Source organism: Negativibacillus massiliensis, from assembly GCF_900148495.1.
GTDB lineage: Bacteria > Bacillota > Clostridia > Oscillospirales > Ruminococcaceae > Negativibacillus > Negativibacillus massiliensis.
Genome location: NZ_FTRU01000008.1, coordinates 1498814 through 1556484, shown reverse-complemented (window position 1 = coordinate 1556484; position 57671 = coordinate 1498814). Strand labels below are relative to the sequence as shown.

The following is a 57671-nucleotide window of genomic DNA, read 5'->3' as shown; positions in this document are numbered from 1 at the left end:
GCTTTTGCAGCAGAAGCAAAATACAGCGTTTCGGTTGATGATGATCTGCTGACCGTGAACAATGGGGAAACAAAGGCAACCTATCAGCTGGAGGACTCGAAGCTTTCTTTGAGTAAGAGCAATGATGGCGGTATCGCACTGTCTTTCCGCACAGAGGATGAGGGCGGCAAAAAGGTAACGCTTGGTGAACAGAAAGACGTCAGCATTTCCGGCGACATCGATTACCTCAACATCAGCCAGACACTGGATAAAGATTACACCATTCAGCTGGATGAAGATGCTGATATCAAAGAACTTTATTCGGATGGCAATGCCCAGATTAAAGTAGATGGAGAAATCAGCAGAGCATATCTGAGCTCGAGCGGTGCAAAATTGACAGCTAACAGCGGCAGCGATGTGGAAGTTGTTTATGCAAAAAATAAAAACAGCGTAAAAGGTCTGCTCAGCCATCGGGTAAAATCTTACGTAGAGCCACCAAAGATTGAAAGTGTTTCCTCTAATTATGATTATGACCGTTACTACTATTATGACGGCAGATATTACAGAAGAAGCGATTCGGATCTTGGCGTCAGCAATGTATATGACCGTGGAAGCAGTGTTCGTTTTTACTGTGATGTTTCTGGTGCAACAGTACGCTGGAACGGAGAAAAGATTGGTACCACAACCAAAGGAACCAATACCTTTGATGTAGGTCCAAACCGTTACTGGGATGATAAACTGACCATCTCCAAGGATGGATATGAAACCGATACCATCTATCTGGGTGACTACTATGACGACTATCATTACTATTCCTACCGCGACGGTGTTCGTTACTGGAGAGTTTATTAATCGTCCATTTTTAATTTGATTGATATTGTGAAAAAGGCAGCTTTTGGCTGCCTTTTTTGCTTAAATAGCACAGAAAAAGTCTACAATAAAAAAGAGATTTGGTAAGAGAACTGCTTTTGTTTGCAAAGTGAAAATATCGATTGACTTCACGTTTGCGTAGTGCTAAAATCATAGGAGATAAGAGAAGAAATCACGAAAATAAAAACGGGAAAGAAGGGAAGAAAATGCAGGAAGAAAAAGGATTTGAGCTGGTATCGGCCTATCAGCCGACTGGAGACCAGCCGCAGGCAATCCAGCAGTTGGCAGAGGGTGTTCTTCATGGAGACAAGGAACAGACGCTGCTGGGTGTTACTGGTTCGGGTAAAACTTTTACCATGGCCAATATTATCAAAGAAGTAAATCGTCCAACTTTGGTTCTGGCACACAACAAGACGCTGGCAGCACAGCTTTGTTCGGAATTTAAGGCGTTTTTTCCCAATAATGCGGTGGAATACTTCGTCTCCTACTACGACTATTATCAGCCGGAGGCCTATATCGCAAATACTGATACCTATATAGAAAAGGACAGTGCAATCAATGATGAGATCGAGAAGCTCAGACATTCGGCAACTTCGGCACTGTCCGAACGCAGGGATGTCATCATCGTTGCCAGTGTTTCCTGCATCTATTCGCTGGGTGACCCAATCGATTACCGCAACATGGTAATCTCGCTGCGTACCGGAATGCAGAAGGAGCGCGATGAACTGACCAAAAAGCTGGTCGAACTGCAGTATGAGCGCAATGATGTCAATTTCATCCGAAACAAATTCCGTGTGCGCGGGGATGTAGTGGAGATTTTTCCATCCTATGGAAGTGAAACAGCAATCCGCGTTGAGTTTTTCGGTGATGAGATCGACCGTATTTCAGAAATCAATGTGGTCACCGGCGAGGTAAAAAACGTGGTTTCCCATGTTGCAATCTATCCGGCATCTCACTATATCGTTCCAAGAGATAAGATGCAGAAGGCACTGACCGAGATTCGGGACGAGATGGAAGAAAGGATTGCTTACTTTAAGGCAAACGACAAGCTCATTGAAGCACAGCGCATCATGGAGCGTACAAACTACGACATGGAGATGCTGACTGAGATCGGTTTCTGTAAGGGAATCGAAAACTATTCCCGTGTTCTTTCAGGCAGGGCTCCGGGCAGCTGTCCTTATACCTTGCTTGACTATTTTCCGGATGATTTTCTGTTGTTCGTGGATGAGTCCCATGTTACCCTGCCGCAGGTTCGCGGAATGCATGCGGGGGATCAGGCAAGAAAGAAGAATCTGGTGGATTATGGATTCCGCCTGCCGTCTGCCTTTGATAATCGCCCGCTTACCTTTGATGAGTTTTACAGCAAACTCAATCAGGTGATTTTTGTCAGTGCGACTCCGGGACCTTTCGAGAAGGAAAAGAGCAAACGTATTGTGGAACAGGTCATCCGACCGACCGGATTGGTTGATCCGGAAATCGATGTTCGTCCGGTTGACGGACAGATTGATGATCTGCTGTCCGAAATCAATACCCGCGTGGAAAAGGGTGAGCGCGTGCTGGTAACTACCCTGACCAAAAAGATGGCGGAGGATCTGACCGGATATTTTGAAAACATGGGGGTCAAGGTGCGGTACATGCACCATGATATCGACACGATCGAGCGAATGGAAATTATCCGTGATCTTCGTCTGGGTGAGTTTGATGTCCTGGTCGGCATTAACCTGCTGCGTGAAGGTCTGGATATTCCGGAAGTTTCGCTGGTGGCGATTCTGGATGCAGACAAGGAAGGTTTCCTGAGAAGTGAAACTTCGCTGATTCAGACTATCGGCCGAGCAGCGAGAAACGCAAACGGTAAGGTTATCATGTATGCGGACTCGGTGACCGACTCGATGGAACGGGCAATCAGCGAGACCTACCGCCGTCGTGAGGTTCAGTTAAAATATAATGAGGAGCATGGAATTGTTCCGCAGACCATTAAGAAGGATGTACGGGAAATCCTGGAAATTTCCACCCGTGAGCATACCGATAAGCTGGGTAAAGGTAAGAAGCGCATGACCCAGACGGAACTGAGGGCTACCATTGAAAAGCTGACTGCCGAAATGAAGAGCGCGGCACAGATTCTGGAATTTGAACATGCTGCTTACCTGCGGGATAAGATCAAAAAGCTCAAGGAGCAATATACTGCAAATCCAAACCTGAAGATTATGAAGGAAGCGGACGAAAAAAATAAAAGCGGAAAACGAAGCAGAAAATAAAAGGGCAGAAAGCAGGTGAAAAAATGGAAGGTTTTGATATCGAAGTCTATATGCAGAAAATAAAACAGGAACTGCTCAATACCTTTGGAGATGAGCTGGTGTACCTTGGATTACAGGGGAGCTTTCGCAGAGGAGAAGCAAGGGAGAGCAGCGATATTGATGTTATGGTCATTCTGGAAGAGTTTACTGTCGAAAGAATGGCAGAATACCGCGAGATTTTAAAACGTGTGGGAAACTTTAACAAAAGCTGTGGATTTATCTGCGGAAGAAAAGAGATGAAAAACTGGAACCGTTTTGAAATCTGCCAGCTTTTGCACGAAACAAAAGATTATTATGGAACACTTTCCCAACTGGTGCCTGCATACTCCAGACAGGATGTGCAGGATTACCTGAAAACTGGAGCAGGCAATTTATATCATGAGCTTTGCCATCGCTATATTCATGCACCAGACACCCTGCAAGAGATACTTCCATTTTTATATAAAGGGACATTTTATCTGCTGCAAAACCGTCATTGGCTGAACACAGGAGAATATCTTCAGGACAGAACAGAACTTTTGACCTGTCTGAGTGGTCTGGATCAAATAGTTTTGCAGATTGGAATTAAGATGCGGGAAGGAATATCCTGCAAACAGGAGGAAGCCTTGGAAGCATTGTTTTTATGGTGCAGGGAGATTCTTTGGGAAGAAACACAGCAGAGACTTTGTGCAGATAGAAGAAAAACGATATTTGGGAGGACAGAATGAACGATAAAATCACGATTCATGGTGCAAGGGAACACAACCTGAAAAATATCGATCTGGAAATTCCAAGAGACAAGCTGATTGTCTTTACCGGACTTTCTGGTTCAGGAAAATCTTCCCTTGCTTTTGATACCATCTATGCGGATGGTCAGCGGCGTTATATGGAGAGCCTTTCTTCCTATGCGCGTCAGTTTTTGGGCATGATGGAAAAACCGGATGTCGATGAGATCAGTGGACTTTCTCCGGCAATTTCAATCGACCAGAAAACAACATCCAAAAACCCTCGTTCCACTGTTGGAACGGTAACCGAAATTTATGACTATCTGCGTCTTTTGTATGCACGAATTGGTATTCCGCACTGTCCGGTCTGCGGCAGAGAAATCCGTCAGCAGACAGTTGACCAGATGGTGGACAAGGTGATGGAGCTGCCGGAACGAAGCAAAATCCAGATTCTGGCACCAATTGTCCGCGGCAAAAAGGGAATGCACCAAAAAGAGTTTGAACGGGCTAAAAAATCTGGATATGTTCGTGTTCGGGTGGATGGAAACCTGTACGACCTTTCGGAAGAGATTACGCTGGACAAAAATAAAAAGCACAACATTGAAATAGTGGTGGATCGTTTGGTTGTGCGCGATGATATTCAGTCCAGACTGACCGACTCACTGGAAACAGCAATTGGGCTGACCGGCGGCTTGGTTGTTGTGGATGTTGTGGACGGGGAAGAGATGATGTTCTCACAAAATTATGCCTGTCCGGAACATAACATCAGTATTGAGGAATTAAACCCTCGTATGTTTTCGTTTAACAATCCATTCGGTGCCTGTGAAAAATGTACTGGCTTAGGTACCTTTATGAGCATCGACCCTGACTTGGTTATCCCGGATAAAAGCAAGTCCATTCGGGAAGGCGCAATTAAGGCAAGCGGATGGTACTATGCAGAAGGGGGAATCTCCCAGCTGTATTTCCAGAGCCTTGCAGACCACTATCATTTCTCTTTGGACACTCCGGTAAAAGACCTGCCAAAAGAGATTGTGGACATCCTTTTGTACGGAACCAAAGGCGAAAAGATCAAGATGGTGCGCGATACCGAGGATGTAAAATCCACCTATTATACTGAGTTTGAGGGAGTGGCAAACAACCTCGAACGTCGTTTCAGGGAGACTTCTTCCAACTGGATGAGGGAAGAAATTACTAACTGGATGAACTCGGTGGATTGTCCGCAGTGTCATGGCGACCGACTGAAAAAGGAGAGCCTGTCCGTTCTGATCGGTGGAATGAATATCAGCCAGCTTTGCCGACTGTCGGTAGCGGCAATGATCGACTTTTTCAATAACCTTCAGTTGACCGAAAAAGAGGAGATGATCTCCCATCAGGTCATCAAGGAGATTCGTTCCCGCTTAGAATTTTTAAAAAATGTTGGTTTGGATTATCTGACCCTCTCCAGAGCATCGGCAACTTTGTCGGGCGGAGAAAGTCAGCGTATCCGCCTTGCAACCCAGATCGGTTCTTCCCTCATGGGAGTTCTGTATATTCTGGATGAACCGAGCATCGGTTTGCATCAGCGGGACAATGACAAGTTGATCGACACCCTGCGTCATCTGCGCGACTTGGGTAATACCGTCATTGTGGTAGAGCATGATGAGGATACAATGTTTGCTTCAGACTACATTGTGGACATCGGTCCGGGCGCAGGTGTACACGGCGGTGAAGTTGTTTGTGCCGGTCCAGTCTATGAAATCATGGCTTGCGAACGTTCGATTACCGGTCAGTATCTGAGCGGCAGAAAGAAAATTCCAATTCCAGAAAAACGCAGAGAAGGCAATGGAAAGAAACTGACCATCAAGGGAGCAGCTCAGAATAACCTTAAAAATGTAAACGTTTCCATTCCGCTGGGAACCTTTACCGCAGTTACCGGCGTTTCCGGTTCGGGAAAATCGTCGCTAATCAACGAAATCCTCTATAAAGGTCTTGCAGCAGCGTTAAATCAGGCAAGAGAGCGTCCGGGAAAGCACAAGGAGATTGTGGGATTGGAAGAGCTGGATAAGGTAATTGAAATCAGCCAGAGCCCAATTGGACGTACCCCGCGTTCCAACCCTGCAACCTATACCGGTGTATTTACCGATATTCGTCAGTTGTTTGCACAGACAAATGAAGCAAAAACAAGAGGATATGACAGCGGAAGATTTTCCTTTAATGTGAAGGGCGGACGTTGTGAAGCCTGTGAGGGCGACGGAATCCTTCAGATCGAGATGCACTTTTTGCCGGACATCTATGTTCCGTGTGAGGTCTGCAAGGGAAAACGTTATAACCGTGAGACACTGGAAGTAAAGTATAAGGGAAAAAATATCAGCGATGTTTTGGAGATGACAGCGGAGGAAGCATATCTTTTCTTCGAAAATATCCCGAAGATCGCACGCAAGATGAAGACCCTGTGCGATGTTGGACTTGGCTATGTAAAGCTGGGACAGTCTGCAACAACTCTTTCCGGTGGTGAGGCACAGAGAGTAAAGCTTGCAACCGAACTTTCCAAACGTGCGACCGGACGAACCATCTACATTCTGGATGAGCCAACAACCGGACTGCATGCAGCAGATGTCCACAAGCTGATTGAAGTGCTCCAGACATTGGTGGACAGCGGAAATACAGTGGTAGTCATTGAGCATAATCTGGATGTCATCAAAACTGCCGATTATATCATAGATCTGGGACCGGAAGGCGGTGACAGGGGCGGCGAAATCATCGCGACCGGTACACCGGAACAGGTTGCGGAATGCGAAGGCTCTTATACCGGAAAGTATCTGAAAAAAGTACTGCTCAAAGGATAATTTCTCGACGCATTGACGCAGAAAAACGTTATAAACTGATATTTATTTGTCAGTTTTGTATCTTTACAATGATATACCTGTTTGGTACAATATTATGAGGAAAAGAAATTTAGAAAGGAAGATGTGAAATGTCCGCTGTTAAAATCACAGAAGGAATTTATTCCGTTGGAATCCAGAACCCAAATATGAGGGTGTTTGATATTGTAATGAAAACTGACTCCGGTACAACATACAATTCCTATGTTGTAAAGGGCAGTGAAAAGACCGCACTGATCGAAACCTGTCATGAAGGATTTTTCCATCAGTACCTTGAAAATATCAAAGAGGTTTGCCCTCTGGAAGAAATCGATTACATCATCATGAATCATAATGAGCCAGACCACTCCGGTTCGATGGCAAAACTTTTGGAACTGATGCCGAAAGCAAAAATCATTGCTTCTCAGGCAGGAAGTCTGTATCTGAAAAACATCACCAATCGCTGTGATCTGGATGTTCAGAAAGTAAAAGATGGAGAAACACTGGATCTGGGTGGAAGAGTTTTGACCTTCTTCTTTGCACCAAACCTGCATTGGCCAGATTCGATGTTTACCTGGGTAGAGGATGCAAAGACCCTGTTTACCTGTGACTTCCTGGGTTGTCATTACTGTGAACCATATACCTTTGATACCAATATCGCATATCCAAAGGCATATGATGCAGCACTCAAACTGTATTACGGAGCAATCTTTGGTCCATTTGCTTCCTTTGTACGCAAAGGTCTGGAAAAGATCAAAGCTCTGCCGGTACAGCCGGAGTTTATCTGCACCAGCCATGGTCCAGTTCTGACCAAAGCAGGCAGAATGGATGAGGTTATTGCAAACTACGAAGCATGGTCTGCACCAGTAGTCCATGAAGTTCCAGTAATTCCTGTATTCTATACCTCCGCTTATGGAAATACCGCAAAACTGGCTGAAAAAATCCGAGAAGGTATTCTGGAAGCAAAACCAAATGCAGAGTGTGTAACCTATGATATTATCGAGCACGATATGGACAAGCTGCATGCACTCATCAACGAATGTGATGCATTCGCAGTAGGAAGCCCAACACTCAACCGTGATGCAGTTCCACCGGTATGGAATCTGCTGGCAGGCATCGATGCAATCAACGCTGCAAAGAAACCAGCGTTGGTATTCGGTTCCTTTGGATGGACTGGTGAAGCTGTTGGAAACATTCAGACAAGACTGCTGGGTCTTAAGATGAATGTTTTTGAAGATGGTTTCAAAGTTACCTTTGTTCCAAGCGAAGAAGATCTGGAAAACGCAAAAGAATTTGGTAAATCCTTTGCTCTGAGCTTCTAATCACGCACAGCTTCTAACAGAGTATTAAAAACATTTTTAAATCAGACAATCCGGTTTAGATTCAGTCTAAACCGGATTTTTTCTTTCTGAAACAAGAAGAAAAAATCAGTGCAGCTGATGGGCAGAACAAAATATATGTCTTAGCTAATTGGCAAATGCAGTAAGATACTTTCATTTTTTCATGACAAATTTACAAAAAACAGGTATAATAAATCTGAAACACAATAAACTGTACTGTTTCATAAAAACCAAAGAAAACAGGGAAAGAAGGAATTTGGAATGAAAGTACTGTTGTTAAACGGAAGTCCTCACGCACAGGGATGCACCTATACCGCACTTTGTGAAGTAGCAGGAGCTTTGGAAAAGAACGGTATTGAAACCGAGATATTCCACATTGGAACAAAACCGATTGCGGGATGTATTGCTTGCGGATCTTGTCTCAAAACAGGAAAATGTGTGTTTGACGATGGTGTCAACGAGTTTGTGGAAAAGGCAAAACGGGCAGATGGCTTTATTTTTGGTTCACCGGTTTATTATGCAAATGCATCCGGTCAGATCAGCGCCTTTTTGGATCGTACCTTCTACGGGAAATCCGCGATTTTTGAAGGAAAGCCTGGAGCTGCTGTAGTAAGCTGCCGTAGAGCAGGTTCCACAGCATCTCTTGACCAGCTGAACAAGTACTTTACCATCTCCGGTATGCCAGTAGTTTCCTCTCGTTATTGGAATATGGTTCATGGCAACACACCGGATGAGGTACGCCAGGACAAGGAAGGATTGCAGATCATGCGCACATTGGGAAATAATATGGCATGGCTGTTAAAATGTATTGAACTGGGCCGCGAAAATGGGGTTTCTTTCCCGGAAAAAGAACCAGCTCAAAAGACAAATTTTATCCGATAAGAAAAAAGGTGCAGTAATCAACTGCACCTTTTTTGATGCTGTTTAGAATCAATCTCGACAAATTTTTCTTGACAAGAGGGAAATCCATGCTTATAATTAGTTTGTCAATCTAATTAAAAATAACAAATGTTACTTTTTATAAAGCAAATCAGTCTGAAAGGAAAACTGACATGAAACCGTTTGAAGAGCAGCTTAATGCTGTGATTGTAGATACCTACCGTTCCATTTTAAAGGTGGAAGAGACAATTTTAAAGCGTTCGGATAAAATTGATCTGACCATCAATGAGATGCACCTGATCGAATCAGTGGGGAAAGGAAAAAACAAACAGAGAACCATTTCGGAAATTGCGGAGGATCTGGGAATCACCCTGCCATCGGTTACAGTGGGAATCAACAAGCTGATGAAAAAGGGATATGTGGAAAAAATCCGAAGCGAAGAGGATGCCCGCATCGTCTATGTTTCTTTGACCCGTATGGGGAAGAAGATCGACTCGGTTCATCGGTACTTTCATGAGTCGATGGTGCGCAGCATTATTCGGGACATGAGCGAAGAGGAACAGCAGGCTCTGTATAAAGGAATCATGAAGTTGGATCAGTTTTTAAAAGAGCAGCTGGGCGAACCTTTGGACCGATAACAACAACGAAACGAGGCGATAGCATGTTTAAAATACTTTCAACCGCAAGTGCGCTTCCAAAATGCCGCAAGACCAATGACGATCTTTCGACCTTTCTGGATACCAGCGATGAGTGGATCAGCCAGAGAACCGGAATTCGGGAAAGAGCCGTCTGCACCGATGAAACGCTGACCGATTTGCTGACACAGGCTGCCGATCAGGCGCTGGAACGGGCAGGAATCACAGCACAGGAACTGGATTTGATTTTGTGTGCAACCATCCGCGGAGATTATATCACACCATCTCAGGCGTGTGTTATCCAGAAAGAAATCGGTGCGAGCTGTCCGGCAATGGATATCAGTGCAGCATGTACGGGATTTATCTATGCACTGGATGTGGCAGCAGGATATTTTGCAAGAAAGAAAGTAAAAAAAGTTCTGGTACTTGCAGGAGACTGTATGACCAGAATGATGGACTGGAGCGATCGTTCCACCTGTGTACTGTTTGGCGACGGAGCAGGAGCAGTTGTTTTGGGCGAGGGAGAAAACCTGATGGCCATTCAACTGACAGCAAATGGAAATGTTGATGTACTCAATATCCCGCATGTGGGTGGAGACAGTCCGTTTGACAAGCTTCCAAAAAATCAGAGCTATCTTTCCATGAACGGAAAAGAAGTATACAAATTTGCAGTTTCATCAATGTATCGGGATGTTCAGATTGTATGTGATCAGGCTGGTGTGAAGGTGGAAGATGTTGACTGGATTGTACCGCATCAGGCAAATCTGAGAATCATAGAAGCTGCAGCTCACAAGTTAAAGGTTTCTGGAGAAAAATGCTTGACCGGCATTGAAAATCTGGGAAATACCTCAGCTGCAAGTATTCCGATTGTTTTGGACAGAGCAAATACCGAAGGCAAGTTTAAAGCAGGCGATCTTCTGGTACTGACCGCATTTGGTGCAGGTCTTACTACCGGAGCCTGCGTGTTAAGATGGTAATTATCCGCTCAAGGATAAATATAAAATAATTTTTCTTTTTAAAATCAGGAGGAAACAATTTATGGTACTGGAGAAAGTAATCGATATTCTGGCAGAATACAAAGAATGTGATGCAAACGAAATTCACGAAGATTCCACTCTGGAAGAACTGGAACTGGACAGCTTGGATACCGTTGATCTGATGATGACCTTTGAAGATGAGTTCGGCATTCAGATGGAAATGAGCGAAGACATCAAAACTGTTGGTGATATCGCAAAAGCAATCGAAGAACAGACAAAATAGTTTTGCCAATCCGGGTTCCCGAAAACAATCGGGAACCCGAACTACAGGCTGTACAGAAGCGAAACGGAAGAAAATACATCTTCGCCGTCTGGCTTTTGCACAGCCTAGAATATGAGAAAGGAAACGATGAACGATGATCAAAACAGAACTTTGCGAACTTTTAAATATCAAATACCCGATTTTTCAGGGAGGCATGGCATGGATTGCTGACGCATCTCTGGCAGCAGCAGTCAGCAATGCTGGCGGACTGGGAATCATTGCAGCAATGAATGCAAATGCAGACTGGCTCCGCGAGGAAATCCACAAGGTAAGAACCATGACAGATAAACCATTTGGTGTCAACATCATGCTGATGAGCCCATTTGCTGACGAGGTATCTGACCTTGTTGTTGAGGAAAAAGTTCCGGTTGTTGTTACTGGAGCAGGTAACCCTGGAAAATATATGAAGAAATGGGTAGAAGCAGGCATTAAGGTGATTCCGGTCGTTGCATCCACAGCAATGGCAAGATTGGTAGAAAGAAGCGGTGCTACTGCAGTTGTTGCAGAGGGCGGAGAATCCGGCGGACATATCGGCGAACTGACCACTATGACCCTGGTTCCACAGGTTTGCGACGCAGTTAAGATTCCAGTTCTTGCAGCAGGCGGTATTGCAGACGGTAGAGGAATTGCAGCAGCATTGATGCTGGGTGCCTGTGGCGTACAGTGCGGAACACGCTTTTTGGTTGCAAAGGAATGTACCGTACATCAAAATTATAAAAACAAGATTTTGAAAGCGAAGGATATCGATACAATCGCAACTGGAAAACGTCTGGGTCATCCGGTACGTTGTCTGAAAAACCAGTTTACCCGTGAACTGTTTAAACAGGAATACAATTCCAATATCAGCGACGAGGAACTGGAAAAGATGGGTGCAGGTGCTCTGCGCAAGGCTGCTAAGGAAGGCGACGAGAAAAACGGAAGCTTCATGGCAGGTCAGTGCGCAGCAATGGTACATAAAGAACAGACCGCACAGGAAATGATTGAAGAAATGTTTGCACAGGCAGAAGAAATTTTGAATCAGGCGAACCGTTTCTGCAAATAGGAGGAAAAGAAAAACAATGGGTAAAACGGCATTTTTATTTGCAGGACAGGGCGCACAGTATACCGGAATGGGAAAAGATCTCTGTGAGTGCTCCAAGGCGGCTGCCAAGGTATTTGAAGCAGCTGATAAGGTACGGGAAAACACCTCTGAGCAGTGCTTTACAGCGCCGGTTGAGGAACTTTCCCAGACCATTAATACACAGCCGTGCGTTTACTGTGTGGATCTTGCAGCCGCAAGAGCTTTGGAAGAAGCAGGAGTTCACGCAGACGCAGTTGCAGGATTTTCTCTGGGAGAGGTAGCTGCGTTGACTTTTGCAGGAGCTTTTTCGGAGGAAGATGGTTTTTCTTTTGTTTGCCGCAGAGCAAAGGCAATGGATTATGCAGCACAGAAAAATCCAGCAGGAATGGCAGCAGTATTGAAGCTTGACAACGAAACAGTGGAAAAAATCTGTCAGGAGTTTGTAAGGGTTTATCCGGTCAACTATAACTGCCCTGGTCAGCTGGTTGCTGCCTGCGGAAAACCGGAACTGGAAGCGTTCTGCAACAGGGTTAAGGAATATAAGGGAAAAGCCGTTCCACTTGCAGTGAGCGGAGGATTCCATTCTCCATTTATGGACAGTGCACAGCAGGAACTTCATCATGAAATCGGTAATTATCATCTGAACGTTCCAAAGCTCCCGATCTATGCCAATATCACAGCGGAATGTTATCCACAGGATCAGCATGAGTGTGAGGAAATCCTTACTTCTCAGGTAACCCATCCGGTTCTCTGGGAAAAAACCATCCGAAATATGGTGGAGGAAGGCTTTACCACCTTTATCGAGGTAGGACCGGGAAAAACACTCAGCGGACTGGTCAAGAAGATCAATAAGGATGTTACTGTCTGCCGCGTGGAAAATAAAGAGACCCTGGAAGAAACACTTCGTGCTTTGGGAAAGGAAACATCGGAGGAATAGAAGATGGGAGAAAGAAAAACAGCTCTGGTCACCGGAGCTTCCAGAGGAATTGGCAGAGCGATTGCAGTCAGACTTGCAAAGGATGGATGCGATGTTGCGGTTATCTATGCTGGAAACAAGGAAGCTGCAGAGGAAACCTGCCGCATGATTGAAGAAAACGGTGCAAAAAGTTTGGCTATCTGCTGCGATGTGTCCGATCCACAGCAGTGTAAGGATATAGTCAAACAGGTGATGGATACCTTTGGCAGCATTGACATTCTGGTCAACAATGCAGGAATCACAAGGGATGCTCTGGTCCTTTCGATGAAGGAAGAAGATTTTCAGAAGGTTATCGACACCAATTTAAATGGTGCGTTTTATATGATTAAGAATACCTATCACGCTTTTATGAAGCGCAGAAAGGGACGTATTATCAACATCAGTTCCATTTCGGGCGTGATGGGAAATGCCGGTCAGGCAAATTATGCCGCTGCAAAAGCAGGATTGATCGGCATGACCAAGTCGGTTGCCAAGGAGCTTGCAGGCAGAGGAATTACCTGCAACGCAATTGCTCCGGGATTTATCCAGACCGACATGACCGCGGTTTTGTCCGATAAGGTAAAGGCAGCGGTTCAGGAACAGATTCCAATGAAGAAAATGGGGCTCGTCGACGATGTTGCAGCAGCTGTATCCTTCCTTGCAGGGGAAGAGTCCGGTTATATCACCGGTCAGGTGTTGTGCATTGACGGCGGATTGAGTATGTAAGAAAACGATAGTCCACACAGGAGGGACATAGATGAGACGAGTAGTAGTAACCGGTATGGGCGTTATTTCGCCGGTTGGAAACGATTTGGAAAGCTTCTGGAACAATTTGACAGAAGGAAAAAACGGTGTTGGCATGATCACCCGTTTTGATACCACCGAACAGAAGGTAAAGGTAGCGGCAGAAGTTAAGGACTTTGAGCCAACTAAATATATTGAAAAATCTCAGGTAAGAAAAACAGATCTGTTTGCTCAGTATGCGCTGGCAGCAGCAGTTCAGGCGATGGAAGATGCAGGACTTAAATCCGGCGAAAATATCGATGCAGAACGTCTGGGCGTTTATGTTGGTTCGGGTACCGGTGGTATTAACACCATTACAGAACAGTGCAATAAATTTGCACAAAGCGGTCCGAAACATATTTCTCCATTCCTGGTTCCGATGATGATTGGCAACATCGCAAGCGGCAGCATCGCAATCCGTTTTGATGCACAGGGACCAAATCTTCCAGTCGTTACCGCATGTGCAACTTCCACCCATGCAATCGGAGAAGCCTTCCATGCAATCTGTCATGGATATGCTGATGCCATCATCTCCGGCGGTGCAGAAGCTGCAATCAATGAGGTTGCTATCGCAGGTTTTGCAAACTGCAAAGCTCTGACTACCTGCGAAGATCCGGAATCTGCCTGCACACCATTTGACAAACGCAGAAGCGGATTTGTTATGGGTGAAGGTGCCGGCATCCTGGTGCTGGAAGAATACGAACATGCAAAAGCAAGAGGCGCGCACATCTATGCCGAAATGGTGGGATATGGAAATACCTGCGATGCTCACCACATTACTGCACCGCATCCAGAAGCAAAGGGTGCATCCAGAGCATTTAAACTGGCTTTGCAGGAAGCAGGCATTGAGGATCTTGAAAAAGAAACCATCTATATCAACGCACACGGCACCAGCACCCCATTAAATGATAAATCCGAGACACTGGCAATCAAACTGGGACTGGGTGAAGAAGCTGCAAGAAAAGCTTATATCAGCTCTACCAAGTCGATGACAGGACATATGCTGGGTGCAGCAGGTGCAGTAGAGGCAATCGCTTCGGTTATGACACTTAAAACCGGAATTATTGCACCAACAATTCACTATGAACAGCCAGATGAAGACTGTGATTTAAACTATGTACCAAACCAGGCAGTGAAAGCGGATGTAACACTTGCAATTTCCGATTCTCTGGGATTTGGCGGTCATAATGGATGCATCGCATTCAGCAAACTGAAAGACTAGGGGGAAGCAGTCGATGAACATTCAGGATATTAAGGAACTTGCAAAGATCATGCAGGAAACAGGGATCACCTCCCTGCATCTGACCGAAGGTGCACTGGATATTTCGATGGAACGAAACACTGCTGCTCCTGCACCTGCTGTCCAACCAGTAGCAGTTCAGGCTCCGGTAGCAGCACCAGTACCAGAAGTATCTGCTCCAACCGCTGAACCAGCTGCTGTAGAAGCACAGGCAGTAGGTACAACCATTGACTTTAACCATATCACTGAGGTCAAATCCCCGATGGTCGGTGTCTTCTATGCTGCACCTTCTCCGGATGCACAGCCTTATGTACAGGTTGGCTCCAAGGTAAAAAAGGGTGATGTGCTGTGCATTATCGAGGCAATGAAGCTGATGAATGAGATTACCGCAGAACAGGACGGCGAAATCGTGGACATCTGTGTTCAGAGCGGTCAGGTTGTTGAGTATTCCCAGACACTGTTTAAGATCTTTTAACGGAAGGAGAGCAAACACAATGACACAGGAAGAAATCAAGAAAATCCTTCCGCACAGAGACAATATGCTGCTGGTAGATGAAGCAGAGCTTTGTGAGGATGAAAAAGATGAACAGGGTCAGCCAACCAAGTGCCGCGGCTCCTATACCATCACCGGCGAGGAGTGGTTTTTGAAAGGTCACTTTCCGGGAAATCCGGTGGTTCCGGGTGTTGTACTGTGCGAGATGATGGCACAGACCTGCTGCGTACTGCTTGCAAGCAAATCGGAAAATGCAGGAAAAATCACCCCATATTTCACCAGCCTTGACAAGGTAAAATTCAGAAACAAGGTTCTCCCGGGAGATAAACTGGAAATTGAGTGCAAGCTGTTAAAAGTTCGGGAACCATTTTATTTTGCACAGGGAAAAGGATATGTCGGCGGAAAACTCTGTGTCTCCGGCGAATTCTCCTTTGCCTGCATCAAAGATTAATTATTGCAGAATGGAGGAAACGCATTTATGTTTTCAAAAATTCTGATTGCAAACCGCGGCGAGATCGCGGTCCGTATTATCCGCGCCTGCAAGGAAATGGGTATCTCCACCGTTGCAGTTTTTTCCGAGGCAGACAGGGAAGCACTTCATGTCAGCCTTGCAGATGAAAGCTACTGTATTGGACCTGCACCGGTTGGGGAAAGCTACCTCAATATGGCAGCGATTATTTCAGCAGCAATCTGTTCGGGTGCACAGGCAATCCATCCGGGCTACGGACTGCTTTCCGAGAATGCCCGTTTTGCAGCACTGTGCGAAGAGTGCAACATAACCTTTATCGGACCAAAGTCGGAAACCATTGCAAAGACCGGCGATAAGGACGAGGCAAGAAAAACCATGCGTGCTGCTGGCGTTCCGGTTATTCCGGGCTGTGATGCGGTTGCAGACGTGGAAGAAGCCAAAGCACAGGCTGAGAAAATCGGTTTTCCGCTGTTGATCAAGGCTAGAGCCGGCGGTGGTGGACGCGGTATCCGTCTGGTCAAGGAAGCATCTGAGCTGGAAGCAGCTTATCAAAACGCTTCCAGAGAGGCTTTAAGTGCCTTTGGAGACGGCGGCGTTTATATGGAAAAGTATCTGTATCCGGCAAAACATATCGAGATGCAGATCCTTTGTGATAACTTTGGAAATGTGGTATGCTTGGGAGAAAGGGAATGTTCGATCCAGCGCAAGAACCAGAAGCTGATTGAGGAATGTCCATCCTCTGCAATTGACCAGAAAACCAGAGAAAAAATGATCGAGGTTGCGACCAAAGCGGCAAAGGCGGTTAACTACCGGAATGCAGGAACGGTTGAATTTTTGTTTGATCGGGATGGAAACTTCTACTTTATGGAAATGAATACCCGTCTGCAGGTAGAGCATACCGTTACTGAGATGGTGACCGGATACGATCTGGTAAAATGGCAGATTCGTATTGCGGCAGGGCAGAAGCTGGAATTCTCTCAGAAAAATGTTCACTTAAACGGTCATGCAATCGAGTGCCGCATCAATGCAGAAAATCCAGAACTGAATTTCCGTCCAAGCTGCGGCAGAGTTACCCTGCTCCATGTTCCAGGGGGACCATGGGTACGTTTTGATACAGCATTGTATCAGGATTATTTTGTTCCGCCGTACTATGATTCGATGATCGGAAAACTGATTGTTTTTGCAAAGACAAGGGAAGAAGCAATCCGTAAGATTCAGGCAGCACTTTGCGAGCTGGTCATTGAAGGTGTCGATCACAACAGTGAGCTGCACATGGAGCTGTTAAATGATCCGGAATTTAAGTCTGGAGATTATTATACCGATTTTATGGCAAAGAGAAGCCGGTAAGATTACCGGTTTTCTTTGCATAATGGAAACGCGGGACGTTCCCGCTTCAGAAAGAGAGGGTGTCCATGCTTTCGAAAAAACTGTTTCAGAAACCGAAAAATGATTTGGAAAATCCAGGACGCAGCACCAAAGAAAGTCATCCGTCAGTTCCGGATGAACTGTGCTTGTCCTGTCCGAAATGCAAAAATATCCTGTTTGTCAGTGACTTAGCCGAGGAGTACAGCACCTGTCCAAAATGCGGCCATCTGTTTCGGATGAACGCCCGTCAGCGTATCAGCATGATTGCAGATGACAAAAGCTTTGTTGAGCATGATCGCGATATGCACTCGGTCAATGTACTGGATTTTCCAGGTTATGAAAATAAATTAAAGCACGCAGTCTTAAACAGCCGTGAAACAGAGGGTGTTGTCTGCGGAAGCTGTACCATCGGTTCTTATCCTTGCTGTTTGTTTGTAATGGAGTCCGGATTTATGATGGGCAGTATGGGTTCGGTGGTCGGCGAAAAGATCACGAGATTGTTTGAATATGCGACCAAACATTCCCTTCCGGTTATCGGCTACACCGTTTCCGGTGGCGCCCGGATGCAGGAAGGTATCCTGTCATTGATGCAGATGGCAAAAACCAGCGGTGCGGTCAAACGACACAGTGATGCAGGAAACCTGTATGTAACTTTCCTGACCGATCCAACAACAGGCGGTGTATCGGCAAGCTTTGCGATGGAGGGGGATATTATCCTTGCAGAACCAGGCGCATTGATTGGCTTTGCTGGTCCGCGAGTTATCGAACAAACAATCCGTCAAAAGCTGCCAGAAGGGTTCCAGAGGGCGGAATTTTTACAGGAAAAAGGCTTTGTGGATGCAATCGTAGAGCGTCCGCAGCAGAAAGAATATCTGACAAAGATTCTGGCACTGCACACACCGTTTGTGCACAAAGAAGAACGAGAGGAGGCAAGTGCGGATGGAAGCTTATAAAAGGGTAGCGGCGGCAAGAGCAAAAGGCCGCCCGAGTGGAAATGACTTTATCCAGAATATTCTGGAAGGATTTTTAGAATTTCATGGCGACCGCCGCTTTGCCGACGATCAGGCAATTGTTGCCGGAGTGGGTTGGCTGTATGATATGCCGGTCACTGCGATTGCGATTGACCGCGGAAAGGATACCAAGGATAAAATCAAACGAAATTTTGGCTCCGCACATCCGGAAGGCTATCGAAAAGCTCTGAGACAGATGAAGCTTGCTGAAAAATTTAACCGTCCGGTTATCTGTTTTGTGGATACAGCGGGTGCATATTGTGGTATCGGTGCAGAGGAGCGCGGACAGGCGCAGGCCATTGCGGAAAATCTGATGGAAATGATGACACTGAAGGTACCGATTATCTCCATTCTGGTGGGAGAAGGCGGAAGCGGCGGTGCTTTGGGGCTTGCAGTATCGGATGAGGTGTGGATGCTGGAGAACGCAGTTTATTCGGTAATTTCACCGGAAGGATGTGCAAGTATCCTGTGGAAGGATGCAAGCAAAACCAAAGAAGCAGCACAGTGTTTGAAGCTGACTGCAGAAGAACTGCTCAATTTAAAAGTGGTAGAGCGCGCAATTCGTGAGCCAAAAGACCCGAAAGAAGGATTTGATAAGCTTTACCTTCGCCTGAAAAAAGACCTGTACAGCGCACTGACACAGGGAAAACGCCTGTCTCCTCAGGAGTTGACAGAGCGTCGTTATCAAAGATTTCGCAGAATGGGGGCGATTGAGGAATGATCCGCATAGTAACAGACAGCACGGTCAATGTGACCAGAGCACAGGCTGCAAAATTGGGACTTCAGGTGCTGCCGATGGGATATATGGTGGACGGTCAGCGCTACCTGGAAACTTACACCGACTGTAATGGAAGTTTTGAGGCACTGCTGCAATCGAAAAACTTTTTGACCAGCCAAGTGTCGTTTGAAAGCTTTGTTTCCTGTTTTTCAGAGAGCATTCGACGCGGAGATGAGGTACTGTGTATTGTTATTTCTTCCCGTTTGAGCGGAACCTATCGTAATGCTTTTGCTGCAGCGGCACAGATCAATTCTGCTTTCCCACAGGGACAGGAAAAGGTCATTGTAGTGGATTCTCTGTCCACAGCTGGCGGCATGCTGCTTCTGTGTGAGGAAGCAATTAAAATGATTGGACAAAAGCTGACACTTCATCAGCTGGCACAGCAGGTGGAGGAATGCAGAAAGAAAATCAGTGTGGTATTTTCTTTGGACAGTATGGATGCCTTGCGTAAGAGCGGAAGAATTGGCATTGTGCGTCAATCGGTCAGCACGATTTTGAATATTCGTCCATTGCTTCGTTGTCAGGATGGTGCCGTTGTCTCACTGGGAACAGTCAGAGGCCGTATGGAACAGATCCGTAAGATGATGCAGGAAATCAAACATACTCCGGAACGAATTGCTCTGAATGTTCCGCAGCAGAGTGCTTCTTTGCCTATGCTGGAACAGGAATTAAAAGAAAAGTTTCCAGGAGTATTCATTGAAAAAAATGATTTTGGTCCGGTGCTCAGCCATCACCTAGGAAGAGGACTGTTGGCATTAAGCTGGATTGAGAAATAACAAATACACCCAACCGTATTTCTATCAGAAGAAAGATGGTTTGGGTGTTTTTTTATGCAAAAAATATTCTTTTTCGAGGAAGAAAATAAAAAACGTTGATTTTTATTAGAAAAATCTTCTTGTGCAGTATGCTTATTAAAACACATGTAAAATGAACACTGTGTGTATAAATGAAATGAATCAAAGAGAATAAAAAAGGATACTATTAAAAAAATCTATATTGATTGTTAAAAAAACATCATATTTGATTCAAAATGGCAGAAATAAATAAAAATTGTAAATAAGCAAACGGTAGTCAATTGAAAAAATTCATATAAGGGCCTTTTGGATATTTTGCAAATTGAAGTGAATTTTTTATTTCGCTAAAATGTAAACGATGTGTTAAAAGAGTCATAAATTGTCTCTTTTGGAAAAGTATTTAGGAGGGTCAATCATGAAAAAACTGATCAGTTTGCTTCTGACAGCAGCGATGCTTGCAAGCTTTGCGCTGACAGGCTGCGGCAGTGGTTCCACTGAAACAACAACGGCAGAGGGAGGACAGACAACGGAAGAAACAACCCAGGAGGAAACTTCTTCTGATGACAAAAAGGTTTTTGTTTATCCGGCAGACCAGGATGTTTCCAATCTGCTTCCATCTTCTGGTGGTTCGGATTCTGTTGCTGTTATGTACAAACCACTTTATGATCCGCTTTATATCATCAACAATGCTGAAACCAGATATTATCTGGTCGATAAACTGGAAGTGTCGGATGACGGCTTAAACATCAAACTGCATTTTAACGAAAATGCAAAATGGCATGATGGAGAGCCAGTTACCGTAGATGACCTTCTGTTTACTTTAAAATATTTTACAGAGGGTGCAACCAAAACCAGCACAACCTATACCAAAATCAATGGTGAAGATGTTGTTTATGAAAAAGTGGATGACTACAATGTCAACATCACACTTCCATCTTACCTGAGTAAATTTGTTACCACCCTTGGAAGACTCTGCATCTACCCAGAACATGTGTTTAATGGGGATGTTACCACTGTTGAGACTTCGGACGCTGCAATGCAGGGAATCGGAAACGGTCCATTCAAACTCAAAGAATGGAACAAAGGCGAAAATATTATTTACGAAAAGAATACCGATTATTACCGTGGCGAAGCAAAAATCGATGAACTGATCATGAAGATTATCCCGGATAGTTCTGCAAAAGAAGTTGCATTCCAGAGCGGAGAAGTTTCCTGTCTGAGAATTTCCAGCAAAGAAAAATATGAGAAATACTCTGCAGATGAAAACTACGAAATCTATGATACACCAGAGTGTCGTGTAAACTATTTCACCTGCAACCCAGTGAGCAGCAAAATTACATCTAAAGAAGCAAGAGAAGCTATTTTCTATGCAATCAATCTGGATGAGATCATGGATACTGTTTATGGTTCGGATATTATGAGCCAGCCGGGTAAGACCGTATTCTGCGATCAGAACCTCTATTTTGCAAAAGAGATGGAAAACTACCCATACGATTTGGAAAAAGCAAAAGAACTGGCAAAAGAGAGCGGTCTGGATCAGGTAACCCTGAAATATATCTACAACAATCAGCGAGTTGGTATGCCGGAAGTAGCAATTGTTATTCAGCAGCAGCTGAAAGCAGCAGGCATCAATGTAGAGCTTCAGGCTATGGATTCCCCATCCTTCTTCTCAATGTTCTTCCAGTGGACAAGCGGTGATGCATCGACTGAATGGGATCTGGGAACCAATGGTTGGGATTCCTTACAGGGTGACCCATCGACTCAGATCGTAATGTATGCTACAAATCCACAGGTAACTAACTGCAGCCAGGAAACAATTGATATGATCAATGCGGCAATCGCAGAACCAAATGAAGAACTGCGCGAACAGAAATTCTTAGAATTCCAGCAGCTGATTCAGGACGACTTTACCATCTACCCAATTTCCTGTCCAAACTATGTTTGGGTCACTCAGAAAGGTGTAACCGGACTGGATACCATCAACTCCATGGTACCATTTGAAGATTGGACATTGATTGATGTAGCGTAATAAAGAAAAAGTTAGTAAAAGGCCTCTCCATTCAGGGGAGGCTTATTTACAATGTAAAGATGATGGGATTTTAAGCAGAAATGCGGGGGAATTTGAAATGAAAAAATTTTGTCTGAAGAGAGTGGTAGAATCAGTCATTGTTCTGATTCTGATCTCTTTCTTCTCATTTGGGGTTATCGAACTTGCCCCAGGTGATATTTCTTCCATGTATATTTCTCCTACAATGACCGAAGAGGAGAAACAGGCCACCATTGAAAAATTAGGGCTTGACCGAAGCATGGGAGAACGCTATGTTGAGTGGTTTAAAGGCGTGCTGCAGGGAGATTTTGGTGTTTCACTTTCCAACAAACGTCCGGTAGCAGAACAGTTTGCGGAAAAGCTTCCAGCAACAATCCTTTTGATGAGTGTATCATTGGCTCTTTCCTTGGTTATATCTATTCCTCTAGGGCTAATAGCAGGACTAAAGAAAAATACGATTATTGACCGGATTATCAATCTGATTGCCTATATCGGGGTATCGATTCCTTCCTTCTGGCTTGCGATGGTCATGATTATCGTATTTTCCCTGAAACTGCGTTTGCTGCCATCCTCGGGTATGCATACAATCGGTGTGGATAGCGCGTGGGATACCATCAAACATCTGATTATGCCTGCCTTTACCCTCTGTATTGGAAACCTTGCAACATTTACCCGATATATTCGTTCCAATACAATCGGTCAGCTGGAAGAAGAGTATGTGTTGACCGCAAAATCCAAGGGAACCAGCAAAGGAAAGATTTTGTTCCGTCATGTCTTAAAAAACTGTCTGCTCCCGATCATCACACTGATAGGAATGCGTCTTGCATCGCTGGTAGTTGGTTCTTTTATTATCGAATCTATCTTTGGCTGGCCAGGACTTGGAACACTGGGAATGTCCGCAATTCAGTCCCGTGACTATCCAATGATTATGGCTTATACAATGCTGTCGGGAACGATTCTGGTTTTGGGCAACTTCCTGGCAGACATTTTGTATGCATTTGCAGATCCAAGAATTAAACAAGGAATGGGTGAAGCACATGGAAGATAAAGCAATCAAGATAAACACAAGCAATGTTCTTCCAGATGACGCATTTGAAGACGTTGTAAAAGAAAAACAGCCAGCAGGTACAAGTTACGACCGAGGACTGTGGTATGATATCTGCCGTAGCTTTAAAGAAAACAAGGTTGCACTGGTTTGTCTGATTATCCTGATTATTATTGCAATTGCTTCTTTGTTGGCACCTTTGTCCCCTTATGATCCGGATGCAATCGATGCAACCCAGAAGCTTTTGCCTCCATCCAAAGAACATTGGTTTGGCACCGACGATTTTGGCAGGGATTATTTTACAAGAGCTCTCTACGGAGGACGTGTTTCGCTGACTGTGGGTCTGGCATCCATGATCTGTACCACGATTATTGGTACTCTGATTGGAACATTCAGCGGATATAAGGGTGGAAAACTCGATATGGTTCTGATGCGATTTACCGACATTTTCCTTGCATTGCCAAGCTTTTTGCTGATGGTTGTGCTCAACACCCTGTTTTCTCCAGGCATGGTAACACTGATTGCGGTTTTAAGCTTGTTCAGCTGGGCATCCGTTGCCCGTATTACCCGTGCAGAAACAATGTCTTTGAAGCAGAAAGACTTTGTGCTTGCGGCAAAAAGCATGGGAGCAAGCCACACCGAGATTATTTTTAAACACATTATCCCAAATATGAGCGCATCCATTATTGTAGCGGGAAGCCTTGGTGTTGCGGGCGCAATTTTGACAGAGTCATCCTTAAGCTTTTTGGGATTGGGTGTTCAGCTTCCGCAGTCTTCCTGGGGAAGTATGCTTCAGCTTGCACAGAAATATATTCTGGATCGTCCGAGCATGGCAGTTTTTCCCGGTCTTTTGATTTTATTTACAGTACTTAGTTTTAATATTATCGGCGATGTCCTGCGCAATGCGCTGGAGCCGAAAATGATTAAGTAAAGGAGGTTGACTTGATGGAACAGTTATTGAAGGTAGAAAATCTTCGGGTTTCCTATCATAGCTATGCAGGCGAAGTTCAGTCGGTGCGCGGAGTCAGCTTCGAAGTGAATAAAGGAGAGACAGTCGCTGTTGTAGGAGAATCCGGCTGCGGAAAATCGGTTACTTCCAAAGCGATTATGGGTCTGATTCAGTGCCCTCCGGGAGAGATCAAAGAGGGAAGTCATATCTATTTTGAAAATCAGGACCTGCTTTCTTTTCAGGAAAAACAGTGGGAGAAATACCGCGGTGCAGAGTGCTCCATGATTTTTCAGGATGCTTTGACTTCGTTAAATCCTACCATGAACATCGGAAATCAGATTATTGAAAATATCACCAATCATAAAAACGTTACAAAATTGGAAGCGAAAAAAGAGGCAATCCGCCTGCTGGAACTGGTAGGAATTCCAGAGCCGGCTGCCAGAATCAAGCAGTATCCGCATGAGCTTTCCGGAGGCATGCGTCAGAGGGTCATGATTGCGATTGCACTTGCCTGCAATCCAAAACTGCTGATTGCGGATGAGCCGACCACAGCGCTGGATGTAACCATTCAGGCACAGATCATCGATCTGATTAAGCAGCTTCAGCAAAAGCTTGGAACATCGGTTATCCTGATTACCCATGACTTAGGGGTCGTCGCAGATATTGCACACAGAATTGTTGTCATGTATTCCGGTAAGGTAGTGGAACAGGGAAGCAGTGAGGACATTTTCTATCGACCAAAGCATCCATATACCTGGGCATTGCTGAAAGCAGTTCCGCGCCTAGATTTACAGAACAAGCAGCAGCTTGTTTCCATTGAAGGAATGCCGCCTGATTTGATCACACCTCCTGTAGGATGTCCTTTTGCAGAACGTTGTCCGCATACCATGAAGATTTGTCAGACAACACCACCGCCCACCTATCATTTTGAGGATGGACATGAAGCAAGCTGCTGGCTGCATCATCCACAATGTAGGAAGGAAAACTTACCATTTGTTGCAGGAGGTGGACAGGAATGCCAGGAGTAAAAGACAGTGAAGTAGTGCTGAAAGTAGAGCATCTGAAAAAATATTTCCCGATGGGAAAACATGCTGTTTTAAAAGCAGTGGATGATGTTTCTTTTGAAATGAAGCGCGGAGAAACATTAGGAATTGTAGGAGAATCCGGCTGTGGAAAGACAACCTGCGGACGTACCGTAATCGGTTTATATGATAAAACGGATGGAACAGTGTTGTACAAGGGAAAAGATGTTCATGCGATGAAGGGAAATGAACGAAAGGCATTTACCAAAGAAGTGCAGATGATCTTTCAGGACCCCTATGCATCTTTGGACCCGCGCTTAAAGGTAAACCAGATTGTCGGAGAAGGAATGCGTATCCACAAGATGTATTCGAGCAACGCAGAAATTCAGGACCGAGTGTTTGAGCTTCTGGATCAGGTTGGACTGAATCGGGAACATGCAAGCAGATATGTCCATGAATTTTCCGGTGGACAGCGTCAGAGAATCGGCATTGCAAGGGCACTGGCACTTGATCCGGAATTCATTCTCTGCGATGAACCGATCTCTGCACTGGATGTTTCCATTCAGGCACAGATCATCAACCTCTTGATCCGCCTGCAGCAGGAAAGAGGTTTGACCTATCTTTTTATCGCGCATGACCTTTCGATGGTAAAGCATATTTCTGACCGTGTAGGGGTTATGTATCTCGGTACTATGGTAGAGATGACCACTTCAGAAGAACTTTATACTAATCCCGCACATCCATATACCAAAGCGTTGCTTTCTGCAATTCCGATTCCGGACCCAAAGGTAGAACACGAAAGACAGCGCATTATGCTCAGTGGAGACGTTCCAAGCCCGATCAATCCTGCTCCTGGATGCCGCTTTAAGGGAAGATGTCCTTATGCAAGCGCAAAATGTTCGCAGGAAACTCCTGTACTGCATGAGATTGCACCAAAGCATTATGTAGCGTGCCATCTTTATTAGGTCGATTCATCCTAAAGGATATATGAAATGGAGGTTATTTTGATGGAAGTTATTAAGACCCTTCCGGCTATTTTTGAAGAGTTCAGTGAACAGCGCCGCAATTCTTTTCTGCACGCGTATGAGACCAAACAGAAAAACATCCCGTTTGTCGGTACTTTTTGCACCTACACTCCAACCGAGGTGATCATGGCATCCGGAGCAATTCCAGTAGGATTATGTTCTTTTTCGGATGAAACGATTGCAGAGGCAGAACAGGACCTTCCACGAAATCTTTGTCCATTAATCAAATCCAGCTACGGATTTGCTAAGACACAGAAATGTCCATTCTTCTATTTTTCTGATCTGATTATAGGGGAGACAACCTGTGACGGAAAAAAGAAAATGTATGAAATGCTTGGAAAAATCAAGGATACCTATATCATGGAGCTTCCAAACCGCCAGTCTCCGATGGGAAGAAAACTCTGGAGGGAAGAGATTGTTGCACTGAAAGAGAAACTGGAAGAAAAATTCGGTGTAACCATCACAGAGGAAAAGCTTCGGGAACAGGTAAAACTTTCTAACCAAAATCGTCTGGCACTGCGTCATTTCTATGAGCTGATGAAACTGGACCCACCACCGATGGCAGGGGCGGATCTGTACAGTGTTCTGTACGGCTCCAGCTTTAAATTTGAGCGAAAGAAAGCGATCGATGAGGTAAATGCCCTCACAGAACGCATCCAGAAAGAATACGACGAAGGAAATCGTCCTATTCCAAAACGTCCTCGTATTCTGGTTACCGGTTGTCCGATTGGCGGAAACGCAATGAAGGTTGTAAAGAGTATTGAAGCAAACGGCGGAAATGTTGTTTGCTTTGAAAATTGCGGCGGCGCAAAATCGGTGGACGAACTGGTGGATGAAAATGCAGAAGATATCTACCAGGCAATCGCAGATCGCTATTTGAATATTGGATGTTCCTGTATGACACCAAACGAAAATCGTCTGAAACTGATGGGACGTCTGCTGGAAGAATATAAAATCGACGCAGTCGTTGAGGTTATTTTGCAGGCATGTCATACATATAATGTGGAGGCATACCAGATCAAACAGTTTGTTACTTCCAAAGGTTTGCCATATATGTGTGTAGAGACAGATTACTCATCTTCGGATGTAGGACAGCTCAATACCCGTTGTGCTGCTTTTATTGAGATGCTGTAAACTTATGATGATAAAGAAAAAGCTCAGTCTAAGTTTTTACTTGGACTGAGCTTTTTGTTACTGTTTCGTCTGTTCTTTTTTATTGTAGCGGTCGATCCAGATATTGGCGATGGACAGAGCTTCGTACAATCCATCACGTTCTGCCTTATTTAGGATGCGCTCCTTAAGCGGCAGGGTTTCATCGGTCAGAATCAGCTGGACAACAACCTTGTTTGCCATATTCATTCCGTGAGCCGGAGTCTGGCTTTTAATCTGGAGATGTGCAACGCACTTGTCTCCCATGCTTCCGTAATATAAAGTTTCTCCACTGCGGACAAGGGGTCTTCCCTTATACATCAAAAATTCCTGTGGCATAATAAAAACTCCCTTCCAGTATAATCAGTTTTGGAACCTCTTTTGACAAAAAAAGCGGATAGCCCCCTTTTTGGCCATCCGCACCTTCTTTTTGCAAAAAATTAAAGTCCCAGCTTCCAAGATGATCCTGGCAGAATTATTCTCCCAGATAGGATTTTACCAGAATCTGCAAAAGTTCATCCCGGTCGATTCGCCGAATCAGGCTGCGGGCATTGTTGTAGGTGGTGATATAGGTCGGGTCTTCCGAAAGAATATAGCCGACGATCTGATTGATCGGGTTGTATCCTTTTTGTCTGAGTGCATCGTAAATGATGGTCAGAGTTTTTTTGATTTCCTTTTCCTTGTCATCATGCAGCGAAAAAGAGATCGTTGGTTCGTGCATATATGATACCTCCGCTTCCCCCTCACCACAATGGGTCAAGGGCTTGATTAGTCAACAAAGACTTTCTGGTTTGCGATACTTCATAACACACTTCTATCATACCGCAATTGCGCTAATTTTTCAACCAATTCGGGTGATTTTATTCTATTTTCTATAATAAATCCACTGGAAGTTGTTAGAAACCACTAAAAATAATCGTCGATATGCTGGGGTTTTTAAGAAATTTTGTTCTGTTACTGTTCCGGATAATTTCCGAGAAATTTTAGATACTCGATGTCCTGCTTAAGATTTTCCAAAGCAGTGATAACGTTTTTCTGTGCCATATTTCCCTCGAAATCCCAGTAGAACAAGAACTCAAAAGGGCTGTCCGGGATTGGGCGGGACTCAAGTTTTAAGAGGTTAATTTCCTGATCAGCAAAGCGGGAGAGCGCACGATAGAGGGCACCTGCCTGATGTTTGACCCGGACAACCAGACTGATGCGGTTGCATCCGGGATGGGTGACAGGATCTCTGGCGAGCACCACAAATCGTGTGAAATTATCGCGTCGGTTCTGGATGCTTTGAGCAAGAACCTCCAGTCCATACATTCTAGCACATTCCAACGAGCCGATTGCAGCAATAGAAGGATCGTTTTGCTCCGCAACAAATTTTGCCGAGGCAGCGGTGTTGGAAAAAGGATGTGATGCAATGGAAGGATGGGCTTTTAAAAAGTCGGAACACTGGTGCAGAGCCTGTTCATGAGAATAAACCTGCTTGATGTCTGACAATTTGGTTCCGGGCAGGACCAGCAGGGAATGTTCAATCTTTACCTTTACGGTTCCGACAATGTACAGACGATACTGAAGCATCAGGTCATAGTTATCGGTGACAGAGCCAGCCAGGGTATTTTCGATAGGAATAATACCGTAGCGGCGCTCTCCAAGGCTTACCGCGCGAAAGACATCTTCAAACTGTGGATAGAACTGGATGTCTGGTTGGTCAAATACCTCCAGACAGGCGCGATGAGAGAAGGCACCAGCAACGCCCTGACAGGCAGCCTGTGCAGGGGAGGAAGGATTTTGTTCTGCGCTTCGGATAATCGCTTCAATTGGTTTCATTATTTTCCCTCCAAAATAGAACGATCACAGCCGAGAATCAGATCCATCAATGCAAGTGCAGCAGCAGATTCGATGCAGGGAACAGCACGACGCACAATGCACGGATCATGACGTCCTGTAATGGAAAGCTCCACATTTTCGCCTGTTTTGAAATTTACTGTTTTTTGCTTTTGGGAGATGGAAGGTGTCGGCTTGATTACAGTGCGGAATACTAATGGCATCCCATTGGTAATACCGCCCAAAATGCCGCCATTATGGTTGCTGGTTGTCTTTACAGCACCATTTTCCATGGTAAACGGGTCATTTGCCTCACTGCCAGTTTTGGAAGCAAAATCAAATCCCAGTCCAAAAGAAAGTCCTTTTACTGCAGGAATACCAAAGATGAGTGAAGCAATCTTGCTTTCCACACAGTCAAACATAGGGTCACCGATGCCGGCAGGAAGTCCGCAAGCAGCACATTCGATTACACCGCCTACCGAATCAAGCTGATCCCTTGTCTGTGCAATCAGATCCTGCATCTGTTCTCCGGCAGAATCGTCCAGAACAGGAAAGAACTTTTCCTGAACGGAAAGCAGTGTTTCGCGGTCTACCAAAACCGGATCGAGAGGACGATCCTGGACAGAGCCAATAGAAGCGATGTGTGCTCCAACTTCGATGCCAAGAGAGCGCAGATACTGTTTTGCGATGCTTCCAGCAAAACAGAGAGGTGCGGTGAGACGTCCGGAAAAATGTCCTCCGCCCCGAATATCATTAAAGCCATGGTAACGGACAAAACCGGTGTAATCGGCATGGCCTGGTCTTGCCACCGAACGGAGCTGGTCGTAGTCTTTGGATTGGGTATTAGTGTTTTCAATTAAAGCACAGATTGGAGTTCCACAGGCAATCAGGCGATTAGGGTCTTTCGGGTCACTGAGCACCCCACTCTGAATTTGAGGGAAATCCTTTTCCAGACGGGGAGTATCCAGCTTTCCGCCTTTTGAACTTCTTCTGGCCATGAAAAGCAGGAGAGAGGAAAAATCAATCACCGTTCCGGCAGGAACGCCGTCGATAACAATGCCGATTCCTTTGGAATGGCTCTCCCCAAAGATGGATATTTTGATGTGATCACCCCAGGTCGACGACATGGACACTACCTCCTAATGCTTTGAAGTCTTCATAAAAGTCAGGATAAGATTTTGTAACGCACATCGGATCACGAATAATAACCGGCTCTTTGCAGACCAAAGATGCCACCGCCATAGACATGGCAATTCGGTGATCGTTAAACGAATCGACTGTTCCACCGGAAAGCTGTGATTTTCCGCGGATAATCAAGCCATCAGCAAGTTCGGTGACGTCAGCGCCGATTTGAGTCAGACACTCATACATGGCGTGAAGACGGTCACTTTCTTTGATGCGCAGTCGTCCGGCATTGACGATGTGGGTCTCTCCCTGACTGACAGCAGCTACAACCGATAAAATCGGGATGATGTCAGGAATTTGAGAGCCATCAATCGTGACGGCGTGAAGCGGAGCATGATTTGCCTCAACCTGTTCAGAGCCGATGGAAAGGTTTGCTCCCATCTGTGTTAGAACATCACAGACAGCCTTATCACCCTGTAAAGAATGATGATAGTCGATGCCGTTGACCATAATATTTGCTCCCTGACAGATGGAGCCGGCGCACAGCCAGAAGGCAGCATTGCTCCAGTCGCCCTGTGCAGTCAGGATTCCAGGTGTCCGATACTTCTGTTTGCCAGCAATTTCCCAGCCATTTTGAACGGGGGTAATTTTAATGCCAAAGCGTTCCAGAACACTCAGCGTCATGTCAACATAACCCTTGGACTGCAAAGGGGAGGTAAGGATAATGCGGCTGTCCTGTGCCAGAAGCGGAAGGGCAAACATCAGTCCAGTGATATACTGCGAGCTGATATCTCCGGAAAAGGTGAAGTCTCCACCGACAAGCTTTCCACTGATCGAGAGAGGGAGAGTGTCTCTGTTATCCGGTGTGTGAATCTCGACTCCATGAGCGGAAAGTTCAGAAAGAAGAGGTTCCATCGGGCGTTTGGCAAGTCTTCCATGACCGGTAAAGGTTGCATTTTGTCCCAGAGCCGCCAGAACCGGAACCAGAAAACGAAGGGTGGAACCGGATTCAGAACAGTCACACAGAACGTTTGTATCAGGCTGTAACTTTATGCCTTCCACTAAAATTCGATTTTCTTCAAAGTGGATGGAGGCTCCAATCGCTTCCATAACGCGGGCAGTTGCCTTGATATCTTCCGAAAGGGTACAGCGGCAAATCTCGGTATCACTGCCGGATAAAGAACACGCGATGATCAGACGGTGCAGGTCTGATTTGGATACCGGTGCGTTGACACTTCCAGAGAGGGAACCGTGAACAGAATAGCTTAACATGGAAGTTCCTCCTTGAGCAGGTTGACAAGCTTTTGTGTTTCCATTGGTACAATCTCGGCCTTGCCGGCGGTGGAAACCAGAATCAGGCGAATGGTATTGCCGGAACGTTTTTTGTCGTGCATGCAGCTTTCGACAAGCTCTGCAAGGTTTCCGTTGTATTCGCAGGGGAGGTGGTACTGCTTGAGAATACAGCACAAGCGCTCCAGAAGCGCCTTGTCACAGAGACCGAGTTTCATACCAAGGCGGGTAATCAGCACCATTCCCATAGCAACACCATGACCATGGGTGACAGTGTGATTGGTCACCTTTTCGATTGCGTGTCCCAATGTATGACCGTAGTTTAAAATCATACGGATAGAAGAATCCAGTTCGTCCTGCTCGACAACCTGTCGCTTGATGTCAACACAGTAGGCTACAATTTCTTCAATTTGTTCGTTAATATCGCAGCTTTCCAGAAGCTTTAAGAAATCTTCGCTCCAGATCATGGCGTACTTAATCATTTCAGCACAGCCATCTGCAAAGGTCTGTGGTTCCAAAGTCTGGAAGGTGTCCGGATCGCATACGACCAGAGACGGCTGGTGAAAGGCACCAATGAGATTTTTTCCGGCAGGAATGTTGACGGCAGTTTTTCCACCAACAGAAGAATCAATTGCAGCCAAAAAGGTGGTTGGAATCTGCATAAAGCGGATACCGCGCAGATAGGTTGCAGCAGCAAATCCTGCCAGGTCACCGACAACACCGCCGCCTAACGCGACGATGAAATCGGTGCGGGTGATATTATTTTGAATCAGAAAATCATATACCTGTAACAGGGTGTCATGGGATTTTGAGTCCTCCCCGTTTGGGAAAACAAAGGAGCAAATCGAAAATCCCGCTTTTTGGAAGGAATCAGAAACCGTTTTCAGATAAAGGGAGCTGACGCGGTCATCAGTAATGATGGCGGCAGTGGATTTTTGAGGGACAAAAAGCTTTGCAGCAAATTCTCCGCAGCGGGAAAGACATCCCTTTTCAATCAGCACATCATAAGGGGTGCTGGTGTTGACAGTGACGCTTTTCAACAGAAAAACTCCTTTCTAAACTGGAAGTTCAAAACAATCTGTGTTTAGTACACGTACAGTGAAAATGATCAGGGTCTCAAAGAAATTTTAAAATCTGTATTTGTATCAAAGACAATTAGTCCATCGTTTTGCCGAAGAATGTAACGGTACGTTTAACATCATTCATAACCTGATCGAACTGTTCTGGGGTCAGTGACTGAGCGCCATCACAGAGTGCCTTTTCAGGATTGTTGTGTACCTCGATAATCAGACCGTCTGCACCAACTGCGATAGCTGCCATCGAAAGTGGCTGAACCATCCAGCGGATACCAGCAGCATGGCTTGGGTCGATGATAACCGGCAGATGGGACTGTTTTTTGATGATCGGAATTGCCGAGATATCCAGTGTGTTTCTGGTAGCAGTTTCGAAGGTGCGGATTCCGCGCTCGCAGAGGATAACGTTTTTGTTTCCGCCAGCCATGATGTATTCAGCGCTCATCAGCAGTTCTTCGATGGTGTTAGCAAGACCACGTTTGAGAAGAATTGGTTTATTCACTTTGCCAAGTTCCTTGAGCAGTTCGAAGTTCTGCATATTTCTTGCACCAACCTGGATGACGTCGACATCCTCAAACAGTGGAAGATGAGCAGCACTCATGATCTCGGTAACAATCGGAAGTCCGGAAGCTTTTTTTGCCTCCAACAGGTACTCGATGCCTTCTGCACGCAGACCCTGGAAAGAGTATGGGGAGGTACGTGGTTTGAATGCACCGCCGCGCATCAATCCGGCGCCCGAAGCTTTAACAGAATTTGCAACAGAAATCATCTGCTCACGGCTTTCAACCGAGCATGGACCAGCGATAACCTGGAAATGTCCTCCGCCGATTTTTCTTCCGCATACATCAACGATGGTATCATCCGGATGGAATTTGCGGTTTGCGTTTTTGTATGGTTCCTGAATACGTTTTACTTCTGCAACGGTATCCATGGATTTGATGTCATCGGTGTCCAGACTGGAAGTATCACCGATTAATCCGAGGATAGTTTCGTGTACGCCGCGAACTTCCTGTACTTGGAAATTCATATTTTCGAAGTGGTTGATCATTTCGTTTACTTTATCTGGAGAAGTTCCTTTTTTGAGAATAATAATCATAATAACAAATCCTTTCTTGTTTTGGGATAAAAAAAGCCGATGCTTTTTGTCAAAAGCATCGGCAGATTTTGAACCAGAATATTTTTCAGGAAAATCTTTTGCGGGCAGAAATTTGATTATGCTGCCGCCACAGCCTTTCTTTTGGCATCGATATTTAATTTTGCATGACAAAATCGCTCTGTGCTAAAAAAGCCAAAGCTGAAAAAATATGCAAAATAAAACGATACCATAGAAATGCGATTCATAAATAAAGTCCTCCTGATCCAGCTTATTGGGATCGTGCTGGAATAACGATGTTAAAAATATACGCCTGATTTGCATATCTGTCAAGTACTTTTGCGCACAAAAGTGAAATATCGACATTTTCTATATAAAATTGTCAAAAAGATAGCAAAGAACAATAAATACTTCGGTCGAAAGAAGTAATTCTGAATAGAATGTTAATTTATTTCTTGTGATAATTGACACTTTTTTAAGTTCGCTTTATAATATGGTGTGCATTGAAATAAAAGTGCCCTAATAAATAGGAAAAGTTTGCCGAAAAATGACACCTTTACAGAAACGATATGAGGGTGTTAATCTGGAGAAAACGGATAGGCAGCACAAAAAAGTTGTATGGATTTTATTGGGAATGTAGCAGGAGAGAATATTCGTGAAAAACATAGGAATTGACATTGGATCAACAACGGTAAAGCTGGTGGTCATGGAAGGGGAGAAGATCCTCTACCGTATCTATCAACGCCATCTTTCCCAGGTGCGTCAGGCGACGCTTCAGGCACTGGAAGGTGCAAAACAGTTTTTAAAGGGCGACAAATTCCGTGCAGCAATTTCCGGTTCAGCAGGATTGGGTCTTGCTGAAGATGCAGGAATTGATTTTGTGCAGGAAGTTTTTGCCACCTACAAGACCGTAATGGAATACGAACCAGACACCGATGCCGTAATCGAGCTGGGCGGAGAAGATGCAAAGATCATCTTTTTAAGCGGCGGTCTGGAAGAAAGAATGAACGGAAGCTGTGCAGGCGGTACCGGAGCATTTATCGACCAGATGGCAACCTTGCTGAGTATCACTCCAGAAGAGATGGATGAGCTGAGCTTAAAACATGAGAGAATCTACCCGATCGCGTCTCGCTGCGGTGTTTTTGCAAAGACGGATATTCAGCCTTTGCTGAATCAGGGCGCAAGAAAAGAAGACGTATCGGCAAGTATTTTCCAGGCGGTTGTCGATCAGACCGTAACCGGTTTGAGCCAGGGAAGAAAGATTGAGGGCAAGGTTTTGTTCCTGGGCGGTCCTCTGTTTTTCTTTAAAGGTCTGCAGGAGCGCTTTGCCGAGACCTTGAAACTTTCGAAGAAAAACGCGGTTTTCCCATCCTGGGCACAGTATTCGGTTGCAATCGGAACCGCTATTTTTACCAGAGGTCTGGATCGGGAATACAGCTATGAGGAATTTACTGACATTTTGCAGAATGCGTCCTCGCGCTCAAAATCCACCCATTACCTCAAGCCGCTGTTTGCAAACGAACAGGAGCACGACGAGTTTGTCAACCGTCACAGCAAAGCAAATGTTCCGTGGAAGGATATTGCAGATTACAGCGGTGATGCTTATCTTGGAATCGACTGTGGTTCCACCACCACAAAACTTGTTCTGATGAGTGACTCTTTTGAGACGCTCTATCGTTATTACAGCTCCAGCCAGGGAAATCCGGTTGGAATTGTTCGCCAGCAGCTGCAAAAAATCTATGAAGCCTGCGGGGATCGAGTAAAGATCCGTTATGCGGTAGCTACCGGATACGGGGAAGAACTGATTCAGCATGCATTTCATCTGGATGATGGTATCGTTGAGACCATCGCTCATTTTAAAGCAGCGCAGCACTTTGACCCAAAAGTGGAATTTATTCTGGATATTGGCGGACAGGATATCAAATGTTTTAAGATTAAAAACGACGCGATCGATTCGATCATGCTCAACGAGGCTTGCTCTTCTGGCTGCGGCTCCTTTATCGAAACCTTTGCAAAATCGATGGGATACACTGCAGAAGAGTTTGCAAGACTGGGATTATTCTCCAAATATCCGGTTGACCTGGGTTCCCGATGCACGGTATTTATGAACTCGTCGGTAAAACAGGCTCAGAAGGATGGCGCAAGCGTAGAAGATATCTCCGCAGGACTTTCCATGAGTGTTGTCAAAAATGTACTCTACAAAGTAATTCGTGCAAGAAGTTCGGATGAACTGGGAGAACACATCGTTGTACAGGGCGGAACCTTCTTGAACGATGCTGTTTTGCGCAGCTTTGAGCAGGAAATCGGACATAATGTCACCCGTCCGGATATTGCAGGACTGATGGGCGCATATGGTGCAGCTATCTACGGCAGAGGAATCTATAAAGCAAGTGGGGAAGAAAAACTTTCTTCCATGCTTTCTGCAAAAGAACTGGAAAACTTTGTACATGAATCCAAACCGATTGTCTGCCAGGGATGCACCAATCACTGTAACCTGACCATCAATACCTTTGCAGGTGGGGAGCGATACATTTCCGGTAACCGCTGCGAAAAACCGCTGGGTTTGGGCAAAGAAAAGCAGCTGCCTGACCTGTACCGCTTTAAACTGGATCAGATCCGCAATTTAAGCGAGGACTGCCGCCGGCTGCGGGAAGAAAAACCGATGCGCCGCGGCACTGTCGGACTTCCGCTGGGACTGAACATGTACGAAAATCTGTTCTTCTGGGTGGAATTTTTCCACAGCTTGCAGATGAACGTGGTGATTTCTGACCTGTCTTCCAGGGCGCTGTATGCAAAAGGTCAGTATTCGGTTCCATCTGATACAGCATGCTACCCGGCAAAATTGATGCATGGACATATTGAAAATCTGCTGGATCAGGGTGTTGATACCATCTTCTATCCATGCATGAGCTATAATTTTGATGAACAGAAGGGCGACAACCACTTTAACTGTCCAGTTGTTGCTTATTATCCGGAGCTTCTTGCTTCGAATGTTGAGAAGCTCAAATCGGTGCGTTATCTCTATCCGTATCTGAACCTCTCGGCACAAAAAACATTCCCGAAAAAAGTTTGGGAAGCATTGAGAGATTACTATCCGGATCTGACCCTCAAAGAAGTAAAACAGGCTTCGGAAAATGCCTATAACAGATATCACGCACAGCGTATGGAAATTAAGGAAAAGGGAAAAGAAGCTCTGGAATTTGCAAGAGAGCATGGGCTTAAGACCATCATTCTCTGCGGCAGACCGTACCACGTTGATCCGGAGATCAACCACGGTATCAACCAGTTGATCACCTCGCTGGGACTGGTTGTAGTCAGTGAAGATTGTGTATCCGATCTGGTGGAACCGGTGCGTCCGAACGTACTGAATCAGTGGACCTACCATGCAAGGCTTTACAATGCCGCAAAATATGTCACCGAACATGACGACTGCGAACTGGTGCAGCTGGTATCGTTTGGATGCGGTATTGATGCGATTACTACCGATGAGGTATCGGAGATTCTGGCACGGGGCGACCGCCTGTATACCCAGCTGAAAATTGACGAAATCAATAACCTTGGTGCGGTTAAGATTCGTCTGCGTTCGCTGGTAGGTGCAGTTCGGGAACGCGATGCACAGAAAAAGAAACAGTAGGGTGAGGCTGCGCCGCAACAGGGCGCTCCTATTACATTGAAACGAGGAGGGTATGTTTTTAGATGGAACCCATGAAGAAAGTAACATTTACCAAAGAGATGAAGCAGACACATACAATCCTGATTCCAACCATGCTGCCGATTCACTTTAAAATTTTGGGAAATGTTCTGGAAAATTATGGATACAAAATTAAAGTTCTGGATAATTTTGGACAGGGAGTCATCGATCAGGGACTAAAAAATGTCCACAATGATACCTGTTATCCAGCACAGCTGGTTATTGGACAGATGATTGATGCTCTGGAACACTGTGACCTCCCGCTGGACAAGGTGGCTCTGCTGATTACCCAGACTGGTGGTGGATGCCGTGCATCCAACTATATCCACCTTCTGCGCAAGGCACTAAACAAATGTGGTTACGGTGAAATTCCGGTTATCTCAGCAAGCTTTTTGAAAAGTGAACAGTCGGGAGGATTCTCTCTTCCAGTCACCATGCTTCTGCAAGCGGTCTATGGCGTTCTGTGTGGCGATTTGATCATGACACTGTATAATCAGTGCATACCATACGAAAACGTCTCTGGAGAGAGCCAGAAGGCTGTAGATGACAGTGTAGAGATGGCTGAGCAGCTTTTCTGCAAGAAATTGCTTCGATGGAAAGAAGTTTCTGCGCTGATGGTAAAGATTATCAAGAGATTCAATCAGGTAAATCGCAGAAAAGAGGAGAAGATCAAGGTCGGTATTGTCGGCGAGATTTATGTAAAATATTCTCCGCTGGGAAACAACAATCTGGAGGAATTTCTTCTCTCGGAAGGATGCGAAGTTGTTTGTCCGGGACTGTTTGACTTTTTGCTTTACTGTACACACAACGTTGAGTTTGACCATGATTTGTATGGCATCAACGCAGTCAAAGCGGCAGTGATGCGCAAGGTAAACCATTTCCTGCGCGGCAGAAAGAGCGACATGATTCATCTGATTGAGCAAAACAGCGATTTCCAACCGCCATGTCATTTTGAAAGCACGATCGAATCCACCAAAGGATATATTGGAAAAGGCGTTAAAATGGGCGAAGGATGGCTGCTGACCGCAGAGATGGTTGAGCTGATTCAGCATTATCACGTCAACAATATTGTCTGCACTCAGCCATTTGGATGTCTGCCAAACCATATTTGCGGAAAGGGTGTTATGCGCGTCATCAAGGAGAAGAACCCACAGGCCAATATTGTAGCGGTAGACTATGACTCCAGTGCTTCCAAGGTGAACCAGCAGAATCGAATTAAACTGATGCTGGCAAATGCAAGACTGATGGCGTCCCAGCAGAATATGGCTTCGGGCAATACCTCGAATCGCCAGCAAGACAGCACCTTAAAACAGGTACAGGATGTCAATAAAGATTCTCATTCGCAGGTTCATGCAGGTTTTGCAGCGAGCACAGTTGGAAATAAGAGCAGCGAGGAACAATTGGAACTGGCTGCACAGAACGGTTAACATAATAAAAATATTGCCGGCGGTGTTTTGATGCAGCGCCGGCAATGTATTTTAGGCAGGAGGTTATTGTTTTGCAGCTGTTTTTGGCATTTTTGACTTACAGCTTTTTGGGGTGGGTATGTGAGACGGTATACTGCTCCATCGGGCAAAGAAAGTTTGTAAACCGCGGCTTTCTGAATGGACCGCTGTGTCCGGTATATGGATTTGGCGCAATGGCAGTGCTGTTTTTCCTGCGTCCGGTACGGGAAAATCTTTTGGTATTGTATTTGAGCGGCGTGCTGGTTACCAGTGTGATCGAATATATTACAGGATTCTTGCTGGAAAAACTGTTTGCAACCAAGTGGTGGGATTATTCTACCTATCGCTTTAACATTCACGGCAGGGTTTGCCTGAGAAACTCGCTGATGTTTGGTGTGCTCTCAGTCATTGCTGCGAGGGTAATTGATCCAGTGGTACAGGGAATGATCGCTTCGCTGCCTGACTGGCTGTGTATCACCTTTACGGCAGCATTTGCGGTAATTCTGACCGCGGACTGTACCGTGACCGTACGCACCATCCTGGAGCTGAATGGAACGCTCAAGCAGATCCAGCAGCTGGTGGAACAGACCAAGCTGGAGACTGCAGAATATCTGCGGCAGAACCATCAGGAACTGCAGCAGAAGATGGATCAGCGAAAATTGGATCTGGAGCTTGGAAAGATGGAACTGCGGGAATTTTTGGAAGAACGCAGAAACGAGCGAAGCGAGCGCAAAGCAGAGAGAAGAAAAGAACTGCTGGCAAAACTGTCGCCGGAACAGAGAGAAATTTGGGAACGTCTGGAAGCTCGTATTCACGAAGCATCCGGCAAAAACCGTTTCTTCCGTCGCCGTCTGCTCAAGGCATTTCCAAATATGCGGTCTACCCGATATGAGTCTGTGTTTGAACGCATGAAGGAAGAAATCCTGAAACGAAAAGGAGAATAATCCAAACCCAAAGACGCTTTTTCTGTATGAAAGGGCGTCTTTTTTTGCTTTTGGCAAAATAGAGATTAAAAAAAGTTTCAAAATCGCTTAAATTCCAGAAATTTTTTGATATTTGGGGAGATAGGGTCAAAAAATCGCGGTTGTTTTTTAAAAAAGAATATATTATAATGGTTCTACAATTGGCGTTTGATGTTTCAGATGAAAGAACAGCGCTGTTTTTGGGAGAGAGATATTCCAGCGATCTGCGAAAATGTGGAATCGTAGAAGGAGAATATCCCATCAAGAGAAAAAATTATGAAACAGATGCAATAAACTGCAGATGATGTGACACTAAAATTATGATGGGTGGTGTAGAGGTGAAATTAGACACAGCTTTGGTGCTGGAAGCCCAGAAGGGAGGCCAGGAAGGCTTTACCAAGCTTTATCAGGCAGTAGCGCCTTCGTTATACCGGACAGCATTATACACCCTCGGAAACAGTCATGATGCGGAAGACGTGGTCTCGGAAACGTTTATCGAAGCGTACCGAGGACTTTCCGGCCTGCGCGATCCACAGGCATTTATGCCGTGGATTTACCGGATTTTGTCGGCAAGATGCAACCGAAAGATCCGGGATTATGTTCGGGCCAGAAATGAGATGGACATTGATGAGATGCTCCAGCTTCCAGGTGAGCAGAGTGAGTTTTCCGAAACGGTGCTGCAAAGGACCGATTTGCTGCGCGCTTTACAGGATTTGAGTGAGGAAGAGCGGCAGATTGTCGTTTTGTCAGCCGTAGAAGGATATACTGCAAGAGAGATTGCAGGGATTGTAGGCAGCCCGCAGGGAACGGTAAGTTCCAAACTGTTTCGGGCTTTTAAAAAGATGAGAAAATATTTGGAAGGAGGGAAGCAGAGTTGACAGAGAAAAAGAGTGATCTTTGGGAAGAAAGCAGTCTGTCGAAGGAAGAGCAGATGCAGCTTGGAAACGAAGAAGAATTTTTTAGAAAATCCTTTTCGTCGTTTTCCTGCCCACCGCTTCCCGAGAGTTTGAGCGCGGAAAATATCTGGAATAAAATTTGTTCCGGAGAAGGTGACCATCAGGTAACCGTAGAACCGTCCGCAGTGGAAGAACAATTAAAACAGATTGAAGAGACACAAAATGTTTCTGATACAAAAACAGATTCGTCTGATGAAAAGAAGATGGGAGAAGTTTTGGAATTTCCAAAGCAGCGCCGTACATCCCGCCAGGCAGCTCGCCGCAGATGGGCCATTGCCTGCACACTGGTGCTGGTAGTGGGCTTATCGGCAGCTTACTGGAAGATAAAAACTCCCATGCAGCAGGCAGAAAATCTGATGCAGGATACTGCAGCAGCACCGCAGAAAGAATCGGTTGTAGAGGAAGCCGCTATTCCGGAAGAACAAGCAGAAGTTCAGGAAAATGCTGCAGCAACTGAAGAATCTGCAGCAGAAGAACCAAAAGCGAAAGCACAGACATTTTCAGCACAGCCGACGACAGATGAGGTAGAAGAAACTCAGCAGGAATCGGAACAGGTGGCAGAAGCAGAGGCAGTGCCGCAGTTGGCATCGGAAGCACCGGCAGAACAGCCATCGGAAAACGAGCAGCAGACAGAAGCACAGCCACAGACTGCGTCGATTCAGCCAAGAGTAGCCATGGAAGAAGTACCGCAGTCCAACGACGCTGTACAGCAGTCTCCAGAGGTGACAGAGCTTCAACAGAAGATTCTGGATTCTATGAGTGCAAAGCAGCAGGAAGAACCGGAAGAAGAATTGCCAGCTACAGCACAGACACAAGCTGCTCAGCCTGAAAAAAACTTACTTCAGGGAGCGGTAAAGGATGCAAAACAAAGTCAGCTGCAGAAATTTGAACTGAAAACAGGCAGTGTCTCCTATGATCCAACCAGTGGTGTTATCACCCTGCAGAAGACAAATGGAGAGGAAGCTGCATCCATGCAGGTTACAGCCGGTGCAAAAGTGCTTGCATCAGAGAAGAGCATGGCTGTGATAGAAGAAGATACGGAAGGGGGAACCGTCTGTATCAAACTGTATAGTCTGGAAGACATCTCCAATCCACAGGAAGTGCGGAAGGTAATTCATCAGGGTGAGTTGTTTGATTTCTACCAGTCTCCTGGCAACAGCTATACATTGGTAACCAGTGTGTGGTTTACCAAAGAACAGGTGGAAGCAGGAGAATTTTTACCGCAAGTAGATGGAGAAACGGTGTCGGCTTCTAAAGTCAATGTCATTGAGGGTTATGGTGTAGCAGATAGGGTAAATTATAATCTGACCACAACCGTGACACTGGATTCCTTAAAAACCAGGGTAGACTTATATTTAAACTAATAAAAAACACAGGAGCAAAGCTCCTGTGTTTTTTTGTGGTATTTTAATCATCTGTTTCCTGTTCAAATTTCAGGACATTGCCGAACAGATCAACTTCACAGTTAAATTCGGTGTGATTATAAGAAAATTCCAGCTCATAAAGGATCTTGCCATCGTCCTCATCCTTTTCCGCTTTCTCCCACATAACCTGACTGTCTTCCAAACCGGCTTTTTGCAATGCAATTTGTTTTGCCTGATCCAAGCTGATTTGTGTTTGGCTGGAAGTGTTTGAATTAGACTCCGGCTTTTGCTGAGGAAGAGATTCTGATGTAGATGCCTCTGTTTGAGTGGCAGAAGAAGGTAAAGAAAAGTTTTCGATATCATGGTCATAGGAAAGAATTTCTCCGCTGATGGCATCGATAGTATATTCATATTCTTCTGAATCGGTATAAAAGGCAAGGTGGTAAACTTTCTGCTGGTCGTCAGAATCCAAAGAAAGGTTATGGAAGGTAACCTGAGAAGCGGAAAGAGAAGCATGCTGCAGGGCAATTTGTTTTACCTCATCCTCCGATAAAATTGTCGCAGATGAATCGGAAGATTCCTCTGTTACATTATCGGTTACCATGTTTGGAGCAAGATGGGCAAGCATTTCGTCCACTTCTTCGTAAAGTTCCTGATTGAAGTTTTCATCCTTTCCATCCACAAACAGGTGGATGTTACCGCCGTCCTGAAGATAGCCTTTGCGATTCATCGCACCCATCAAAGCATCCATGGCAGTTTCCAGTTTTAATCCTTTCAGGGAAAGTTCATCCAACAGATCGTCCCCATCGCTGTTCATGGCACGAGCATCAATGACACGTTCATAGCGATTGATGGAAAGTGCAACAGAAGGGTTAACCTCGATGGAGAGGATGGCTTTCACGGAAAACCAGGTATAAGCAAAAAAGGAACCGCCAAACAGTACCAGTAGCAGACAGGCAGCTGCCAGGCGAGGTAAGACACGTTTTTGTCTGGGATACTGCCGAGGAAGGATGTCATCCACCATAGCAAGTGGGGTAACGGGAGTATTAGCAGCCTCTTCGTAAAGATCAGGAACATTTTTTACAACAGCCTTGGCGATTCGGTATTCCACTTCTTCATTGGTCAGTTTATCGTGTTTTTTCTGTTCATTCATAGTGGTTACACCTCCGTTTCCTGAAGAATATGTTTTAATTTTTTTAGGGAACGGGCGTATTTGGAAAGTACCGTTGCCAAAGGAATTCCCATAATCTCTGCAATCTCGCGGTGTTTGAGTCCGGTTACAGCATGCAGCATCAGAATCTGTCGTTCCTGTTCATTCAGATTCAGCATTGCCTGTTGCAGTGTAACGGCTTCTTCGGTATCGCGGTCAAATGGAAGTGATACCTGCTCTACCTCTTCCAAAGGAATCTGTCGTCCAGCAGAGCGCATTCTGGTGCGTGCAATATTTTTTGTAATAGTCAAAATCCACGCCATTGGTTTTCCCTGTGGAATGTACAGATGCGCAGCACAGCGGATTTTTAAATAGGTTTCCATCATGATATCCTGTGCTTCATGATGATTTCGGGTCAGAGATAAAGCATAGCCGTAGATCGAGCTGTCAGTGGCTCGATAGAGATTTTCAAATGCCTGCTGGCTTCCCAAAGCAATCTGGGCAAGATTTTCTTCCAGATCCTGTGAGTCGATAACAGGACGCAGAGGTTTAAATTGCCGTTCTGCCAGCATCATGGTGATAAGCATAGGTTTTCCCTCCCTGTCCAAAATGGGGAATTAAAAAGGTTCAGACAGTACCCGGACTGCCTGAACCTCTCTGTTATTGTTTCTGAAGAGGGAGATCACGCTTTTGAAATGAGAGTGTGTTCAGGCGGGATTTCCCGATTGTTTTAAGTATAGCAGGAGAGAGAAAGAATTGCAATAAAATTAGTCTCTTTCAAAGTCAAGAATGGTGCCGCTGACAGCGTCGATAGTATATTCGTATTCCTGGAAGTTATGTCTAAACTCCAGTTCATATTCTGCTCGGCCGTCATCATAATCCAGTTTCGCTTTTTTAAAGCTTACCTGAGATTCAGAAAGACCAGAATGTTTTAATGCAGCCTGTTTTGCAGCCTCTACACCGATATAGTTATTGCTTGTAGTAGTAGAAGGGATGGAGTAGTTTTCTACATCATAGTCCACAGAAACGATGGTGCCATTGGAAGCAAGGATTTCGTAGTCGTATTCTTTGTTGCCGGAATAAAACTCGATGTCATAAACTTTTCTTCCATCATCATAATCTGCTTCGGTTTTGATAAAGGAAACTTTGGATGCACTCAGTCCAGCATGTTCCAAAGCAATTTGTTTTGCTTTTTCAGCGCCAATATCACCGCTGGAAGAAGTTGTGGTCGAGGTGGTTTTAGAAGTGATCGTGACAGAACCATCATTTACCGAGGCATTGTATCCCAGGGCATCTGCAAGCTGTTTTGCAGGAAGATAGGTGACGCCATCATAGGTAAGAGGATAAAGGGTATCATCGTCCTCTTTCAGGGTAAGGTTTACACCGTTTACCTTTACGGTTGCAGTTGTATTCTGTTTTGCAGTAACGCTGCGATAAACGGAAGCAGCACCAACGGAAGCGGTTGTGAGAACCATCAAGCCAGCGAGTGTGAGAGCGGTAAGGTGATTAGTAAATTTTTTCATAAGGTACATCCTTTCTGTATGATTGTGGGTGTATCAGTTTGTTGGTTTGTTTTTAAAGTACTTTGAAAACGTTCTTTGTTTTAATAACTTTCGAGGGAAGTGTTTTATTGCACCCTTAAAAAATTTTTTCCTGAAAGTTTTTGGAAGGTTTTGCCCTTTCTATCTAAATAACTTTCGGGGAAGCTGTTTTATTGCATCCTTAAAAAATTTTTTCCAAAAGTTTTTGAGAAGGTTTTTGCCCTTTCTATTTAGATAACTTTCGAGGAAGGCGTTTTATTGCATCCTTAAAAAATTTTTTCCAAAAGTTTTTGAGAAGGTTTTTGCCCTTTCTATTTAGATAACTTTCGAGGAAGGCGTTTTATTGCATCCTTAAAAAATTTTTTCCAAAAGTTTTTTAGAAGTGTTTTGCCCTTTCTATCTAAATAACTTCTAAGGGAGCTATTTTATTGCATGCTCCAAAAATAAATTTAGAAAAAAGAAAACTCCCTGCTTAGAATACAGGGAGTTTTGATTAACAGATACCAACAATGGATAACAGCTCATCCGGATGGAGCGGTTTGTAGGTTGCATCAATTTTGTCAGGATAGAAGCATCCCCAGGTAGCCAGTGCAAAGTCACAACCGGCATTTTTAGCGCATCCGGCATCGAATTCACTGTCACCGACAAAAAGCACCTCAGACGGTTTGAGACCGGTCTCACGCAGGAAATACAGAAGGGAATCAGGTGCAGGTTTTGGATTGGCTACTTTGTCACAGGTGACGATCAAAGAGCAGAGCTCCAGAAACGGTTCCTTGATATATTCGTGCAGGTCACCCAGTTCATTGCGATTGCGGGAAGTATTGATGCCAAGAAGGATGCCGGCATCCTTCATCTGGCACATGCCATCGTAGATACCGTCAAAAAGAGAAGCGTTCTGGCACATCTTCATGATCTTTTCAATCCATCGTTTTTCAAACGGTTCCACCTGATCTTCGGTACCGCCAAGATACAAAATAGCATTTTTAGCAGTCATGCCGTAAGTGATTTTCAGTTCCTCGTCGGTAGCTTCCCGACCGAGCAATTCGATGCAGGTTTCCTGGAGTGCGTCAATGTTGTATCGGGAATCAACAGCAGTGCCGTCTACATCATAGACCACTGCTTTATATTTTGGCTGCTTCATATTTTCTCCTTAAAGTTATATTTTTATTATAAATAACAATTAGTTGCTTTTGAGCTGGCCGATTACAACCCGGTCATTTCCGTTATAATCTGGAATCACGCGGACATCGGTAAATCCATTGTCCAATAAAAGTTGGGACACCGCATTTCCCTGAAGATAACCGATCTCAAAGACAAGCCATCCATTTTTCTTTAAAAAGGAACGGTATCGGTCAGAGAGGATACGGTAAAAATACAGTCCGTTTTCTTCTGCCTGCAAAGCCATTTTAGGTTCTGCCAGAACCTCCGGCTGCAATGTCTGCATTTCCTCTTTGCTGATATAAGGGGGATTTGCAGTAATCAGATGGAACGTTTCTTCTGGCTGCCAGGTTAAGACATCTGCCTGAATCAGTTTCAGATTATCGCACTGGTGACGTTCCTTATTTTTCTTCAGATAGTAAAAAGCATCATCCGAAAGCTCCACTGCGGTAAGAGAGCTTTCTTCCGGAAGATTTTTGCTCATGGCAATCGGGATGCAGCCGGAACCGGAGCACAGATCACAGATTTTGGGAGAAAACATGCCGTCACAAAGTTCCAGTGCAGTTTCGACCAGAATTTCTGTATCAGCACGGGGAATCAAAACGCCTTCCCCAACATAGAACGGCAGACCAAAAAACTCCCATTCTCCCAAAAGATATTGTAATGGATAACCTGTCTTACGCTTTGACACCATCTCTTCAAAGAGCTCCAGCTTGGAGCTGTCGCACGAATCATCAAAGTGAATTAAAAGGCTGGTTTGGGAAAAGGAAAACAGATGTTCCAGCAAGAGCCGAACTTCATGCGGTGCAATTCCCTGTTGACAGGTTTTGGAAAAAAGTTCCCGATAGGTCATGGAATCCTCCTAAAATATCCAAAACAGGATATAAAAAGACAAAAATACAAAATGTATATTTTTTAAAACAAAGCTTCGTCAGGATTTTCTGGGATTACCCGTTTCATCGAGGCGATTGCAACTTCAATCATGCTGTCATCTGGTTCCTTGGTTGTCAGACGCTGTGTCCAAAGACCAGGAGCAGACAGAATGCGGGTGAACAGATTGTCGTGACGTCCGGCAAATTTAATGCACTCATAAGATAAGGACATGATGACAGGCAGGCACAAAACCTTGAGTCCAACGCGCACCCAGAGATTATCCCAGGAGATCAGCGAAGAAACCAGAATAGAAAGCAGCAGAACAATGACCAGAAAGCTGGTGCCGCAGCGTGGATGAAATCTTTTATATTTGCGGACATTTTCTACGGTGAGTTCTTCTCCGTGTTCATAGCAGAAGATGGTCTTGTGTTCTGCACCATGATACATAAATACGCGTTTTATATCGCTCATATTGGAGATTGCTGCAAGGTAAACGATGAGGATTGCAATCTTGGTTAAACCTTCCAGCGCAGAGAGAGCCAGAGGATGGGTGATAACACCATTTAACAGATTGACAATGGTAGTTGGAAGAAATGCAAAGAAGAAGAGAGCCATTACCAAAGAGAATAGCAGGATGCATCCTTCCAAAAACGGCATAAACTTGTCGCCGAGCATATCACGCAGTTTTTGTTCGAATTTAGAAGGCTCTTCATCATCGTCCAGACCAGCTTTTTCTGCCGCTTTCATCAGGCTCTGGTAACCACAGGTCATGGATTCGATAAAATTAAAGATGCCGCGGATAAACGGTGTCTTTTTATACCATTTGTTTCCATCTGGTGTAGCCCATTCTTCGGTGGAAATGGACTGATCAGGCATGCGTACCGAAAGAGCGGTTACCTTTGGGCCGCGCATCATGACACCTTCGATGACGGCCTGACCGCCAATAGAAGTTTTGATTGTTTTTTTCTTTTCTGGGTTTGACATAGAAAAGTAAGCTCCTTTATCTGAATTTTGGGATATGACTATTTTTGACAAAAACAGTATAGCATGAATTTATGAATAAATATAGTACCTTTTCCACAAAGATTGGTCTTTTAATCTGTCTTTTTGCAAAAAAGTTCCCTTTAGAAAACAGAATCAAACGAACTGATTTCCAAAGGGAAGATGGATCATAGATTTTTTTCGAAGATATATCGCTGTGGGGTCATACCCATTGCACGATAGAAGTCTATGGTACTATGGTTAAAATCCCACACCATCAGATCAAGGCGGGAAGCGCCTTTTTCTTTTGCAAGTTTTTCCGCCTGTTCAAAGAGTTGACGTCCAACGCCCAGGTGGCGGTAATGCTCATCCACACACAGGTCTTCCATATAGGCGGTCAAGCTGTCGACCATACAGCAGTGATTGCGCATGCTCACAAAGCAGATACCGATGATCTGGCTCTTCTGTTCGGTATCTTCACAGCATTCAGCAGCAAGGCAGATTGCCTGATCAGAGGAGATCATTTCCTGATATGTTTTTTGAGGGAGAGGATGTGTCAACGGAATGAACAGGTCTGGACAGGCTTGCAGATGGATTTGATGTACCTGCTGCATCAATCTGTCTACCTGCTCGAAATCGTCAGGCACCAGTTTGCGAATTATCATTCTTTTTCACCTGGTTCCTGGTTGAGGGAAACTGAAATGGTGGGTTCTTCTACCGAAACATCAGAATTAGCAGCAGGAGAAGGAGAGCAGCTTTCAAATGGTTTTGTCTGGGATAAATCTTCGGCAGCTGTACTTCCTTCTTCGATCCCATCATCGGAGTTGACATCACCGACCAGAACGATACTGTTGGAGCGTTTGTCCTGTTCCATCAGGAAACGCGCGTACAACATGGCGCTCATAGAGTAATAAGCCGAAGTATACAAAATTGGAAGCAGAATCAGAGAAGCGATTCCCCAACCAAGGAAGGAAAGTTTAAACAGAAAAATTTCATCCCGAACGGATTTTGTTGCGTGGATGGAATTTCGGATTGCTTTGTGTACCGTTGTGGTGGTGTCCAGCAGGTAGTAGCGGGCAAGAAAATATTTTTGCAGACGCACCAGCAAAAATCCCAGCATCAAAAGAAACAGCATCGCCGAAAAAGTGAGGGCAAGGCTGCCGGCAAAGATTGCTCCTGCAAAAGGTGCAGTTGACAAAAGCCAGATGGAAAATCCGATGCCTGCACCAGGAACAATCAAATAAAGCAAAGAGGTAAGCAGCATACGAACCCCTATATTCAATGTGAGGTAGAGGGAACGGAAGAACATCCTGCGGTTTGCAAAAAAACAGAAGATGTTGAGGATATCTTCCGAGATGCCATCAGAAAGGGAATAGTACCATGAGGTGATGCCCAGATTTAATGGAACCAGCAGCAGAAAGGAACCGATTGCCATTACCACGCTGATTGCGAAAGAGAGAAGCCAGGAGTCTGAGATTCCTGGAATCAGGTAGGAAGTCTGAGCTGGCAGGGTTAACAGGAGGTTTGCAGTCATTTCAATGATTGCAAACAGCAGATAGATCGCTACTCCCATCAGAGAGATTGCTACCGCTTTTCCCCAGCTGTTGCACAAGCAGCGCTTAGCATTATATTTTACTTGTTTTCTCAAAGTCATATTGAAAGATCTCCTTTGTGGATTGGGAAGGAGAGAGATTCTTTTTATTCAAAGAACATCTCTTCGCCATCCTCATAATATTTCTTGGTGCTCCAATGATCTTCCCAGTCTTCCGGTTTCATCGGGATTGCATTGAGAACTTCAAAGACTTTGTCTCTACTCCACAGCTCAGGGGTCATAACGATGGTATAGCCTGCACCGGCGTCACATTCCCATTCTCCCATTGGATGGCGAGGAAATCCCATCAGAGCAAGCATCGACATGATCATGCCGCCAGGGATGACCAGAGCAGCGTTGTGGACATCATTTGCCATCATGTCCTTGAACACGTCGTCCAGACCTTTGATAACACGGCGGATAAAGGTAAGTCCATCTTCACCTTCCGGTGGTGCATTGTGCATGCTGTCACGGCTCCACGCAATAAAGGTTTCGTCATTTTGAAGTTCATCTAAAGTTTTCCCTTCATATAAACCAAAATCCATTTCCATCAGCTGCGGAACATCAAATGTTTTGTAGCCAGGATAGAGGATTTTGGCTGTTTCGCGGCAGCGGCGAAGCGGAGAGGTGTAAATTTTTTCAATGGCAGGATAGTCTTTTCCCTTTACATATTCTTTCAGGGCATCGATTCCTTCCTGGCAAAGCGGATAATCGGTAAGTCCCACATATTTTCCTTCCAGATTTGCGCGGGTGATCCCGTGGCGGAACAGATGAATTTTATAGGTCAGCATAAAAAACGTCCTTTCTTAAAAAGTGTCTTTTTGAAAAAATTACAAACGAAAATGTAGAGATTTTGGGGCTGATTTTGCTTTTTCGACCAAAATCTTTTTTTTCTTCCCAAAAGCACTTTACAAAGGGTTTTGGGTGTAATATAATTTACGATACGTAGACAAGAGGTGTCGGCATGATTCGACGGCCTATCACGCAAAAGTAAGGGGGATGTGCGTATGAATGCCGATTTCCCACGGCTTATTACGCTTTTGAGGAAAGAGAAAGGGATCAGCCAGAAACAGGCGGCGGCGGAATTTGGTATTTCGCAGGCACTGCTGTCCCATTATGAAAAAGGAATTCGAGAGTGCGGCCTGGATTTCCTTGTAAAATGTGCACGCTTTTATGGAGTTTCCTGCGACTATCTGCTGGGTGTTTCTCCGGAGAGAAATGGACGCCAGCTGACCGTAGAGGATATTCCGGAAGCGGACAGTGCAAAGGATGTTGTATTTAAAGGCAATATTATGCCGATTTTAAATAAAAAGCTGATTTCCAATTCCTTGAGCATCGTTTATGATCTGATTGGAAAGAGTGAATCCAAACAGTTGAATGCAGAAATTTCCAACTATCTCATGATGGCAGTTTACCGTTCCTTCCGAATTCTGTATTCGGCAAATCCGAAGAATGAAAACACCATGTTTTCCATTCCACAGGAGCTTGTCGGAGGTTACTGCAATGCAGCTATGATGGTCAGTGAAGCAAAAGCACAGCAGATGGCACAGGGCAGCGACAAAGGAAACGATAAGATCAAGAACATCAGTGAGCTGAAAATCACCACAGAATATCTGATGCAGAATTATCCAAAGCAGTCGCAGGCACTGCTCAACCTGATTCAGAACTCCGAGACAAAGCTGGGATTCCGGGATCATGAATAGTCAAGAGCCAATACGAAAATTTTCTTTGGCAACAACTATTATTGTACCATCCGGTACTGAAAAAATAAAGTGTATTTTATGAATAGATTTTTGGAATCATTCAAAGTTGACGAAAAACCGCGGGCGATGTGATCGCTCGCGGTTTTTTAATGAAAAAAGAGTATTTTGTGCATCAGACAGTCAGCGGCAACGTGATGCTGACTGTAGTGCCAACGCCTTCCTTGCTGTCAAGAGTAAGTGTTCCGTTATGCATTGAGACGATCTCGTCTGCGACAGCAAGTCCGATTCCGGAACCACGACGTGTTGCGTTTGCCTTGTAAAAGCGGGTCTTGATCTTCGGCAGGTCTTCCGGTGCAATGCCGATACCGGTATCCTGAATGAGGATAGTGGCTTTGTTGTCCGCTACCTGAACCAACACAGTAATGCTGTCACCGGCATCGGAGTACTTCAAGGCGTTGTCCAAGATGTTGACAAATACCTGACGCAGGCGGTTTGCATCTCCCATGATAGGCAAAATATCCATTGGCTCATCATAGTTTAACTGGATGTTTTCCTGACGGGCACGTTCGGTAAACATCAGAACGGCGTCGCTGAGCTCTGCGACCAGATCCAGCTTGGTTGGATTTAATTTGAGACGTCCGCTTTGCAGACGGCTAAAGTCCAGCAGTTCCTCCACCATGCCAGAAAGGCGTTCGCTTTCTTTGATAATAACACCGATTCCTTTTTTGGTGGTTTCGCGGTCAACCGAGTCATCCATCAGCGTTTCTGCCCAACCTTTGATTGCAGTCAGAGGGGTACGTAGTTCATGGGAAACAGAAGAGATGAAGTCATTTTTCATCTTTTCATTTTCCTGAAGTTCTACTGCCATGGCGTTGATGGCATCGCACAATTCTCCAATCTCATCATCGGTCGTACTTTTTAGATGAGCGGAAAAATCTCCTTTGGAGATTTGCAGGGCGATTTTTCGTACTTCGTCAATTGGATTGATGATTGAATTGATAAAGTAGGAGCTAGACAAGATGACAAAGAAGATGATGGCAGCGCCGACAACACCGGCGGCTGCAATCAAGATGTAAATCTGCCGCTTGACTGCGGTGAGGGATACAACATATCGCAGGGCAGAAAGATTGGAATCGTTGACAGCAGGTGCAAGCAAGGTATAGCACAGGACGCTTTCACCGTTGATGGTGTCATAAGAGGAGGCGTCCCGGGTTGGGCTTGTCAGAGCAGCAATATAGTCCGGCATCTGCGTATCAGAAGAAGGGGAAAAACCGCTGGAAGTGATGATGACAGTTCCACTTTTATCAATTGCCATCAGTTCCATCAGGTCTTTGTCCTCAAAGTCTTCTACCATCTTTCGGGCAGCAACCGAAAAATCGACCGTATTATCTTCCGAGTAGTTGATCAGACTGGCGTTTTGTACTGCGGCGGTGTTTTTGACCACACTGAGGACGCTGTTGTAATAATAATTTCGGATCGCAAGAGAAAATGCGATGATAAGCGCTGACAGAAAAATCAAAATGACCAGAAAGTTGTTGTACAGCCAGCGCTTGGTGAGCTTTTTGGTAGGCAACTCAATACCTCCCGTTTGATAGATTCGATTACAGGGTTATTCGTTGACGCTCCATTTATATCCATATCCCCAGACGGTGGTCAGGTATTTTGGATTGGAAGGTTCGTCCTCAATTTTCATGCGCAGGCGGCGAATGTTAACGTCGACTATTTTAACGTCGCCAAAATAGTTTTCTCCCCATACTTTGGACAAAACGGTATTTCGCTCCAAAGCAACATTTGGATTCTTTAGGAAGCATTCCATGATCTGGAATTCAACCTGTGTCAGATCAATGTTTTGACCGTTCTTGGTCAAGGTTCGGCTGCGCTCATTTAAAACAAACGGACCGGAACGAATCTCATTTGGGTCTTCAATTGGTTTTGCAGAAACCATGTTGACGCGGCGGTGCAGTGCATCGACGCGGGCAATCAGTTCTGCAGGACCAAATGGTTTGGTAACATAATCGTCAGCACCGAACATCAATGCACCGACCTTATCCATTTCCTGGCTTTTTGCAGACAGCATAATGATGCCGACGGTGGAGGAGCGTTTGCGGATCTCCTTGCAGACAGTAAATCCATCCTTTCCAGGCATCATGATGTCCAAAAGGCAGATATCAAAATCGCCGTTATTTTCATCAAATACGCGGATGGCTTCATCTCCGTTTGGAACATCAACAACTTCATATCCGTTTCGGCGCAGATTGATTACAACAAAGTCGCGGATAACATCTTCGTCTTCCGCTACCAGAATTCGTTTCACAAAAATCATCCTTTCAGGTAAATTTTGTATCAGGAGGGGTGATTAGTCGAGGAAGAAGAACATTTCCTCGGTCAGTTCCTGTTTGGTAATAGCAAGTTCACTTTGGGAAGAAGGAATGTAAGCATAATATTCAAACAATCCCTTCTGTCCAATCAGCTGGAAATAGTCGCTGTCAAATTTATCATGATAGTCTTTTGCTGAATAAACACGGATCTTCAGTAAAGGAGTAGAGGTGTCCTGAAGATCTCCGGTATAGGCAAAGAAGGTCCATTCTCCGTTTTCCGGTTGGACAGAAACGGTAACGGTATTCAGCCAGCGTTCCGGGAAGGCAATCATATAGCGGTGCTGTGGGTTGATAACACCGCTTAAACGCGGTACAAACTGAAAGTTTGAGGAAACCAGATTATAGGTGATCATGAATACAGAGTTCTCATCCAGAACGCTCTCATAACCGGGAAGTGGGGAAACGGTAGGAATCTCGATCATGCCGTCTTCGTCGATATCCCGACAGAAAAGATTCTGTGCAGGACGCAGAGTGTTTTGGGAAAGAGAGACCGTTTCATTGTCCAGAAGGTTTACCAGGACAGGGGAACTTCCTTCGATTGGTTTAGCGGAGATGACGTCGGTGACCTGAAACGGTGTTTCATAAAGATCGATCGTGCTGTCCAAAAACAGCGCATTGCTGCCGCTGAGTGTTTTTCCCTGCTGGATGCTGTCAAAGCTGACAATTCCGCGGGAAAGTGTGTAGGAGTCAACCGTTTCAAAACCACTGTCAGTGCGGCAGGCAAGAAATACCAATGTGGATTGTGCCTGCTGGGTAAACAAAACTAGGTCGGTTGAGCCGTTGGAATCCAGATCGGTAATGGCAATCTCGCTGTATTCCCGCTCAAAGATAGGAAGCAGACGCTGGCCGGTATAGCTGTACGCAAGCACCGTTTTGCTGTTTCTGGAGTCCTCCCATCCGATTATCAGACTGACAGAATCGGAATCGAGCAGATGCTCAAACGAGACAAAGTCGATATTTGCGGTGGTGTCCGGAGCAGGAGTTTCGCAGACAGAGATCCACTTTCCTTCCTCGGAACGATCCAGAATATTAATCCAGGTGGAATCTCCTTTGGAAGCACTTTGATAAAAGACAAGAGCTTCTTCTGAGCCGTCTGAATCGATATCATAAAAGATAAAGGAAGAACGGTATTGTCCGTTTTGCGGATATTTATACTTGATGTCGTTTTCTCCGGATACCGCAGAAAGCGCATCCCGGATTTCTGCCTGTTCCTGCGTCAGAACAGGTGGGCTCATCAGATCTTCGATTGAGGTTTGCAGGCGGGAACATCCGCCAAGAGAAAGCAGAATGAAAAGCAGAGCAGTTGACAGCAGTATTTTGCGAATCAATGCCCAAACCTGAAAAAGAGGCAATGCATCTTCCTCCTTCTGTTTTACAAAAATGAATATATCCTGCATGGTAAATTGCAGCATGCAGTCTGATACATGAATTATACCCCAAGAAAGGAAGTTTTGTAAACCTTAAAAGAAAAATATCAAAAAGCCGCTGTGAAAAACAGCGGCTTTTGTATACAGTCAGGTATCCTATCGGATATCGGAAAGATCGGACAACAGTGCCTGTGCCGAACAGTCAGATGGAATCGGATAGCGGGAGAGACAGACATCGGTGATATCTGCGCTGTCCGGAGAGCAGCTTCGTTTAAACTGTCCGGAGCAGAATCGGTTTAGAAATACTTTGAGCTTCTCAAGAATATAGCTTGCAGAAAATTCCTCCGAAAAGGCAAGACAAGCATAATAGTAAAGCTTCTTTGGCGGGAAGTTATACTTGAGCAGATAGTACAGGAAAAAGTCATGCAGGGTATAACTGCCAAGAATATCCTCGGTTTTCTGCTGAATCTTTCCGCTTTCGTCCGGAGGCAGAAGTTCCGGGCTGACTGGGGTATCGACAATATCATGCAGGATGCTGCTGACCTGATCATCAAACCGGCTGCAAAGATAGGTTACCATCTTGCGGATCATAGTTTTGGTCAGGCAGACATTGACGTTATAGCTTGCGAGATGATCGCCGCCAAAGGTACACCAGCCGAGTGCATCTTCGGACATATCTCCAGTTCCGACTACCAGACCGCGGCAGCTGTTTGCGACATCAAACAGAATCTGTGTGCGTTCACGGGCCTGTGCATTTTCATAGGTGACATCCCGCAGAGAAGGATCATGACCGATGTCCTCGAAGTGCTGGAGAACCGATGCTTTGATGGAAATATCCCGATTTTCGGCACCGAGTGCAGAAATCAGGCTGAGTGCATTGTAATAGGTGCGGTCACTGGTGCCAAATCCCGGCATGGTAATGGCAATCAGATTCTGGGAAGGCAGCTCCAGCTGTTTTAATGCCTGATGGCAGACAAGCAGTGCAAGGGTAGAGTCCAAACCGCCCGAAACACCCAGAACCAGACGATGCAGACCGGTGTTGGTGACGCGGGAGACCAGACTTTCCACCTGAAGCTGGAACAAAGTGGAAAGGTATTGTTCGGCTTCCTGCTGTTGCATAGGAAGGAACGGATCATTGTGAACTTCCCGCAGCAATCCCTTTTTGCCAGTATTTTCGGTGATGATAATATCAGGCTGCTGTGCCGACGGAAAACGCTGGCATGCGTTGAGAATATCGCAGTCCAGATCACGGCAGAAGGAGAAACTTTCCAGTGCATAGGTATTGTTTCCAATACTTTGGCCGGTGTGGTCAGACAGCATATTTCCGGATTCATAAACGGCAGCGTGTCCCTGAAATGCATTTGGATGAGAGGTATCTCCCTGACCACCGCAGACAAAAGCAATGGCAATGCCGAATGTTTCGGAAAGGCAGCGGACAAGCTCGCTGTCCCGTTTTGCAGATTCTGCAGTAGCAGGTTCATAATATGGAACCAAAACAGCATGGCAGCCGGTTTTAGCAAGTCTTGGAAGATGGAGTGGGAGATCCTTTACCGGGCATGGGCAGATGCAGAATTTTAAGTCTCCACAACAGAATAAAGTGTCCCAGGAAAGCAGAGAGGACGCAGAGTCTGCCGGATACCATCCCTCTGAGGAGCTGATAGTGTTGGGACTGTTAAATCCACAAGCTGGCAAAAATCCCAGAACTTCCCCGTTTTGGATGACAGCAATCACATCGGTGAGTTTTCCGTAAAAAGATTTTACCAGACCGACGATGATACAGCCGCCGTTTTGTGCAGAGGAAAGGCGAAGCTGATCCAGTGATTCCTCACACAGGTGAGAAATGGCAGCGCTTTTGAGCATAGCGCCGGAAGAAGGCGGACAGAGTGCCAGACGAGGGAACAAGGTGATGTCTGCGCGGAAGGAGCTGTTTTCTTCCAGAAGATCCTGAATGGATTCACCGCAGAAAGCAGGGTTTGTACTGCTGACGCGATTGATGCAGCAGCACAGTCGAATGACAGAGTTCATAAACAAACACCCTTTCTAAAGAATTTTATTACACATTTTAGAATGTATTGGCTTTAGAATGCACCAGATGAGACTGGGTGGCAGAGAAAAACTCCTTCCAAAGGAGCATTGCCTTTTTCCATCTCGGCTAAAAGCGTTTGACAACACATTTTTGCCCGGGAGGAATCGGAAAAGATTCCAAACAGTGCACTGCCACTGCCGCTGAGCAAAGCACCATCTGCACCGCTTTCCAGAAGAAGGCTGCGGGCTTTTGATAAAGCGGCCGATTCTTCCTCTGAGCAGAGCACCTCGAATACATTCTCCAGAGCACCTGCGATGGAAAGAAGGTTGCCGGAAGAGAGGGCAGCGATCATTTTTTCAACGTCAGCATGCCGGTAGGGGGCGCTGTCGCAGCGGGAAAAAGCATTTTTTGTACTGATGCCAAAATCAGGTTTTATGATGACAATAGAACAGTCTGGCATGGCGGGCAATGGGGAAAAGAGCTCCCCGATTCCTCTGGCGCGGAGTGTTCCACCCCGCAGACAGAAAGGAATATCCGCACCAATTTTTACACCGATCTGTTCCAGCTGTTCGCAGGAAAGATGAGTTTCAAACAGGCGGTTGAGCGCGGAGAGAACCGCTGCACCGTCAGCACTTCCGCCGCCAAGTCCTGCCATCATAGGGATTCGCTTGATCAGATGAATTATCAGATCCTGACCGGAAAGACTTAAATCATTTGCATTGAGAAAAGCCTTTGCACAGCGGATGACAATGTTGGAGTCATCACAGGCAAGAGAAGCATTTTTGTTTTCCAAAGAACAGGTCATGCGGATCTGGCCGCTTCCTTCCTGCAAAGAAAGGGTCAGGGTATCGTACAGGCTGACGGACTGCATCACCATATCCATCTCATGATAGCCGTTTTCCAGCCGTCTTACAATATCAAGAGAGAGGTTAATTTTGCAGGGAGCATCGATTGTAATTTGTTTCATCGGAAAGACCTCCGGAAAAGATTAGGAACGCCCCTTGATGTGGATTGCCTTCACAGGGCACATTTCGTGGCAGCAATAGCAGCGGATGCAGTTTTTGT

At 45.3% G+C, this 57671-nt stretch carries 54 protein-coding genes (2 of these 54 running past the window's edge); 31 read left to right on the top strand and 23 right to left on the bottom strand.

Going from position 1 to position 57671, the window contains the following annotated elements; genetic code table 11:
- The 25 genes from BQ5375_RS13325 to BQ5375_RS13205 form a co-directional block, all read left to right on the top strand.
- Positions 1-831: the 3' portion of a hypothetical protein gene (locus BQ5375_RS13325; protein ID WP_022133717.1), read on the top strand. Its footprint begins 63 nt before the window's first position; 831 of the gene's 894 nt are visible here — the last part of the coding sequence; the start codon falls outside the window, past its left edge; it ends in the stop codon at positions 829-831.
- Between the two features lie 224 nt (positions 832-1055).
- Entirely contained in the window at positions 1056-3104 is a 2049-nt protein-coding gene (gene uvrB, locus BQ5375_RS13320; protein WP_083687633.1) for an excinuclease ABC subunit UvrB, read from the top strand.
- Between the two features lie 23 nt (positions 3105-3127).
- The gene (locus BQ5375_RS13315) at positions 3128-3850 is read left to right on the top strand and encodes a nucleotidyltransferase domain-containing protein (protein ID WP_022133719.1); all 723 of its coding nucleotides are present in this window, start codon (positions 3128-3130) and stop codon (positions 3848-3850) included.
- A complete protein-coding gene (gene uvrA / locus BQ5375_RS13310) occupies positions 3847-6672 on the top strand; it encodes an excinuclease ABC subunit UvrA (protein ID WP_022133720.1) in 2826 nt (941 codons plus the stop codon). Before BQ5375_RS13315 ends, uvrA begins: the two co-directional genes overlap by 4 nt.
- A gap of 128 nt (positions 6673-6800) precedes the next feature.
- Entirely contained in the window at positions 6801-8009 is a 1209-nt protein-coding gene (locus BQ5375_RS13305) for an FprA family A-type flavoprotein (RefSeq protein WP_022133721.1), read from the top strand.
- A 279-nt stretch (positions 8010-8288) separates the two neighbouring features.
- Positions 8289-8909: a flavodoxin family protein gene (locus BQ5375_RS13300; RefSeq protein ID WP_022133722.1), complete on the top strand. Its 621-nt coding sequence runs from the start codon at positions 8289-8291 to the stop codon at positions 8907-8909.
- Between the two features lie 170 nt (positions 8910-9079).
- Positions 9080-9544: a MarR family winged helix-turn-helix transcriptional regulator gene (locus BQ5375_RS13295; RefSeq protein WP_022133723.1), complete on the top strand. Its 465-nt coding sequence runs from the start codon at positions 9080-9082 to the stop codon at positions 9542-9544.
- Between the two features lie 23 nt (positions 9545-9567).
- Positions 9568-10518, top strand: coding sequence for a beta-ketoacyl-ACP synthase III (locus BQ5375_RS13290; RefSeq protein ID WP_022133724.1), 951 nt, complete (start codon positions 9568-9570; stop codon positions 10516-10518).
- A 61-nt stretch (positions 10519-10579) separates the two neighbouring features.
- On the top strand, positions 10580-10801 hold the full coding sequence (locus BQ5375_RS13285; protein WP_022133725.1) for an acyl carrier protein: 222 nt from the start codon (positions 10580-10582) through the stop codon (positions 10799-10801).
- Between the two features lie 133 nt (positions 10802-10934).
- Complete coding sequence (fabK, locus tag BQ5375_RS13280; RefSeq protein WP_022133726.1) at positions 10935-11882, top strand: enoyl-[acyl-carrier-protein] reductase FabK; 948 nt, start codon at positions 10935-10937, stop codon at positions 11880-11882.
- A gap of 16 nt (positions 11883-11898) precedes the next feature.
- On the top strand, positions 11899-12837 hold the full coding sequence (locus tag BQ5375_RS13275; protein WP_022133727.1) for an ACP S-malonyltransferase: 939 nt from the start codon (positions 11899-11901) through the stop codon (positions 12835-12837).
- Positions 12838-12840: 3 nt separating this feature from the next.
- The gene (fabG, locus tag BQ5375_RS13270) at positions 12841-13581 is read left to right on the top strand and encodes a 3-oxoacyl-[acyl-carrier-protein] reductase (protein ID WP_022133728.1); all 741 of its coding nucleotides are present in this window, start codon (positions 12841-12843) and stop codon (positions 13579-13581) included.
- A gap of 31 nt (positions 13582-13612) precedes the next feature.
- Positions 13613-14860, top strand: a complete 1248-nt coding sequence (fabF, locus tag BQ5375_RS13265) for a beta-ketoacyl-ACP synthase II (RefSeq protein WP_022133729.1) — start codon at positions 13613-13615, stop codon at positions 14858-14860.
- Between the two features lie 13 nt (positions 14861-14873).
- A complete protein-coding gene (accB, locus tag BQ5375_RS13260; RefSeq protein ID WP_076918064.1) occupies positions 14874-15353 on the top strand; it encodes an acetyl-CoA carboxylase biotin carboxyl carrier protein in 480 nt (159 codons plus the stop codon).
- Between the two features lie 19 nt (positions 15354-15372).
- Entirely contained in the window at positions 15373-15822 is a 450-nt protein-coding gene (fabZ, locus tag BQ5375_RS13255; RefSeq protein WP_022133731.1) for a 3-hydroxyacyl-ACP dehydratase FabZ, read from the top strand.
- Between the two features lie 27 nt (positions 15823-15849).
- On the top strand, positions 15850-17187 hold the full coding sequence (accC, locus tag BQ5375_RS13250) for an acetyl-CoA carboxylase biotin carboxylase subunit (RefSeq protein WP_076918063.1): 1338 nt from the start codon (positions 15850-15852) through the stop codon (positions 17185-17187).
- A gap of 65 nt (positions 17188-17252) precedes the next feature.
- Positions 17253-18158: an acetyl-CoA carboxylase, carboxyltransferase subunit beta gene (gene accD / locus BQ5375_RS13245; protein WP_076918062.1), complete on the top strand. Its 906-nt coding sequence runs from the start codon at positions 17253-17255 to the stop codon at positions 18156-18158.
- On the top strand, positions 18145-18936 hold the full coding sequence (locus BQ5375_RS13240; protein WP_076918061.1) for an acetyl-CoA carboxylase carboxyltransferase subunit alpha: 792 nt from the start codon (positions 18145-18147) through the stop codon (positions 18934-18936). Before accD ends, BQ5375_RS13240 begins: the two co-directional genes overlap by 14 nt.
- Positions 18933-19769: a DegV family protein gene (locus tag BQ5375_RS13235; RefSeq protein ID WP_022133734.1), complete on the top strand. Its 837-nt coding sequence runs from the start codon at positions 18933-18935 to the stop codon at positions 19767-19769. Before BQ5375_RS13240 ends, BQ5375_RS13235 begins: the two co-directional genes overlap by 4 nt.
- 433 nt (positions 19770-20202) lie before the next feature.
- Positions 20203-21816 carry an ABC transporter substrate-binding protein gene (locus BQ5375_RS13230; RefSeq protein ID WP_022133735.1) on the top strand — a complete coding sequence of 538 codons (1614 nt, stop codon included), beginning with the start codon at positions 20203-20205 and terminating at the stop codon, positions 21814-21816.
- Between the two features lie 97 nt (positions 21817-21913).
- Positions 21914-22882: an ABC transporter permease gene (locus tag BQ5375_RS13225; RefSeq protein ID WP_022133736.1), complete on the top strand. Its 969-nt coding sequence runs from the start codon at positions 21914-21916 to the stop codon at positions 22880-22882.
- A complete protein-coding gene (locus BQ5375_RS13220) occupies positions 22872-23810 on the top strand; it encodes an ABC transporter permease (RefSeq protein WP_022133737.1) in 939 nt (312 codons plus the stop codon). Before BQ5375_RS13225 ends, BQ5375_RS13220 begins: the two co-directional genes overlap by 11 nt.
- 14 nt (positions 23811-23824) lie before the next feature.
- Positions 23825-24856 (top strand): ABC transporter ATP-binding protein, encoded by a 1032-nt coding sequence (locus tag BQ5375_RS13215; RefSeq protein WP_022133738.1) that lies wholly within the window; start codon positions 23825-23827, stop codon positions 24854-24856.
- A complete protein-coding gene (locus BQ5375_RS13210; protein ID WP_022133739.1) occupies positions 24844-25815 on the top strand; it encodes an ABC transporter ATP-binding protein in 972 nt (323 codons plus the stop codon). Before BQ5375_RS13215 ends, BQ5375_RS13210 begins: the two co-directional genes overlap by 13 nt.
- Positions 25816-25857: 42 nt before the next feature.
- Complete coding sequence (locus tag BQ5375_RS13205; protein ID WP_022133740.1) at positions 25858-27009, top strand: double-cubane-cluster-containing anaerobic reductase; 1152 nt, start codon at positions 25858-25860, stop codon at positions 27007-27009.
- Positions 27010-27066: 57 nt separating this feature from the next.
- Here the strand turns inward: BQ5375_RS13205 and BQ5375_RS13200 are convergent, their stop codons facing one another.
- The 8 genes from BQ5375_RS13200 to BQ5375_RS14605 all read right to left on the bottom strand — a co-directional run bounded on the left by BQ5375_RS13200 (position 27067) and on the right by BQ5375_RS14605 (position 33668).
- Positions 27067-27363 carry a hypothetical protein gene (locus BQ5375_RS13200; protein WP_022133741.1) on the bottom strand — a complete coding sequence of 99 codons (297 nt, stop codon included), beginning with the start codon at positions 27361-27363 and terminating at the stop codon, positions 27067-27069.
- A 136-nt stretch (positions 27364-27499) separates the two neighbouring features.
- Positions 27500-27745, bottom strand: a complete 246-nt coding sequence (locus BQ5375_RS13195; protein ID WP_022117325.1) for an IreB family regulatory phosphoprotein — start codon at positions 27743-27745, stop codon at positions 27500-27502.
- 233 nt (positions 27746-27978) lie between these two features.
- Positions 27979-28842, bottom strand: a complete 864-nt coding sequence (pheA, locus tag BQ5375_RS13190; protein WP_022133742.1) for a prephenate dehydratase — start codon at positions 28840-28842, stop codon at positions 27979-27981.
- Entirely contained in the window at positions 28842-29966 is a 1125-nt protein-coding gene (aroC, locus tag BQ5375_RS13185; RefSeq protein WP_076918060.1) for a chorismate synthase, read from the bottom strand. The genes pheA and aroC overlap by 1 nt, the downstream gene beginning before the upstream one ends.
- On the bottom strand, positions 29947-31236 hold the full coding sequence (gene aroA / locus BQ5375_RS13180; RefSeq protein ID WP_022133744.1) for a 3-phosphoshikimate 1-carboxyvinyltransferase: 1290 nt from the start codon (positions 31234-31236) through the stop codon (positions 29947-29949). Before aroA ends, aroC begins: the two co-directional genes overlap by 20 nt.
- Complete coding sequence (aroB, locus tag BQ5375_RS13175; protein WP_022133745.1) at positions 31230-32294, bottom strand: 3-dehydroquinate synthase; 1065 nt, start codon at positions 32292-32294, stop codon at positions 31230-31232. The genes aroA and aroB overlap by 7 nt, the downstream gene beginning before the upstream one ends.
- A gap of 115 nt (positions 32295-32409) precedes the next feature.
- Positions 32410-33423, bottom strand: a complete 1014-nt coding sequence (gene aroF, locus BQ5375_RS13170) for a 3-deoxy-7-phosphoheptulonate synthase (protein WP_022133746.1) — start codon at positions 33421-33423, stop codon at positions 32410-32412.
- 116 nt (positions 33424-33539) lie between these two features.
- The gene (locus tag BQ5375_RS14605) at positions 33540-33668 is read right to left on the bottom strand and encodes a hypothetical protein (protein ID WP_022133747.1); all 129 of its coding nucleotides are present in this window, start codon (positions 33666-33668) and stop codon (positions 33540-33542) included.
- 407 nt (positions 33669-34075) lie between these two features.
- Here BQ5375_RS14605 and BQ5375_RS13165 point away from each other — a divergent pair, with 407 nt between their 5' ends.
- From BQ5375_RS13165 to BQ5375_RS13145, 5 genes are all read left to right on the top strand, one after another.
- Positions 34076-37054: an acyl-CoA dehydratase activase gene (locus tag BQ5375_RS13165; protein WP_022133748.1), complete on the top strand. Its 2979-nt coding sequence runs from the start codon at positions 34076-34078 to the stop codon at positions 37052-37054.
- A 71-nt stretch (positions 37055-37125) separates the two neighbouring features.
- Positions 37126-38538 (top strand): 2-hydroxyglutaryl-CoA dehydratase, encoded by a 1413-nt coding sequence (locus BQ5375_RS13160; RefSeq protein WP_407937712.1) that lies wholly within the window; start codon positions 37126-37128, stop codon positions 38536-38538.
- 71 nt (positions 38539-38609) lie between these two features.
- Positions 38610-39500 carry a putative ABC transporter permease gene (locus tag BQ5375_RS13155; protein ID WP_022133750.1) on the top strand — a complete coding sequence of 297 codons (891 nt, stop codon included), beginning with the start codon at positions 38610-38612 and terminating at the stop codon, positions 39498-39500.
- Between the two features lie 356 nt (positions 39501-39856).
- The gene (locus BQ5375_RS13150; RefSeq protein ID WP_159438042.1) at positions 39857-40396 is read left to right on the top strand and encodes an RNA polymerase sigma factor; all 540 of its coding nucleotides are present in this window, start codon (positions 39857-39859) and stop codon (positions 40394-40396) included.
- The gene (locus BQ5375_RS13145) at positions 40393-41838 is read left to right on the top strand and encodes a hypothetical protein (protein ID WP_076918057.1); all 1446 of its coding nucleotides are present in this window, start codon (positions 40393-40395) and stop codon (positions 41836-41838) included. Before BQ5375_RS13150 ends, BQ5375_RS13145 begins: the two co-directional genes overlap by 4 nt.
- Before the next feature lie 43 nt (positions 41839-41881).
- Here BQ5375_RS13145 and BQ5375_RS13140 read toward each other — a convergent pair whose 3' ends face one another.
- From BQ5375_RS13140 to BQ5375_RS13100, 9 genes are all read right to left on the bottom strand, one after another.
- Positions 41882-42991 carry a PepSY domain-containing protein gene (locus BQ5375_RS13140; protein ID WP_076918056.1) on the bottom strand — a complete coding sequence of 370 codons (1110 nt, stop codon included), beginning with the start codon at positions 42989-42991 and terminating at the stop codon, positions 41882-41884.
- A 5-nt stretch (positions 42992-42996) separates the two neighbouring features.
- Positions 42997-43575 carry an RNA polymerase sigma factor gene (locus tag BQ5375_RS13135; protein WP_022133754.1) on the bottom strand — a complete coding sequence of 193 codons (579 nt, stop codon included), beginning with the start codon at positions 43573-43575 and terminating at the stop codon, positions 42997-42999.
- Positions 43576-43755: 180 nt separating this feature from the next.
- Positions 43756-44511, bottom strand: coding sequence for a PepSY domain-containing protein (locus BQ5375_RS13130; RefSeq protein WP_022133755.1), 756 nt, complete (start codon positions 44509-44511; stop codon positions 43756-43758).
- Positions 44512-45022: 511 nt separating this feature from the next.
- The gene (locus BQ5375_RS13125) at positions 45023-45670 is read right to left on the bottom strand and encodes an HAD family hydrolase (RefSeq protein WP_022133756.1); all 648 of its coding nucleotides are present in this window, start codon (positions 45668-45670) and stop codon (positions 45023-45025) included.
- Positions 45671-45709: 39 nt separating this feature from the next.
- A complete protein-coding gene (gene prmC / locus BQ5375_RS13120) occupies positions 45710-46540 on the bottom strand; it encodes a peptide chain release factor N(5)-glutamine methyltransferase (protein WP_022133757.1) in 831 nt (276 codons plus the stop codon).
- Between the two features lie 62 nt (positions 46541-46602).
- A complete protein-coding gene (locus BQ5375_RS13115; protein ID WP_022133758.1) occupies positions 46603-47544 on the bottom strand; it encodes a DUF1385 domain-containing protein in 942 nt (313 codons plus the stop codon).
- A gap of 185 nt (positions 47545-47729) precedes the next feature.
- The gene (locus BQ5375_RS13110) at positions 47730-48206 is read right to left on the bottom strand and encodes a GNAT family N-acetyltransferase (protein WP_022133759.1); all 477 of its coding nucleotides are present in this window, start codon (positions 48204-48206) and stop codon (positions 47730-47732) included.
- A complete protein-coding gene (locus BQ5375_RS13105) occupies positions 48203-49195 on the bottom strand; it encodes a DUF975 family protein (RefSeq protein ID WP_022133760.1) in 993 nt (330 codons plus the stop codon). The genes BQ5375_RS13110 and BQ5375_RS13105 overlap by 4 nt, the downstream gene beginning before the upstream one ends.
- A 44-nt stretch (positions 49196-49239) precedes the next feature.
- Complete coding sequence (locus tag BQ5375_RS13100) at positions 49240-49923, bottom strand: histidine phosphatase family protein (protein WP_022133761.1); 684 nt, start codon at positions 49921-49923, stop codon at positions 49240-49242.
- A gap of 216 nt (positions 49924-50139) precedes the next feature.
- On the opposite strand from BQ5375_RS13100, the gene BQ5375_RS13095 reads away from it, so the two are divergent.
- The gene (locus BQ5375_RS13095; RefSeq protein ID WP_076918055.1) at positions 50140-50835 is read left to right on the top strand and encodes a helix-turn-helix domain-containing protein; all 696 of its coding nucleotides are present in this window, start codon (positions 50140-50142) and stop codon (positions 50833-50835) included.
- A gap of 172 nt (positions 50836-51007) precedes the next feature.
- Here the strand turns inward: BQ5375_RS13095 and BQ5375_RS13090 are convergent, their stop codons facing one another.
- The 6 genes from BQ5375_RS13090 to BQ5375_RS13065 form a co-directional block, all read right to left on the bottom strand.
- Positions 51008-52408 carry a sensor histidine kinase gene (locus BQ5375_RS13090; RefSeq protein ID WP_022133763.1) on the bottom strand — a complete coding sequence of 467 codons (1401 nt, stop codon included), beginning with the start codon at positions 52406-52408 and terminating at the stop codon, positions 51008-51010.
- Positions 52409-52444: 36 nt separating this feature from the next.
- On the bottom strand, positions 52445-53149 hold the full coding sequence (locus tag BQ5375_RS13085; RefSeq protein WP_022133764.1) for a response regulator transcription factor: 705 nt from the start codon (positions 53147-53149) through the stop codon (positions 52445-52447).
- A 42-nt stretch (positions 53150-53191) separates the two neighbouring features.
- Positions 53192-54565 carry a hypothetical protein gene (locus tag BQ5375_RS13080; RefSeq protein WP_022133765.1) on the bottom strand — a complete coding sequence of 458 codons (1374 nt, stop codon included), beginning with the start codon at positions 54563-54565 and terminating at the stop codon, positions 53192-53194.
- Between the two features lie 171 nt (positions 54566-54736).
- A complete protein-coding gene (gene nadE, locus BQ5375_RS13075) occupies positions 54737-56605 on the bottom strand; it encodes an NAD(+) synthase (RefSeq protein WP_022133766.1) in 1869 nt (622 codons plus the stop codon).
- 53 nt (positions 56606-56658) lie between these two features.
- Positions 56659-57573, bottom strand: a complete 915-nt coding sequence (gene ispE / locus BQ5375_RS13070; RefSeq protein ID WP_022133767.1) for a 4-(cytidine 5'-diphospho)-2-C-methyl-D-erythritol kinase — start codon at positions 57571-57573, stop codon at positions 56659-56661.
- 21 nt (positions 57574-57594) lie between these two features.
- On the bottom strand, positions 57595-57671 hold the end of the coding sequence (locus tag BQ5375_RS13065) for a DUF362 domain-containing protein (RefSeq protein ID WP_022133768.1). The gene runs 1090 nt beyond the window's last position; 77 of the gene's 1167 nt are visible here — the last part of the coding sequence; the start codon falls outside the window, past its right edge — the gene reads right to left on this strand; it ends in the stop codon at positions 57595-57597.

Coding starts and splice junctions, on each gene's coding strand:
- uvrB (WP_083687633.1), top strand. CDS start 1,056: ATGCAGGAAGAAAAAGGATTTGAGCTGGTATCGGCCTATCAGCCGACT.
- BQ5375_RS13315 (WP_022133719.1), top strand. CDS start 3,128: ATGGAAGGTTTTGATATCGAAGTCTATATGCAGAAAATAAAACAGGAA.
- uvrA (WP_022133720.1), top strand. CDS start 3,847: ATGAACGATAAAATCACGATTCATGGTGCAAGGGAACACAACCTGAAA.
- BQ5375_RS13305 (WP_022133721.1), top strand. CDS start 6,801: ATGTCCGCTGTTAAAATCACAGAAGGAATTTATTCCGTTGGAATCCAG.
- BQ5375_RS13300 (WP_022133722.1), top strand. CDS start 8,289: ATGAAAGTACTGTTGTTAAACGGAAGTCCTCACGCACAGGGATGCACC.
- BQ5375_RS13295 (WP_022133723.1), top strand. CDS start 9,080: ATGAAACCGTTTGAAGAGCAGCTTAATGCTGTGATTGTAGATACCTAC.
- BQ5375_RS13290 (WP_022133724.1), top strand. CDS start 9,568: ATGTTTAAAATACTTTCAACCGCAAGTGCGCTTCCAAAATGCCGCAAG.
- BQ5375_RS13285 (WP_022133725.1), top strand. CDS start 10,580: ATGGTACTGGAGAAAGTAATCGATATTCTGGCAGAATACAAAGAATGT.
- fabK (WP_022133726.1), top strand. CDS start 10,935: ATGATCAAAACAGAACTTTGCGAACTTTTAAATATCAAATACCCGATT.
- BQ5375_RS13275 (WP_022133727.1), top strand. CDS start 11,899: ATGGGTAAAACGGCATTTTTATTTGCAGGACAGGGCGCACAGTATACC.
- fabG (WP_022133728.1), top strand. CDS start 12,841: ATGGGAGAAAGAAAAACAGCTCTGGTCACCGGAGCTTCCAGAGGAATT.
- fabF (WP_022133729.1), top strand. CDS start 13,613: ATGAGACGAGTAGTAGTAACCGGTATGGGCGTTATTTCGCCGGTTGGA.
- accB (WP_076918064.1), top strand. CDS start 14,874: ATGAACATTCAGGATATTAAGGAACTTGCAAAGATCATGCAGGAAACA.
- fabZ (WP_022133731.1), top strand. CDS start 15,373: ATGACACAGGAAGAAATCAAGAAAATCCTTCCGCACAGAGACAATATG.
- accC (WP_076918063.1), top strand. CDS start 15,850: ATGTTTTCAAAAATTCTGATTGCAAACCGCGGCGAGATCGCGGTCCGT.
- accD (WP_076918062.1), top strand. CDS start 17,253: ATGCTTTCGAAAAAACTGTTTCAGAAACCGAAAAATGATTTGGAAAAT.
- BQ5375_RS13240 (WP_076918061.1), top strand. CDS start 18,145: ATGGAAGCTTATAAAAGGGTAGCGGCGGCAAGAGCAAAAGGCCGCCCG.
- BQ5375_RS13235 (WP_022133734.1), top strand. CDS start 18,933: ATGATCCGCATAGTAACAGACAGCACGGTCAATGTGACCAGAGCACAG.
- BQ5375_RS13230 (WP_022133735.1), top strand. CDS start 20,203: ATGAAAAAACTGATCAGTTTGCTTCTGACAGCAGCGATGCTTGCAAGC.
- BQ5375_RS13225 (WP_022133736.1), top strand. CDS start 21,914: ATGAAAAAATTTTGTCTGAAGAGAGTGGTAGAATCAGTCATTGTTCTG.
- BQ5375_RS13220 (WP_022133737.1), top strand. CDS start 22,872: ATGGAAGATAAAGCAATCAAGATAAACACAAGCAATGTTCTTCCAGAT.
- BQ5375_RS13215 (WP_022133738.1), top strand. CDS start 23,825: ATGGAACAGTTATTGAAGGTAGAAAATCTTCGGGTTTCCTATCATAGC.
- BQ5375_RS13210 (WP_022133739.1), top strand. CDS start 24,844: ATGCCAGGAGTAAAAGACAGTGAAGTAGTGCTGAAAGTAGAGCATCTG.
- BQ5375_RS13205 (WP_022133740.1), top strand. CDS start 25,858: ATGGAAGTTATTAAGACCCTTCCGGCTATTTTTGAAGAGTTCAGTGAA.
- BQ5375_RS13200 (WP_022133741.1), bottom strand. CDS start 27,363: ATGCCACAGGAATTTTTGATGTATAAGGGAAGACCCCTTGTCCGCAGT.
- BQ5375_RS13195 (WP_022117325.1), bottom strand. CDS start 27,745: ATGCACGAACCAACGATCTCTTTTTCGCTGCATGATGACAAGGAAAAG.
- pheA (WP_022133742.1), bottom strand. CDS start 28,842: ATGAAACCAATTGAAGCGATTATCCGAAGCGCAGAACAAAATCCTTCC.
- aroC (WP_076918060.1), bottom strand. CDS start 29,966: ATGTCGTCGACCTGGGGTGATCACATCAAAATATCCATCTTTGGGGAG.
- aroA (WP_022133744.1), bottom strand. CDS start 31,236: ATGTTAAGCTATTCTGTTCACGGTTCCCTCTCTGGAAGTGTCAACGCA.
- aroF (WP_022133746.1), bottom strand. CDS start 33,423: ATGATTATTATTCTCAAAAAAGGAACTTCTCCAGATAAAGTAAACGAA.
- BQ5375_RS14605 (WP_022133747.1), bottom strand. CDS start 33,668: ATGAATCGCATTTCTATGGTATCGTTTTATTTTGCATATTTTTTCAGC.
- BQ5375_RS13160 (WP_407937712.1), top strand. CDS start 37,126: ATGAAGAAAGTAACATTTACCAAAGAGATGAAGCAGACACATACAATC.
- BQ5375_RS13140 (WP_076918056.1), bottom strand. CDS start 42,991: ATGAATGAACAGAAAAAACACGATAAACTGACCAATGAAGAAGTGGAA.
- BQ5375_RS13135 (WP_022133754.1), bottom strand. CDS start 43,575: ATGCTTATCACCATGATGCTGGCAGAACGGCAATTTAAACCTCTGCGT.
- BQ5375_RS13130 (WP_022133755.1), bottom strand. CDS start 44,511: ATGAAAAAATTTACTAATCACCTTACCGCTCTCACACTCGCTGGCTTG.
- BQ5375_RS13125 (WP_022133756.1), bottom strand. CDS start 45,670: ATGAAGCAGCCAAAATATAAAGCAGTGGTCTATGATGTAGACGGCACT.
- prmC (WP_022133757.1), bottom strand. CDS start 46,540: ATGACCTATCGGGAACTTTTTTCCAAAACCTGTCAACAGGGAATTGCA.
- BQ5375_RS13115 (WP_022133758.1), bottom strand. CDS start 47,544: ATGTCAAACCCAGAAAAGAAAAAAACAATCAAAACTTCTATTGGCGGT.
- BQ5375_RS13110 (WP_022133759.1), bottom strand. CDS start 48,206: ATGATAATTCGCAAACTGGTGCCTGACGATTTCGAGCAGGTAGACAGA.
- BQ5375_RS13105 (WP_022133760.1), bottom strand. CDS start 49,195: ATGACTTTGAGAAAACAAGTAAAATATAATGCTAAGCGCTGCTTGTGC.
- BQ5375_RS13100 (WP_022133761.1), bottom strand. CDS start 49,923: ATGCTGACCTATAAAATTCATCTGTTCCGCCACGGGATCACCCGCGCA.
- BQ5375_RS13095 (WP_076918055.1), top strand. CDS start 50,140: ATGAATGCCGATTTCCCACGGCTTATTACGCTTTTGAGGAAAGAGAAA.
- nadE (WP_022133766.1), bottom strand. CDS start 56,605: ATGAACTCTGTCATTCGACTGTGCTGCTGCATCAATCGCGTCAGCAGT.
- ispE (WP_022133767.1), bottom strand. CDS start 57,573: ATGAAACAAATTACAATCGATGCTCCCTGCAAAATTAACCTCTCTCTT.